Origin of the sequence: Nonomuraea aridisoli, from assembly GCF_003236395.1 — a bacterium.
Taxonomy (GTDB): Bacteria; Actinomycetota; Actinomycetes; order Streptosporangiales; family Streptosporangiaceae; genus Nonomuraea; species Nonomuraea aridisoli.
Genome location: NZ_POUD01000045.1, coordinates 1 through 43404 on the forward strand (window position 1 = coordinate 1; position 43404 = coordinate 43404).

Annotated in this window: 39 protein-coding genes and 1 pseudogene; 23 read left to right on the plus strand and 17 right to left on the minus strand. The window is 71.3% G+C overall.

Annotation, left to right across the window (positions count from 1 at the left end; translation table 11 throughout):
* Positions 1 to 1200 (minus strand): MMPL family transporter (locus C1J01_RS13505; RefSeq protein WP_146615583.1); only part of this gene is annotated, 1200 nt, incomplete at its 3' end.
* 83 nt (positions 1201 to 1283) lie between these two features.
* On the opposite strand from C1J01_RS13505, the gene C1J01_RS13510 reads away from it, so the two are divergent.
* The 8 genes from C1J01_RS13510 to C1J01_RS13545 all read left to right on the plus strand — a co-directional run bounded on the left by C1J01_RS13510 (position 1284) and on the right by C1J01_RS13545 (position 9256).
* Entirely contained in the window at positions 1284 to 1895 is a 612-nt protein-coding gene (locus C1J01_RS13510; protein WP_111179300.1) for a hypothetical protein, read from the plus strand.
* Positions 1896 to 2011: 116 nt separating this feature from the next.
* Entirely contained in the window at positions 2012 to 2653 is a 642-nt protein-coding gene (locus C1J01_RS13515; RefSeq protein ID WP_111179301.1) for a transmembrane-type terpene cyclase, read from the plus strand.
* Between the two features lie 153 nt (positions 2654 to 2806).
* Positions 2807 to 3352: a MaoC family dehydratase gene (locus C1J01_RS13520; RefSeq protein ID WP_111179331.1), complete on the plus strand. Its 546-nt coding sequence runs from the start codon at positions 2807 to 2809 to the stop codon at positions 3350 to 3352.
* A complete protein-coding gene (locus tag C1J01_RS13525) occupies positions 3349 to 4128 on the plus strand; it encodes an HpcH/HpaI aldolase/citrate lyase family protein (RefSeq protein ID WP_111179302.1) in 780 nt (259 codons plus the stop codon). Before C1J01_RS13520 ends, C1J01_RS13525 begins: the two co-directional genes overlap by 4 nt.
* 23 nt (positions 4129 to 4151) lie before the next feature.
* Complete coding sequence (locus C1J01_RS13530; RefSeq protein WP_111179303.1) at positions 4152 to 5411, plus strand: acetyl-CoA hydrolase/transferase family protein; 1260 nt, start codon at positions 4152 to 4154, stop codon at positions 5409 to 5411.
* A 48-nt stretch (positions 5412 to 5459) separates the two neighbouring features.
* Positions 5460 to 6647, plus strand: coding sequence for an acyl-CoA dehydrogenase family protein (locus C1J01_RS13535; RefSeq protein ID WP_111179304.1), 1188 nt, complete (start codon positions 5460 to 5462; stop codon positions 6645 to 6647).
* A gap of 248 nt (positions 6648 to 6895) precedes the next feature.
* A complete protein-coding gene (locus C1J01_RS54095) occupies positions 6896 to 7492 on the plus strand; it encodes a hypothetical protein (protein WP_438943115.1) in 597 nt (198 codons plus the stop codon).
* A gap of 21 nt (positions 7493 to 7513) precedes the next feature.
* Positions 7514 to 9256, plus strand: coding sequence for a pyruvate dehydrogenase (locus tag C1J01_RS13545; protein ID WP_111179305.1), 1743 nt, complete (start codon positions 7514 to 7516; stop codon positions 9254 to 9256).
* Positions 9257 to 9426: 170 nt separating this feature from the next.
* Here C1J01_RS13545 and C1J01_RS13550 read toward each other — a convergent pair whose 3' ends face one another.
* The 7 genes and pseudogenes from C1J01_RS13550 to C1J01_RS13575 all read right to left on the minus strand — a co-directional run bounded on the left by C1J01_RS13550 (position 9427) and on the right by C1J01_RS13575 (position 15863).
* On the minus strand, positions 9427 to 10008 hold the full coding sequence (locus C1J01_RS13550; RefSeq protein WP_146615584.1) for a hypothetical protein: 582 nt from the start codon (positions 10006 to 10008) through the stop codon (positions 9427 to 9429).
* Positions 10005 to 10505 carry a hypothetical protein gene (locus tag C1J01_RS13555; protein ID WP_111179307.1) on the minus strand — a complete coding sequence of 167 codons (501 nt, stop codon included), beginning with the start codon at positions 10503 to 10505 and terminating at the stop codon, positions 10005 to 10007. Before C1J01_RS13555 ends, C1J01_RS13550 begins: the two co-directional genes overlap by 4 nt.
* A gap of 19 nt (positions 10506 to 10524) precedes the next feature.
* Positions 10525 to 11670, minus strand: coding sequence for an NAD(P)/FAD-dependent oxidoreductase (locus tag C1J01_RS13560; protein WP_111179308.1), 1146 nt, complete (start codon positions 11668 to 11670; stop codon positions 10525 to 10527).
* A 31-nt stretch (positions 11671 to 11701) separates the two neighbouring features.
* Positions 11702 to 12457 carry an amino acid ABC transporter ATP-binding protein gene (locus C1J01_RS52085; protein WP_235854424.1) on the minus strand — a complete coding sequence of 252 codons (756 nt, stop codon included), beginning with the start codon at positions 12455 to 12457 and terminating at the stop codon, positions 11702 to 11704.
* A 204-nt stretch (positions 12458 to 12661) separates the two neighbouring features.
* A pseudogene (locus C1J01_RS52090) lies at positions 12662 to 13249 on the minus strand (amino acid ABC transporter permease); the annotation flags it as partial.
* Between the two features lie 224 nt (positions 13250 to 13473).
* On the minus strand, positions 13474 to 14430 hold the full coding sequence (locus C1J01_RS13570; protein WP_111179310.1) for an ABC transporter substrate-binding protein: 957 nt from the start codon (positions 14428 to 14430) through the stop codon (positions 13474 to 13476).
* The gene (locus tag C1J01_RS13575) at positions 14427 to 15863 is read right to left on the minus strand and encodes an MmgE/PrpD family protein (RefSeq protein ID WP_111179311.1); all 1437 of its coding nucleotides are present in this window, start codon (positions 15861 to 15863) and stop codon (positions 14427 to 14429) included. The genes C1J01_RS13570 and C1J01_RS13575 overlap by 4 nt, the downstream gene beginning before the upstream one ends.
* Before the next feature lie 153 nt (positions 15864 to 16016).
* Here C1J01_RS13575 and C1J01_RS13580 point away from each other — a divergent pair, with 153 nt between their 5' ends.
* Positions 16017 to 17123 (plus strand): TetR/AcrR family transcriptional regulator, encoded by a 1107-nt coding sequence (locus tag C1J01_RS13580; protein ID WP_111179312.1) that lies wholly within the window; start codon positions 16017 to 16019, stop codon positions 17121 to 17123.
* Positions 17124 to 17192: 69 nt separating this feature from the next.
* Complete coding sequence (locus tag C1J01_RS53460; RefSeq protein WP_111179313.1) at positions 17193 to 18773, plus strand: N-acyl-D-amino-acid deacylase family protein; 1581 nt, start codon at positions 17193 to 17195, stop codon at positions 18771 to 18773.
* A 7-nt stretch (positions 18774 to 18780) separates the two neighbouring features.
* Here the strand turns inward: C1J01_RS53460 and C1J01_RS13590 are convergent, their stop codons facing one another.
* Genes C1J01_RS13590 through C1J01_RS13600 form a run of 3 tightly spaced genes read right to left on the minus strand, consistent with a single transcriptional unit; the run spans position 18781 to position 23062 of the window.
* Positions 18781 to 20733: an ABC transporter ATP-binding protein gene (locus C1J01_RS13590; protein WP_111179314.1), complete on the minus strand. Its 1953-nt coding sequence runs from the start codon at positions 20731 to 20733 to the stop codon at positions 18781 to 18783.
* Positions 20730 to 22466, minus strand: coding sequence for an ABC transporter ATP-binding protein (locus C1J01_RS13595; RefSeq protein WP_181448734.1), 1737 nt, complete (start codon positions 22464 to 22466; stop codon positions 20730 to 20732). Before C1J01_RS13595 ends, C1J01_RS13590 begins: the two co-directional genes overlap by 4 nt.
* Positions 22466 to 23062, minus strand: coding sequence for a TetR/AcrR family transcriptional regulator (locus tag C1J01_RS13600; RefSeq protein ID WP_220039898.1), 597 nt, complete (start codon positions 23060 to 23062; stop codon positions 22466 to 22468). Before C1J01_RS13600 ends, C1J01_RS13595 begins: the two co-directional genes overlap by 1 nt.
* 193 nt (positions 23063 to 23255) lie before the next feature.
* Between C1J01_RS13600 and C1J01_RS13605 the strand changes: the two genes are divergently transcribed.
* On the plus strand, positions 23256 to 23465 hold the full coding sequence (locus C1J01_RS13605) for a hypothetical protein (RefSeq protein WP_111179316.1): 210 nt from the start codon (positions 23256 to 23258) through the stop codon (positions 23463 to 23465).
* A 62-nt stretch (positions 23466 to 23527) separates the two neighbouring features.
* On the opposite strand, the gene C1J01_RS13610 is transcribed toward C1J01_RS13605, so the two are convergent.
* The 4 genes from C1J01_RS13610 to C1J01_RS13625 are packed head-to-tail and all read right to left on the minus strand — an operon-like array spanning position 23528 to position 28855.
* Positions 23528 to 24133 carry a GNAT family N-acetyltransferase gene (locus C1J01_RS13610; RefSeq protein WP_220039899.1) on the minus strand — a complete coding sequence of 202 codons (606 nt, stop codon included), beginning with the start codon at positions 24131 to 24133 and terminating at the stop codon, positions 23528 to 23530.
* Positions 24130 to 25836, minus strand: a complete 1707-nt coding sequence (locus C1J01_RS13615) for a glycoside hydrolase family 9 protein (protein ID WP_111179317.1) — start codon at positions 25834 to 25836, stop codon at positions 24130 to 24132. The genes C1J01_RS13610 and C1J01_RS13615 overlap by 4 nt, the downstream gene beginning before the upstream one ends.
* The gene (locus C1J01_RS13620; RefSeq protein ID WP_111179318.1) at positions 25833 to 27188 is read right to left on the minus strand and encodes a GH1 family beta-glucosidase; all 1356 of its coding nucleotides are present in this window, start codon (positions 27186 to 27188) and stop codon (positions 25833 to 25835) included. Before C1J01_RS13620 ends, C1J01_RS13615 begins: the two co-directional genes overlap by 4 nt.
* A 29-nt stretch (positions 27189 to 27217) precedes the next feature.
* Positions 27218 to 28855, minus strand: coding sequence for a beta-N-acetylhexosaminidase (locus C1J01_RS13625; RefSeq protein ID WP_111179319.1), 1638 nt, complete (start codon positions 28853 to 28855; stop codon positions 27218 to 27220).
* A 183-nt stretch (positions 28856 to 29038) separates the two neighbouring features.
* Here C1J01_RS13625 and C1J01_RS13630 point away from each other — a divergent pair, with 183 nt between their 5' ends.
* The 12 genes from C1J01_RS13630 to C1J01_RS13685 all read left to right on the plus strand — a co-directional run bounded on the left by C1J01_RS13630 (position 29039) and on the right by C1J01_RS13685 (position 41630).
* Positions 29039 to 29986 (plus strand): ABC transporter permease, encoded by a 948-nt coding sequence (locus C1J01_RS13630; protein WP_235854421.1) that lies wholly within the window; start codon positions 29039 to 29041, stop codon positions 29984 to 29986.
* Positions 29983 to 30870: a carbohydrate ABC transporter permease gene (locus C1J01_RS13635; protein ID WP_111179320.1), complete on the plus strand. Its 888-nt coding sequence runs from the start codon at positions 29983 to 29985 to the stop codon at positions 30868 to 30870. The genes C1J01_RS13630 and C1J01_RS13635 overlap by 4 nt, the downstream gene beginning before the upstream one ends.
* Positions 30871 to 30895: 25 nt before the next feature.
* Positions 30896 to 32542 carry a type 2 periplasmic-binding domain-containing protein gene (locus C1J01_RS13640; protein WP_111179321.1) on the plus strand — a complete coding sequence of 549 codons (1647 nt, stop codon included), beginning with the start codon at positions 30896 to 30898 and terminating at the stop codon, positions 32540 to 32542.
* Positions 32543 to 32565: 23 nt separating this feature from the next.
* On the plus strand, positions 32566 to 33300 hold the full coding sequence (locus tag C1J01_RS13645; RefSeq protein ID WP_111179322.1) for a ThuA domain-containing protein: 735 nt from the start codon (positions 32566 to 32568) through the stop codon (positions 33298 to 33300).
* Positions 33297 to 34091, plus strand: coding sequence for a sugar phosphate isomerase/epimerase family protein (locus tag C1J01_RS13650; RefSeq protein WP_111179323.1), 795 nt, complete (start codon positions 33297 to 33299; stop codon positions 34089 to 34091). Before C1J01_RS13645 ends, C1J01_RS13650 begins: the two co-directional genes overlap by 4 nt.
* Positions 34088 to 35077: an NAD-dependent epimerase/dehydratase family protein gene (locus tag C1J01_RS13655; RefSeq protein WP_220039900.1), complete on the plus strand. Its 990-nt coding sequence runs from the start codon at positions 34088 to 34090 to the stop codon at positions 35075 to 35077. The genes C1J01_RS13650 and C1J01_RS13655 overlap by 4 nt, the downstream gene beginning before the upstream one ends.
* 76 nt (positions 35078 to 35153) lie before the next feature.
* Positions 35154 to 35915 (plus strand): GntR family transcriptional regulator, encoded by a 762-nt coding sequence (locus C1J01_RS13660; protein WP_111179324.1) that lies wholly within the window; start codon positions 35154 to 35156, stop codon positions 35913 to 35915.
* Between the two features lie 127 nt (positions 35916 to 36042).
* Complete coding sequence (locus C1J01_RS13665; protein WP_220039901.1) at positions 36043 to 37059, plus strand: SIS domain-containing protein; 1017 nt, start codon at positions 36043 to 36045, stop codon at positions 37057 to 37059.
* The gene (locus tag C1J01_RS13670; RefSeq protein WP_111179326.1) at positions 37059 to 37958 is read left to right on the plus strand and encodes an N-acetylglucosamine kinase; all 900 of its coding nucleotides are present in this window, start codon (positions 37059 to 37061) and stop codon (positions 37956 to 37958) included. The genes C1J01_RS13665 and C1J01_RS13670 overlap by 1 nt, the downstream gene beginning before the upstream one ends.
* A gap of 14 nt (positions 37959 to 37972) precedes the next feature.
* Positions 37973 to 38887 (plus strand): alcohol dehydrogenase catalytic domain-containing protein, encoded by a 915-nt coding sequence (locus tag C1J01_RS13675; RefSeq protein WP_111179327.1) that lies wholly within the window; start codon positions 37973 to 37975, stop codon positions 38885 to 38887.
* A 90-nt stretch (positions 38888 to 38977) separates the two neighbouring features.
* Positions 38978 to 40261 (plus strand): cytochrome P450, encoded by a 1284-nt coding sequence (locus C1J01_RS13680; protein WP_235854422.1) that lies wholly within the window; start codon positions 38978 to 38980, stop codon positions 40259 to 40261.
* Between the two features lie 76 nt (positions 40262 to 40337).
* Positions 40338 to 41630 carry a DUF2252 domain-containing protein gene (locus tag C1J01_RS13685; protein WP_235854423.1) on the plus strand — a complete coding sequence of 431 codons (1293 nt, stop codon included), beginning with the start codon at positions 40338 to 40340 and terminating at the stop codon, positions 41628 to 41630.
* Here the strand turns inward: C1J01_RS13685 and C1J01_RS53735 are convergent.
* Positions 41552 to 41884 (minus strand): molybdopterin cofactor-binding domain-containing protein, encoded by a 333-nt coding sequence (locus tag C1J01_RS53735; RefSeq protein WP_111179329.1) that lies wholly within the window; start codon positions 41882 to 41884, stop codon positions 41552 to 41554. The genes C1J01_RS13685 and C1J01_RS53735 overlap by 79 nt on opposite strands.
* Before the next feature lie 82 nt (positions 41885 to 41966).
* Entirely contained in the window at positions 41967 to 43019 is a 1053-nt protein-coding gene (locus tag C1J01_RS13695) for an LLM class flavin-dependent oxidoreductase (RefSeq protein ID WP_111179330.1), read from the minus strand.
* Positions 43020 to 43404 lie beyond the last annotated feature (385 nt).

Below are 43404 nucleotides of genomic sequence, written 5' to 3' on the forward strand. Positions count from 1 at the left end.
CCGCCCACCGGAACCAGCCACCACGGCCTCATGACCCCAGCCGTCCAACCCTCCGGAACCGGCGGCCACGGCCTGATGACCGCGGCGGCGCGGCCGGCGGGAGGCCGGGGGGCGGTGCAGGTGGCGGTCGGCGGCTGCGACGGCGGCGGGGAGCAGCGTCAGGGCGACCGCCGCGGCGATCAGCGCCGACAGGCTCACCCCCGCCGCCATGGTGCGGATCAGCGGGGTGCGCACCACCATCAGCGCGGCCGCCGTCAGCGCGACGCCGAGCGCGCACCAGCCCGCGGTGCGGCCCGCCGTGCTCACGGCGAGGGCGGCGGCCTCGGCCCGATCGTGGCCCGAGGCCCTGGACTGGCGGTAGCGCAGGAGGATCAGCAGCGCGTAGTCGAGGCCGAGCCCCAGCCCGACGGTGGCCGCCACCGCCAGCATGAACGTGTTGACCCCCGCGCCGAGCGCGCTCGCCACCGCCAGCGCGCCGAGGGCGGTGACCGGGACCGTGCCGGCGACCAGCAGCACCGTCACGGCGGCCCCCGCCGACCGCAACCCGATCAGCAGCGCCACCAGCGCCAGCGGGACGGCCAGCAGCTCGGCGCGCTGCAGGTCGGCGAGGTCGGTGCGCTTGACCTCGGCCACCATGGCGCTCTCCCCCACCAGGTGGACCCGCACGCGACCGCCGGACGCCCGGCCCGCGGCGTCACCGGCGACGCGCAGCAGCACGGGCACCGCCTCCTGACGCGCCCGCGGCCCGCCGTTCACCCCCACGATCGCGTACGCGCGCCGCCGGTCCTGGCCCGCCACGGGCGGCAGCAGGTCGACCCCGCCCACCATCGGCCGGCCCGCCACGGCCCGCGCGGCGTCGCTCATGGCGCGCTGGTACGGCTCGTCGGCGTCGGAGAGCGTGGTGGAAGCGAAGACCATCATCATCTGCTCGGCGCCCAGCCGGGGGAAGCCCCGCTCCAGCACCCGCGCCCCGGCGGTAGAGTCGGCCCCCTCGACCCGGACGTCCGGCGCGGTCGCCCGCTCGACCAGGCCGGGCACCAGGACCAACGACCCCGCGACGAGCGCCAGCCAGGCGGCGAGGACCGCGCGGTGACGGCGCGCCGCCACATGGCCGAGCCGCCACCACACGGACGGGCGGCGCGGCCACTCGGGCAGTGCGGGCGGAGGCCCGCCGGCGGACGCGCGTGAGGACACCGCCATGGTGCCGCCTCCTGGTGGACGTCGAGGAAAGCGTGTTACAAAGAGTAGCCATCGAATTACCAAGAGTAATCCAAGGAGGCTTCATGACCCACCAGCTGCGTCTCGGCCGGGCCCGCAGGATCGCCCTCGCCGTCGTGGCCGCCGGTTGCGCGGCGCCGTTCCTGGCGGCCACGGGCTCGGCTCAGACGGCGACCCCCGCGGCGGCCCAGACCCGAGCGGCGGCCGCCGCCCCCACCGACGTGCTGACCTGCTCCGTGCGCACGGCGCCCAACAACCCCGTCACGTTCACACCGCCGCTGCGCGACGCCACGCCGCAACTGACCAAGGGCAAGGGGGCCATCCTCCTGGAGAACTGCTCCTCCCCCAACGGCAAGGCGCCCAACATCGCCTCCGGCCGGATGGAGCTGAGCGGCCAGGCGACCGCCAGTTGCCGCGGCCTCGCCGACCTGCGCGCGACCGGCACCGTCACCTGGCGCGACGCCCAGGGCAAGGTCCTGTCCACCTCCACGCTCGCCGCCGAGCACAAGGGCAGCGCCACGCTCGCCGACAGCCTGCTGAAGGGCACCGTCACCGCGGGCCGGTTCAACGGCCAGAGCTTCAGCGGCACCGCCACCATGACCTCCGACCTGCGCGACTGCACGACCCCCGCCGGCTTCACCACGCTGACCGGCTCGGGCAGGCTCACCTTCGCCTGAGCCGCCCACCGCCCCGCGCGAGGGGTGCGGCCGCACCCCTCGCATCCTTCGACGTTCGCTTTACGCTACCTTTGTGCCGCTTTGGGGGAAATGACGGCGGGGGAACGGAGGCGGCCATGGTGCTGCTCCTGGCGATGGTGAGCGGTCTGGCCTGGACCGTGGTCTATGTCGAGTGCATCCGGGTGGGACTGCGCGAGCGCACCTATGCGATGCCGCTGGCCGCGCTCGCGCTCAACTTCGCCTGGGAGTCCACCTACGCGGCGCAGGGGCTGGCCGAATCCCCCGACCCGCAGACGGTGATCAACATCGTGTGGGCGGTGCTGGACGTCGGCATCATCGTCACGTTCTGCCGTTTCGGCCGGGCCGAGTTCCCGGGGCTCGGCCGCGGGACGTTCGCCGGCCTGGCCGTGCTGACCTTCGCCGCCTCCTACGTCGTACAGTGGCTGTTCATCGCCCAGTTCGGCCGGCACGACGCCGCCCAGTACTCCGCGTTCCTGCAGAATCTGCTCATGTCGGCGCTGTTCCTCGCCATGTTCGCGGCGCGGCGTGGGGCCCGCGGCCAGTCCCTGCTGATCGCCGTGGCCAAGTGGATCGGCACCCTCGCGCCCACGATCCTGTTCGGGGTGGTCTTCGGCTCGCCGTTCGTCCTCGGCCTCGGGATCCTCTGCAGCGTCCTCGACCTGGTCTACGCCGGCGTGCTCTGGCACGCCCGCTCGGCGAGCCGCCGGCCTGGCGCCGTTCGGAGCGGGACGCCGTAGAGCCTCGCGCCCGCGACACGTCGCCGAGCGGCGCGAGTTGACCGGCACCCGACCTTCAGCGCGAACAAATTTCGCCGTGTGCAGACGCTTTCGGGAAGGAGGAGCGCGCCGCGAGGGGCAGGGTGACGTGGAGACGACCGAGAGGTGGTCGACATGAGGGCCGAATCAGCGCAGGAAGTCTCCTGGCCGGGCCGATACTTCGAGGATTTCTCGGTGGGCGAGGTGTACCGGCACCCGCTGGGACGCACGGTGACCGCCACGGACAACGTCTGGCAGGCCCTGCTCACCCAGAACACCATGCCGGTGCACTTCGACGCTCACTACGCCGCCCAGACCGCGTTCGGGCGGCGCCTGGTCGACTCGACGTTCACGCTGGCGCTGGTCACGGGCCAGAGCGTGACGGATGTCTCGCAGCACGTGATGGCCAACCTGGGCTGGGATCGGGTGCGGCTGCCGAACCCGGTGTTCGAGGGCGACACGATCTACTCGCAGTCGGAGGTGCTGTCCGTCCGGGAGTCGCGGTCGCGGCCCAACGTGGGGATCGTGACGGTCCGTACGGTCGGCTTCAACCAGAACGGTGAGGTCGTCATCGTGTTCGAGCGCACCATGATGATCTACCGCCGGGGCCACGGCCCGGACGTGACCGCCGTACGGCCGGTGTGGGACGAGCGGGCACGGCGGGCGGTGCAGGAGCCGTGAGGGCCAGGTCGTGGCTGTTCACGCCCGGTGACCGCCCCGATCGGTTCGGCAAGGCGGCGGCCACGGGGGCGGACGTCGCGGTCCTCGACCTCGAGGACGCCGTCGCGCCCGACGCCAAGGCCGGTGCCCGCGAGGCCGTCGCCAAGGCGCTGGGCGAACTCCACGCGTACGTTCGCGTCAACGGGGCGGGAACCCCGTGGCACGAGGAGGACCTGCGCGCGGTCGCCGGCCGGCCGGGCCTGCTCGGCGTGATGCTGCCCAAGGCCGAGACACCCGACGCGCTCGACGGCCTCGGCGTGCCGGTGGTCGCGCTGGTGGAGACGGCCGCCGGGGTGGAGAACGCCGCCCGCATCGCCGCCCGGCCGGAGGTCGTCCGGCTCGCGTTCGGCAGCGTGGACTTCGCCCTGGACATCGGCGCGACCGAGGACGACTTCCTCTACGCGCGCTCCCGTCTGGTGGTGGTCTCCCGTGCGTCCGGGGTCGGCGCGCCGGTGGACGGGGTCACCACCGACCTCGACGACCCCGAGCGCACCATGGCGGACGCTCGGCGGGCCCGCGCTCTCGGCTTCGGCGGCAAGATGTGCCTGCATCCTCGCCAGGTCGGCCCGGTCAACCGCGCGTTCTCCCCCTCGGAGGCGGAGCTCGCGTGGGCCCGGCAGGTGGTGGCGGCCGCGGGCGAGGGCGGCGCCGTACGCGTCGGCGGGCAGATGATCGACAAGCCGCGGCTGGAGTCGGCCCGCCGGCTGCTGGAGCAGGAGGAGACCGGGCCGCCGTAGCGGCCGGTCCACCAGGAGGTGACATGAACGCGCCGACCGCCGTGCTGGACCTGATCAGTGATGGTTCGGACCTGATCGTGCCGATCCACCACGGCGAACCGCACACCGTCATCGACACCCTGGAGGCCCACGCGGACCACTTCACCGGGGTGCGGATCCACCAGATGGACCCGGCCCGCGAACGTCCTTACATCGACGGGAAGTTCCCTGGACACCTGACCCACGTCAGCTACTACCTCGGGCCCGGATGCCGGCGGGCGTACTGGAACGGCACCTGCGAGCTCGTCCCCGCGCACTTCAGCGAGGTGCCACGGCTGCTGCGTGAGCGCACCCGGCACTCCCTGGTGCTGGCCGCGGCGACCATGCCCGACGAGCACGGCTACTTCAGCCTGGGCACCAACGCGGACTACGTGTCCGCGTTCATCGGCGAGGCGCCGTTCTTCCTGGAGGCCAACCCGCGCATGCCGCACACGTACGGGGAGAACCAGATCCACGTCAGCCAGGTCGCCGGCTGGTGCACCGCCGACTACGCCCTGGAGGAGACCCAGCCGGCCGTGCCCGACGACCGGGACCGGCGCATCGCCGAGCTGGTGGCCGAACGCGTGCCGAACGGGGCGTGCCTGCAGATCGGGGTCGGCCGCATCCCCAACGCGTTGTTGTCCGCGCTGGCCGACCACCGCGATCTGGGCGTGCACACCGAGGCCATGTCCGACGGCGTCATGCACCTGGCCGAACAGGGCGTCGTCACCGGCACCAGGAAGGAGCAGCACCGCAACAAGCACGTCGCCACCTTCTGCATCGGCACCCGCCGCTTCTTCGACTGGCTCGACGGCAACTCCTCGGTGGCGATGTTGCCGGTCGACTGGGTCAACGACCCCCGGGTCGTCGCCCGCGAACCCTCGATGATGTCGATCAACGCCACCAGCGAGGTCGACCTCATGGGCCAGGCGGCCAGCGAGACCATCGCCGGCCGGTACTGGTCGGGGTCCGGCGGGCAGGCCGACTTCGCCCGCGGCGCCATGTACTCCCCCGGCGGACGCGCCTTCCTGGTGACCCACGCGGCCACCGGCGACGGCACCAGCCGCATCAAGGTCCAGCTCGGCCCGGCCACCCCGGTCACCACCCTGAAGAACACCATCGACCACGTCGTCACCGAGTACGGCGTCGCGGAACTCCGCGGCCGCAGCCTCTCCCAGCGGGCCACGGCACTGATCGCCATCGCTCATCCCGACCACCGCGACCGGCTCGCCTTCGAGGCCCGCCGCGCCGGCCTGCTGCACTGAGAGCCCGCCGCACCGAGACCCTGCTGCTCCGAGACGAGGGACCAGGTCATGACCGACATCGCCATCCACGACACCGACACCGCCCACCAGCGGCTCCGCGCGGAGGTCCGCGAGCTGTGCGACCGCTTCGACAGCGAGTACTGGCGCGCCCGCGACCGTGAACGGGCCTACCCGGAGGAGTTCGTCCGTGCCCTCACCGAGGCCGGCTACCTGTCGGTCCTCATCCCGAAGGAGTACGGCGGGCTGGGGATGGGCGTCACCGAGGGCGGCATCATCCTGCAGGAGATCAACCGCTCCGGCGGGCACGCGGCCGCCTGTCACGCGCAGATGTACACCATGGCCGCGCTGCTGCGGCACGGCAGCGACCAGCAGCGGCGGCGCTACCTGCCCGAGATCGCCCGCGGCCGGCTGCGGCTGCAGGCCTTCTCCATCACCGAGCCCGAAGCCGGCTCCAACACCCCGGAGATCCGCACCACCGCCGTGCCCGACGGCGCCGGTTACGTGGTGCGAGGCCACAAGAACTGGACCAGCCGCATCCTGCAGTCCGACCTGCTGATGCTGCTGGCCCGCACCCAGCCGCTGCCCGAGGACCCGGCGGAACGTGCCGAGGGCATCAGCCTGTTCCTCGTCGACCTGCGTAATGTGCGGGAGGAACAGCCTGACACGCTGGTCGTCGAGCCGGTGCGCACCATGTTCAACTACGCCACCAACCAGGTCTGGTACAAGGACATGCGGATCCCCGCCGACAGCCTGATCGGCACGGAGGGCGAGGGCTTCCGCTACGTCATCGACGGCTGGAACGCCGAACGCATCCTGCTGGCCTCCGAGGCCATCGGCGACGGCTACTGGTTCCTGGACCGGGCGATCGACTACGCCAACCGGCGTTCCGTCTTCGGCCATCCCATCGGCGCCGACCAGGGCGTGCAGTTCCCGCTGGCCCGCGCCTACACCCAGGTCGCCGCCGCCGACCAGATGCGCACCCGTGCCGCGGCCCTGTTCGACAGCGGTCAGCACTGCGGCGCCGAGGCGAACACGGCCAAGTTCCTGGCCAGCGAGGCCAGCTGGCAGGCGGCCAACATCTGCCTGGACACCCACGGCGGCAACGGGTTCGTGGACACCTGGGACGTCGAGCGGAAGTTCCGCGAGACCCGCGTGTACGAGGTCGCCCCGGTCAACAACAACCTGATCCTGGCCTTCCTCGGGCAGCACGTGCTAGGGCTGCCCCGGTCGTACTGACCGATGGTGATCAGCCCGGCCATGACCTCCTTTGCCGATGAGCTGGCGAGCTGGGCCGCGGCTCTGAGCCCCACCGCCGCCGATCTAGCCCTGGCCGACCGCCATCTGCTGGACACCGTCGCGGTCGCGGTCGCGGCACGCGACGAGACCACGGCGCGCACGGCCGCCGTCCTGCCGGAAGCGGCCCGGTGGGCCGTGGCCGGGCTGGCCGCCGCGGGCGCCACCGCGGACGTCACCGCGCTCGACCAGTGGCTGGAACTGGTCGGAGGCGACCCGGAGGCCCTGGAGCCGAGGGGCCCCGCGATCCCCGGCGGCCTGGCCGTCAAGCTCTTTCCCTGTTGCTACGCCTCGCAGCGACCGATCAGCGCCCTGACCGGCCTCGCGCCCCGGCTGGACGCCGCCGACGTGCGCCGCATCGTGCTCACCACGCCCGCCAGTTCGGTGGTCCCGCTGATCCACCACCGGCCGGAGACCGGGCTGCAGGGCAAGTTCAGCCTCGAGTACGCGCCGCGGCCACGCTGCTGGACTCCTGTCCGGGCTTCGCGAGCTTCACCGACGCGGCCGTGCGACGTCCCGAAGCCCGTCGCCTGGTCGAACTGGTCGACGTGCGACTCGACGGGAACGGCGACGGGCTGCTCGCCGGATGGTTCGAGGCGGAGGTGCACGCGGGCGGCGAGCCGCTGCGCGCCCGGATGCGCTTCCCGCCCGGCTCGCCCCAGCGCCCGCCCACGCCGGACCAGCTGCGGCGCAAGGTCGAGGACTGCGTCGCCGGCACCACGATCGACCCCGGGAGCATCGGCTGGGCCTCCGCGGCTCAGGTCCTGCGCCGGATCGATCCTCACTGACCCCGAGGGGAAGTTCAGGACATGGCCAAGCAAAGCGTCGCCGAGCAGTTCGTCGACATTCTCGTACGGGCCGGCGTCAAACGACTGTACGGCGTGGTCGGCGACAGCCTCAATCCCGTCACCGACGCCGTACGCCGCAACAGCGCCATCGAGTGGGTGCAGGTGCGGCACGAGGAGGCCGGGGCGTTCGCGGCCGGGGCGGAAGCGCAGATCACCGGACGGATGTGCGCCTGCGCCGGCAGCTGCGGCCCCGGCCACGTGCATCTGATCAACGGACTGTACGACGCCCATCGGAGCATGGCGCCGGTGCTCGCGCTGGCCGCGCACATCCCCAGCGCCGAGGTCGGCACCTCCTACTTCCAGGAGACCCACCCGGACCGGTTGTTCGCCGAGTGCAGCCACTACTCGGAGCTCATCTCCCATCCTGAGCAGATGCCCCGGATCCTGCAGACCGCCATCCAGCACGCCGTCGGCCGCTCAGGCGTCGCGGTGGTGAGCATGTCGGGAGACATCGCCGGGCGGGACGCGCCGCAGCCGGCGGCCGAGCCGGCGATGCTCAGCCGCCCCCCGACCGTGTGCCCCGGACCGGAAGAGATCGCCGAGCTGGCCCGCATGGTCGACGCGGCCGAGGCGATCACGCTGTTCTGCGGCAGCGGGATCGCCGGCGCCCACGACGAGGTGATGGCCTTCGCCGAGCGGGTCAAGGCGCCGGTCGGGCACGCGCTGCGCGGCAAGGAATGGATCCAGTACGACAACCCGTTCGACGTCGGCATGTCCGGGCTGCTCGGCTACGGCGCCGCCTACGACGCGATGCACGAGGCCGACCTGCTCATCCTGCTCGGAACCGACTTCCCCTACACCGCGTTCCTGCCCGACCACGTACGCATCGTCCAGGTCGACATCCGCCCCGAACGTCTGGGCCGCCGCTCCAAACTGGATCTGGCCGTCTGGGGAGATGCCCGCGAGACCCTCCGCGCGTTGACGCCGCAGGTCAGGGAGAAGACCGACCGCCGCTTCCTGAACCGGATGCTCACCAAGCACGCCGACGCCCTGGAGGGCGTCGTCGCGGCCTACACCCGCGACGTCGAACGGCACCGGCCCATCCACCCGGAGTACGTCGCCTCGATCCTGGACGACGAGGCCGCCGACGACGCGATCTTCACCGTGGACACCGGCATGTGCACCGTCTGGGCGGCCCGCTACCTGTCCCCGAACGGCCGGCGCCGCCTGATCGGGTCCTTCAGCCACGGTTCCATGGCCAACGCCCTGCCCCAGGCCATCGGCGCACAACTGGCCGACCGCTCCCGGCAGGTGGTCTCCGTGTCAGGCGACGGCGGGTTCTCGATGCTGATGGGCGACTTCCTCACGCTGGTCCACTACGACCTGCCGGTCAAGGTCGTGCTCTTCGACAACGCCTCGCTCGGCATGGTCGATCTGGAGATGATGGTCGGCGGCTTCCCGCCGTACGGCACGTCCTATCCCCGCACCGACTACGCGGCCATCGCCCGCGCGGCCGGGGCCCACGGCGTCCGTGTCGAGGATCCCCATGATGTACGGGACGCGATCCGCCAGACGCTGGCCCACGACGGCCCGGCCCTCCTGGACGTCGTCACCGATCCCAACGCGCTCGCCATGCCTCCACGCGTCACCGGCCGCCAGCTGGCCGGATTCGCCACGACCACCAGCAAGATCGTGCTCACCGGCGGCGTGGGACGAATGATCCAGATCGCCCGGTCGAACCTGCGCAACATCCCGATCCGCTGACGCCCCGGCTCAGTCGTCGGTGTAGCCGTACGGCGGGGTGATGGGGTTGCCCTCGGCGAAATCCCGATCGCGCTCGGCCTCGGCGTGCTCTGCACCGTCTTCGAGCTCCTCTACGCCGGCCTGCTCTGGCGAGCCGGCCGGCGTCCGCTGGTTGCGCGGGCGTGACGGGCTCAGAGCGGGAGCGCGTAGAGCCGCCGTCCCGTCTGGAAGTACTCCTCCTCCATGAGGCGTCCCGAGAGGCGACCGGCCAGGACGAGCCAGTTCTCCAGCCACAGCCCGAGGCTGCCCGTGGCCTGGGCGGGCCCGGTGCCGGACACGTCAATCAGCCCGGGACCGTGCGGGAGGAGGCCATCGGTGTACTCGCGGAAAGGCCAGGGGCCGGCGATGTGGCGGGGGCTCAGCCGGTCGGCCGTGACGCCGTCGGAGTAGTACAGGTCATGGACGCCCAAGCCGAGTGCGTCCCACACCACCTGCACGTACCTGCGGCCGGCCAGCAGGTCGGTGCGCAGGCGCGGCCCGGCGATGGTGATGGCCTGCGTCCAGCCGGGCGCGTGCGCTCCCAGCCAGACGACCTCCCTGAAGGCGTACGGCTCGTACTCCCGCATCGCCTCGTCCAGCCCGCACGAGACGCCCTGCGCCGGGTCGGCGCGCAGCAGCCGGGCGATCTCCTCGTGGTCGTCGCCCTCGATCCAGGTGCCGGCGAACATCCGCCCGAAACCGCGGGCCGCGAGCAGCGCCCACTGCCCGTTCACGAGGCCACCCGGCACAGGGTGCGCCGCTCGGCGAGCCACGCCCGGTCGACGAACCGGCCGGTGACCCGTCCGACGGCGATCAGGTGCGGCTCGAGGTCGTCCTCGTCGCCCTGGTCGTCGTTGAGCTCCAGGTCGTCGAGCCCTTCCTGGCCGTAGAGCTCGGGCACGCCGTAGAACTCGCCGATCTCACGCGCGTAGCAGAAGTCGAAGACCCGCCGGCCGGGCAGCGGGAAGTCGGCGCCCTCCCAGGAGAGCGCCAGCGCGAACGTCCAGCCGGGGGCGTGCGGGCCCAGCCAGAGGATGGGGGTGGGCGAGCCGGCGCCGTACCAGCGCAGCGCGGTGGCCAGGTCGCAGTCGAGCGTCGCGGCAGGGTCGACGCGGAGCTCGGCGGCGATCGCGGCGCGGTCGTCGCCCTCGATCCACGCGGCGTTGAAATCGTCGCGCAGGCCGGCGGCGGTCAGCAGCTCCCACTGGCTTTCTTCGGGTAATGAAGACATTGATCGGATATATCAGGATTCAGTCGTCGGTGTAGCCGTACGGCGGGGTGATCGGGTTGCCCTCGGCGAAGCGGTCCGGGGTGAAGGCGGAGACGTCCACCGTCTGGGGTTCGCCCAGGGCCAGCTCGGCGAGCGCGCGGCCGACCGCGGGGCAGATCTTGAAGCCCATTCCGGAGAAGCCGGCCGCGACGATCAGGCCGTCGATGCCGGCGACCGGGCCCAGCAGCGGCCGCGCGTCGGGCGACATGTCGTAAATGCCGGTCACGCCGCGGGCGATGCCGGCCTCGGCGAGCGCGGGGACCCGGTGCGCGGCCCGCTCGACCATCGCCATCACGCTCGGTTCGCCGGGGTTCTGGGGGAAGTCGTCGGGGTCGATCCCGTCGCGCGGGCCGACGAACTCGCCGAGCAGCAGCCCGCCGCCCTCGGGGCGGAAGTAGGCGCCGGTGACCGAGTCGATGCACGCCGTACGGGCGATCGGGCCGTCCCGCATGACGACGACCTCGTGGTACTCGGCCTCGATCGGCAGGTCCACGCCCAGCGGGGCGAGCAGCGGCCGGGTCCACACCCCGGTCGCGAGGACGACGAGGTCGGCCGTCAGCTCACCGTCGTCGGTGCGCACGCCGCGCACCCGTCCCCCGTCGTGGAGCAGCCCGCGTACGGGCGTGTTGGGCCGGTAGGCGACGCCCATCTCCCGCGCCCGCGACAGGAGGTCGCCCGCCACGACGGCGCCGTCACCGTAGCCGGCGTACGGCTCGTACGCGGCCGCCACCACGTCATCGGCGTGCCACCGGGGCTCCAGTTCCCGCAGGTCGTCGGCCGTGATGACCTCGGCCTCCGCGCCGCACGCCCGCTGCATCTCGACGTTCTTGCGCAGCAGGTCGGCCTCGCCGGGGTTGACGATCCGCACGAACGCGCACTCGCGGAAGACCGGTGGCCGCCCGACCCGTTCCGGCCAGTCGCGGAAGTAGGCGAGGCTGTCGACCGCCAGGCGCACCTCCGGCTCGAACGTGTAGTGCATCCGGACGAGCGCGGACGAGCGGCTGCTCATCCCCTCGCCGGCGCGGCGGGCGTCCACGACGGTGACGGAACGCGCGCCCCGCTCGGCGAGATGGAACGCGGTGGACGCTCCCATGACGCCGGCGCCGACGACGATGACCTCGGGCACTGCTGACGACCTCCACTGATCGGAAAAGGGGTTACGCGAGGACCTTGGACAGGAACGCCCTGGTGCGCTCCTCCTTCGGGTCCACCAGGCACTCGGCGGGCGGCCCCGACTCGATGATCACGCCGCCGTCGAGCATGGCGACGGTGTCGGCGACCTCCTTGGCGAACCCGATCTCGTGGGTGGCCACGATCATGGTCATGCCGCGCCGGGCCAGGTCCTTCATGACGTCGAGCACCTCGCCCACCAGCTCGGGGTCGAGCGCCGAGGTCGGCTCGTCGAACAACATCAGGTGCGGCTTCATCGCCAGGGCGCGCGCGATGGCCACGCGCTGCTGCTGGCCGCCGGACAGCTGCCCCGGGTAGGCGTCGAGCTTGTCGCTCAGTCCGACCCGGGTCAGCAGCCGTTCCGCCTCCGCCTCGGCCTGCTCGCGGGGCAGGCCCAGCACGCGCCGCGGGCCGAGCATGACGTTCTCGATGGCGGTCATGTGCGGGAACAGGTTGAAGCGCTGGAACACCATGCCGATGCGCACGCGCTGCCGGCACAGCTCGCGCTCGGTCAGCTCGTGCAGCCGGCCGTCACGCTCGCGCAGCCCGACGCGTTCGCCGTCCACTTCCAGCACGCCGGAGTCGATGCGCTCCAGGGCGTTGACGCAGCGCAGCAGGGTCGACTTGCCGCTGCCGGACGGCCCGAGCAGGACGAGCGTCTGGCGCGGGTGGACGGCGATGTCGACGCCCTTGAGCACGTCGGTGGCGCCGAACCACTTCCACACCTGCTCGGCCCGCACCATTGGCTCGCCGTCGGGGCGGGCGGACTCCGGCAGGTCCTCGGCGGGGGCCGCGACCTGCTTGATCTTCGCTCGGTTGGCCGTCCGGCGGCGCATGCGCCGCTCCGCGGCGGCGGTGTGCCGGCTGCCGAATCCGCGGCCGAAATACCGTTCGACGTAGTGCTGGCCGACGGTCAGCAGCGAGGTCAGCAGCAGGTACCACAGCGACGCGACGACCAGCAGCGGCATGATCTTGAAGTTCTGCTGGTAGATCTGCTGGACGCTGGTCATCAGGTCCAGCCCCGAGATGACCGACACCAGCGAGGTCATCTTGAGCATGGAGATGACCTCGTTGCCGAGCATGGGGATCAGCACCCGCATGGCCTGCGGCAGGATGACGAACCTCATCCGCCTGCCCGAGGACATGCCGAGCGACTGGGCGGCCTCGCGCTGGCCCGAGTCGACCGAGATGATGGCCGCGCGGACGAGCTCGGCGCAGTAGGCCGCCTCGTTCGTCGCCAGCGCCAGCACGGCGGCGGTCGCCGCGCCGATGACCGAGCTCGTGGGCACGGACCCGAAGACGACGCCGGTCAGCGGGATCCCGAGGAAGAGGTTCGGGTAGAGCGCACCGAGGAACCCCCAGAAGATGATCTGGACCAGCACCGGCGTGCCGCGGAAGAACCAGATGTAGCCCCAGGCGACCGCCGACAGCACGGGGTTGGCCGACAGCCGCATCAGCGCGAGCAGCACGCCGCCGGCCAGGCCGGCGAGCATCGCGATGACGGTCAGCTCGATCGTGACGGCGAGCCCGTGCATGATCGAGGGCGCGAACAGGTACTGCCGGATCGTCGCGACGTCGAGGTTGGGGTTGTGCCACAACGACCAGCCGAGCGCGAACAGCAGGTATGCGACGAGCGCCGCCGCGATCCAGCGGCCGTACCGGCGGACCGGGACCACGGCGAGGCGGTCCGGCCGCGCGCGGGTGCGGGGGGAGGTGGTGTCGGGGGGTGCCACGGAGCTCACAACGCCTTTCTTCAGCCCTACTCGGTCCCCTGGTTGATCTCGGCCTTGGTCAGCGCGATGTCCTCGACGCCGTACTTGGCGAGGATCTTCAGGTACGTCCCGTCGTCCATGAGCGCCTGCAGGGCCTGCTGCAGCGCCGTCCGCAGCTCGCCGTCGGACTTGGCGACGCCGATGCCCTCGATGCCGCCGCCGAACTGCTCGGTGACCGACGGCGCGTTGACCAGCTCGAACGCGTTGCCGTCGTCGAAGGTCTTGACGGCGTACGCGGCGGCGGAGGTGGCCTGCACGCGCGCGACCGCCTTGCCGCTCTTGATGGCGAGGAACGCCTCGCTGTCACCGGGGAACCGCAGCACCGTGACGCCGGGCTTGCCCTCGGACGCGAAGCGCTCGCTCAGTTTGTCGAGCGAGGCCTCCTCTGAGGTGGAGCTCTGCACCGCGACGGTCTTGCCGGACAGGTCGGCGACGTCCTTCAGCCCGTGAGGGTTGCCCTTGGCCACCAGCATCGAGTAGCCGTCCTTGGCGTAGTCGACGAAGTCCAGCGTCTGCCGCCGCTTGGGGGTGTCGAAGAGGCCCGCCATGACGATGTCGGCCTTGCCGGCCTGGATCGCGGGGATCATGCCGTCGAAGGACATGTGGTCGAACGAGGCCCGTACGCCGAGCTTGGCGCCCAGCGCCTGGGACAGGTCGTAGTCGATGCCGGTGGGCTGCTGCCCGCCGGCGGTCGTGTACATCTCCCACGGCGGATACGGGATGTTGGTCGCCACCCGGATCACGCCGGAGGACTTGATCCGCTCGGGCAGCAGGTCGTGCAGGGCGCTGTCGGCCGCCACCGCGGGCACGGCCGCCGCGGCGCTGCTCGCCTGCCCGTCGCCGGCGGCGGTGGTCGTGACGGTGGCCGGCGGTTCGGAGGTCAGGGCGCACGCGCCGAGCGAGAGGATCGCGATCACGGTCGTCAGGAACGGTGCCGCCTTCATGAAAGTGCTCCTTGCTCACTAGGCACCGGGATCAGGCAGGACGCCAGGTCCCGTAGGAGGACGGAGGCGTCGTCGGCGGAGGCCACGTTCGCCAGGGAGTCCAGCAGCCGTGGGATCGACGAGGGCTCCAGGTGGCCGGAGGCCAGCCAGGTGAACTTGTCGTGCATCTCCTCGCGGGTCCACCCGGGCTCCGGGTAGAGGACATGGTCGACGCGGCCGGACGACAGGACGGTGCCGTCGGTGAGCGTGACGGTGACGGCGGCCGAGTCGCTGCCCTCCGGGTCGTTGACCTCGGACAGGTAGTAGCGGCGGGTCATCTCCTCCGACACCACGACCTCGATGCGCCCGCACATCGCGGCGATCTCGGCCGAGCCGAGACGGGAGCCGGCCACCTGCTCGGGGCCGACGCGGCCGTCGACGAGCATCGCGGCCACCGGCCAGGCCAGGTTGAACTGCGCCTCCTCGGTGGTGCGGGGAAGGCGGGTGCCCAGGCGGGCGGCGTCGGGGTAGGTCTCGATGACGACGCGCTCGATGTCGGCGGCGGGCAGCGGGTGGCGGGTGCGCAGTTTCTCGATCGCGAGCAGCGCCGGGTGGGTCCAGGCGCAGCTGGAGAACCGCTTCCAGGTAATGCCGTGCGGCAGGTAGTAGTCGTGTCCGAGGTCCTCGGCGAACGGGCGGAACTCCGCGGAGTCGAGGCCGGGCATGATCCCGGTGAACCCGCGCCGCGCCAGGTCGGCGGAGAGCAGGCCGGTCAGCGCGCCGAACCCGACGCCGTGCTTGACCATGCCGGGCGTGTCGATGGCGCGCATCATCGGCAGGTCGGGCGAGTCGTACTCCGCGATGCCGAGCGCGTGTCGGGTGGTCGCCTCGTCCAGCCCGTGGACGTGGCAGGCCATCGCGGCGCAGGCCACCGCACCCCACGACCCGCAGGCCCGGTAGGTGCGCTCCGCCGAGTGGACGGTGCTCTGCTCGTGGTTGACGCAGCGGCCGGCCCGGAAGGCGACCTCGTACCCGACCACGATCGCGGTGATCAGCTCGCGGCCGGTGAGCCGGCGTTCCTCGGCGAGGGCGAGCGCGGTGGGGATGACCTGGGCGCCGGGGTGGCCCCAGGTGTAGATGCCGCAGTCGTCGATGTCCACGGCGTTGGCGGCGACCGCGTTGGCGAAGGCGGCGCCGGGGGCGGCGAGCCGGTCGCCGGTGACGATCGACGTCGCCGGGCCGGACGGCCACCAGGCGTGCGCGAGGCCGGCGGCGGCGCGGGCGGATGCGGCCGTCCGGCCGGCGAGCATGGCGGCGAGCGTGTCGGTCAGGCACATGACGGCCCGCTCGATCACCTCGGCGGGCAGCCGGTCCCAGGTGAGGCGGGTGATGAACTCGGCCGCCGGGGAGCCGCCGCTCAGCCAGGCCGTGCCGGCGTCACCGTCCGTGCGCACGGGCGGCCTCTCGCTGCGGAGAACGGCGAAACAGGTTCGTCATTTATTTCACCGATGTTTCTAGAGGTATATCTTTGATGCGGAGAACAATCCCATTCGCCAAGATGTCCTGTCAAGGAATGATTTACCTTGCATTTATGGAGAGCCGGAGAAGTGAACATACCTGCAGAAGCAAGTACCGATCGTCCGGCTCAGGACGCCGCCCGGGAAGAGGCCGCGCTGGCCCTGTTCTGGGCCGTCGTCCACGCCCCTGACGGCGCCACGTCGTTCTGCCGCCGGTGCGCGACGCGGCGCAGGTTCCACCGGATCTCGCGACGGCGGGCGTACGCGTGCGACAGCTGCGGCGCGCACGTCTACCCGGCCTCGGCCACGCCGTTCGCGGGCTCCCCCGTGCCGCTCGCGGCCTGGCTGGACGCCGTCGTGACCGTGCTGGAGTCACCCGGCAAGGCGCGGGCGAACCAGGTGGCCAGGGCGCTCGGCGTCGACTACCGGCGCGCCTGGCGGATGACGCGGCGCATCGGCGAGATCCTCCGGGCCGGCGGCGAGGAGGCGGAGCTGCTGCGCCGGCTCGCCCGCCGCTGGACGGACCAGGGCCACAGCCGCACCGACCGCACCCCCGACCCGGGCAGCCCGGAGGACCGCATCCGCGTCGCGGCCTGCCGCATCATGGCCGAGCGCGGCATCGAGGCGACGCGCATCTCCGACATCGCCCGCGAGGCGGGCGTCTCGAACGCGAGCATCCACTATTACTTCAGGAGCAAGGACGAGGCGCTGCTGGCGGCGTTCCGCTGGGCGGGCGACCAGCTGCACGCGACCCTGCAGCGCCTGCGCGACGAGCACCTGGGCACCGTCGAGCGGGTCCGCCGCCTGCTGGAGCTGAGCATCCCGAGCGACCAGGGCACCTTCGAGGAGTACCTGCTGTGGCTGGAGGTCTGGGGACGGGTCAGACGCCATCCCGCCTTCCTCGACGAGTGCGTCCGCATGTCGAGACGCTGGGCGGACGCGGTGCTGGAGGTGTTCGGGGCGGGCGTCGAGGACGGGACGCTCACGCCGGTCGCCCCGCTGCACGAGGTGTGCGAGCGGTACGTCGCCATCTCCGAGAGCCTGGCCCTGCGCGCCACCCTCGGCTACAGCGACATGTCGGCGCCCACGGCCCGCCGCGTGCTCGCCCGGTTCACCGCCGAGCAGCTCGGCGTGCCGGTCCGCAGGCTTTTCCCCGACCGTACTTGGCTCAACGGTCATTCACCGGACGGCGAATGACACGGCGATTGACAGCGATTCCCGGACGTGGCGACAATCCCTGATCGCCGCCGGCCGGAAGGAAACACCATGCCCGTTCCCGCCGACACCGTCGTTCTCGACGCCTCCGTGCTCACCATGGACCCCGCGCGCCCGCACGCGGAGGCGCTGACCGTCAGCGACGGCGTGATCAGCCACGTCGGCGGCCGGGACGAGGCCGTGCGGCGCATCGGCCCGGACACCGAGGTCATCGAGGCGGGCGGGCGGATCGCCGCTCCCGGATTCGTCGACATTCACACGCACACCGATCTCGACCTTTTCCGGAATCCCGAGCACCTGCTTTTCAAGAACTATTTGACGCAGGGGATCACGACCGTTCTCGCGGGCAATTGCGGAATGGCGCAAATGGCGCCGGGAGACCTCCTTTCCCAGCTGGACACGCGCCCTCCGGCGGTCAATTTCGGCACCCTCGTGGGCCACGGATTCGTCCGCACCTCCTGCGGGGTCCCGGCCGATCAGGAGGTGCTCACCGGCGAGCAGATCGCGGCCATGAAAGGCGTCATCGGCAAGGCGATGGCCGACGGCGCGTTCGGCATGTCGACCGGGCTCGAATACATTCCGGGGCTGTCCTCCCGTACCGAGGAGCTGATCGCGTGCGCCTCGGTGGTGGCGGAGCACGGCGGCTTCTACGCCAGCCACATGCGCAGCGAGGGCGACCACCTGCTCGCCGCGGTCGAGGAGGCGATCAGGATCGGCCGCGACTCGGGCGCGCGGGTCCAGCTCTCCCACCTCAAGTCGGACGGCGCCTGCAACTGGTGGAAGACCGAGGCGGTGATCGGCGCGATCGAGGCGGCGCGGGCCGACGGCATCGACGTGGCCGGCGACCAGTACCCGTACCCCTACTTCGGGTGGAACCCGTCCATCTTCATCCCCGGCGAGCACCTCGCGGCGGGCAAGGAGACCCTGATCGGCGCCCACCTGCGCGACCCCGATCGCCGCGCGCGGATGAAGGCCGGGATCGTCGACCGGATCACCCGCTACCACGGCGGCGACGGCGGCCTGGTCGTGGTGTTCGACTGGACCGACGGCCAGGGACGCACCTGGCGGGGGACGTCGCTGGCGGAGATCCTCACCGCGCGCGGCGTCGCCCCCACGCCCGAGGCGGTGGCCGAGCTGATCCTGGAGATGCTGCCCGACGAGAGCGACGACGCCGTCATGGGCACGGACGTGAGCAGCAGCGACGACGCCGTCCGCCGCTACCTGTCCCTGCCGTACGTCGCGGTCTGCACCGACGGGTTCAACCAGCCGTGGCTGGCCCCGTGCCACCCGCGCAGCTACGGCGCCTTCCCGAAGGTCCTCGGCGAGTACGTACGGGACAAGAGCGCCCTGCCCCTGGAGGTCGCGCTGCGCAAGATGACCGCTCTGCCCGCCGCCCTGATCGGCCTGCCCGACCGCGGGATCCTGCGGCCGGGCATGCGCGCCGACGTCGTCGTGTTCGACGAGGCGACCGTCGGCGAGCGCGCCACCTTCGACGCGCCCGCCGCTCCCGCCGGGATCGACGTCGTGCTCGTCAACGGGGTGGTCGCCGTCGACCGCCGCGCGGGCGACGGCGACGGGTTCCGGCTCACCACCGGGACGGGCGGCCCCGGCATGGTGCTGCGGCGGCCCTGACGGCCGGCTACTCCACCTCGGTCGCCGCCTCGGTGAACTGGGCGGAGTAGAGCCGGGCGTAGGCGCCGCCGGCGGCCAGCAGCGACTCGTGCGTGCCCTGCTCGACGATGCGGCCGTTCTCCATGACGAGGATCAGGCTGGCGTCGCGGATCGTGGACAGCCGGTGGGCGATCACGAAGCTCGTCCGCCCCTCGCGCAGCGAGCTCATCGCCCGCTGGATGAGCACCTCCGTCCGGGTGTCGACCGAGCTGGTCGCCTCGTCCAGGATCAGGATCGCCGGCTCGGACAGGAACGCGCGGGCGATCGTGATCAGCTGCTTCTCGCCCGCGCTGACCGTCGCCCCCTCCTCGTCGATCACGGTGTCGTAGCCGTCGGGCAGCGTGTGGGCGACGCGGTCCACGTGGGCCGCCGCCGCGGCGGCCTCGATCCGCTCACGGGTGGCGCCCTCGGCGCCGTAGCCGATGTTCTCCGCGATCGTGCCGCCGAACAGCCAGGTGTCCTGCAGCACCATGCCGATGTTGGCGCGCAGCTCCTCCCGCGACATCTCGGCGATGTCGACGCCGTCGAGCGTGATGCGCCCGCCGGTCACCTCGTAGAAGCGCATGATCAGGTTGACCAGCGTCGTCTTGCCTGCCCCGGTGGGGCCGACGATGGCGACGGTCTGGCCGGGCTCCACGGTGAGCGACAGGTTCTCGATCAGCGGCCGGTCCTCCGTGTAGCGGAAGGAGACGTTCTCGAACGCCACCCGGCCCCTGACCCGCTCGGGCCGCGCCGGCTCGGCCGGCTCGGGCGACTGCTCGGTGGCCTCCAGCAGCTCGAAGACCCGCTCGGCCGAGGCGACGCCCGACTGCACGAGGCTCGCCATGCCGGCCACCTGGGTCAGCGGCTGGCTGAACTGGCGGGAGTACTGGATGAACGCCTGCACGTCGCCCAGCGAGATCGAGCCCGAGGCGACCTTGAGCCCGCCCACCACGGCGACGAGCACGTAGTTGAGGTTGCTGATGAACATCATCGCCGGCTGGATGGTGCCGGAGATGAACATGGCGCGGAAGCTCGAGTCGAACAGCGCGTCGTTGTGCTCGGTGAAGGTCTCCGCGGACTCCTGCTGCCGGCCGAAGACCTTGACCAGCGTGTGGCCGCCGTACATCTCCTCGATGTGGCCGTTGAGCTTGCCCGTCGACGCCCACTGCTTGATGAACTGCGGCTGCGACCGCTTGCCGATCGCGGCGGTCACGACGATCGACACCGGCACGGTGACCAGCGCGATGAGCGCCAGCACCGGCGAGATCCAGAACATCATCACCAGCACCGCCACGACCGTCAGCACCGAGGTGATGAGCTGGCTCAGCGTCTGCTGCAGCGTCTGGGCGATGTTGTCGGTGTCGTTGGTGGCGCGGCTGAGCAGCTCGCCGCGCGGCTGGCCGTCGAAGTAGCTCAGCGGCAGCCGCGCCAGCTTGGCCTCGATCCGCTCGCGCAGCCGGGACGCCGCCCGCTGCACGACGACCGTGGTCAGCCGGAACTGCGCGATCCCGAGCGCCGCCGCCACCAGGTAGACGGCCAGCACCCAGGCCAGCACGTACGCCAGCTCGGTGAAGTCGATGCCCTGACCGGGCACCACGTCCATCGAGGCGACCATGTCGGCGAACGTGGCGTCGCCCCCGGCGCGCAGCCCCGCCACGGCCTGCTCCTTGGTGACCCCGGCGGGCAGCTGGGCGCCGATGATGCCGGAGAAGATCACGTCGGTGGCGTGGCCGAGGATCTTGGGGCCGGTCACGGTCAGCGCGACGCTGGCCGTGCCGAGCACCAGCACGACGATCAGCATCGCCCGCTCGGGGCTCAGCAGGTGGAGCAGCTTGCGCAGCGTGCCGCCGAAGTCGTGCGGCTTCTCCACGGGCGCGCCCATCATCCGGCCCGGGCCGGGCCCGGCCGGGGGACGGCGCTCGGTAGCCTGGGCGCTCATGCCGCGGCCTCCTGTTCGGTGAGCTGGGACAGCACGATCTCCCGATAGGTCGGGCACGTGCTCATGAGCTCGGCGTGGGTGCCGCTGCCGACCACCCGGCCCTCGTCGAGCACGAGGATGCGGTCGGCGTCTCGGATCGTGTTGACCCGCTGGGCCACGATGACGATCGTGGCGTCGGCGATCTCCTCGGCCAGCGCGGCGCGCAGCCGGGCGTCGGTGGCGTAGTCGAGGGCGGAGAAGGAGTCGTCGAACAGGTAGATCTCGGGCCGGTGCACCAGCGCCCTGGCGATGGCCAGGCGCTGCCGCTGGCCGCCGGAGACGTTCGTGCCGCCCTGGGAGATCGGCTCCTCCAGGCCGCCGGGCATCGCCTCGACGAATTCGCGCGCCTGGGCGATCTCCAGTGCCCGCCAGAGCTCCTCGTCGGTCGCGTCCGGCCGGCCGTAGCGCAGGTTGGAGGCGACGGTGCCGGAGAAGAGGTAGGGCTGCTGCGGCACCAGGCCGACCGCGCGGGAGAGCACCCCGGGATCGAGCTCGCGCACATCGACGCCGTCGACCAGCACCTCGCCCGCGGTCGCGTCGAACAGCCGCGGGATGAGGTTGAGCAGCGTCGTCTTGCCGCTGCCGGTGCTGCCGATGATCGCGGTCGTCCGGCCGGGCCGCGCCGTGAAGGTCACGTCGCTCAGCACCGGCTCCTCCGCGCCCGGATAGCGGAAGCCCACCGAACGCAGCTCCAGCTCGCCGATGCGGCGTTGCGGGGTGACGGGCTTCGCAGGCAGGATCACGGTCGGATCGGTGTCGAGCACCTCACGGATGCGCTCGGCGCAGACCTCGGCGCGCGGGATCATCATGAACATGAACATCGCCATCATCACCGACATGAGGATCTGCATCAGGTAGGAGATGACGGCGGTCAGCGCGCCCACCTCCATCGTCCCGTCGGCGATGCGGTGGCCGCCGAACCACACGACGGCGACACTGGAGACGTTCACCACGAGCATGACCGTGGGGAACATCAGCGCCATCAGCCGCCCGACCTTCAGCGACACGTCGGTCAGCTGCTCGTTGGCCACGGCGAACCGCTCGCGCTCGTGCCGGTCGCGGACGAACGCCCGGATGACCCGGATGCCGGTGATCTGCTCGCGCAGCACCTGGTTGATCCGGTCGATGCGCTCCTGCATCGTGCGGAAGTGCGGGCGCATCCGCATCACGATCGCGCCCACGATGACGATCATCACGGGCAGCACGACGAGCAGCAGCGACGACAGCGCCGCGTCCTGGCGCAGCGCGAGCACGATGCCGCCGACGCACATGATCGGCGCGGCCACCATCAGCGTGAACGTCATCAGCACGAGCAGCTGGATCTGCTGCACGTCGTTGGTGGTCCTGGTGATCAGCGACGGCGCCCCGAACTTGTTGACCTCCTGGGCGGAGAAGTCCTGCACCCGGTGGAAGATCGCGGCCCGCAGGTCTCTGCCCAGCGCCATCGAGGTGCGGGCGCCGTAGTAGACGGCCACGACCGAGCAGATGATCTGGACGAGCGTCACGCCCAGCATCACCAGCCCGACGCGGACGATGTAACCGGTGTCGCCGGTGACGACGCCGTGGTCGATGATGTCGGCGTTGAGCGTGGGGAGATAGAGCGTGGCCAGCGTCTGCACGAACTGGAAGAGGACGACGAGCGTGATCTCTTTCCCGTACGGTCTCAGCTGGCCCCGCAGGAGGCGGAGCAGCATCAAGGGGAGCTTTCTGTGATGGGGGCGGGGGCGGGCCGCACGAGCAGCCCGTCGAGCAGGACGGAGACGATCTCCTCGTCGTCCATGTCGCCGAAGTCGGCGCCTTCGCCGAAGCCGCGGTGCACGCTCACCGCGACCAGCATGAGCAGCAGTTGCGCCGCGGCCTCGGGAGAGCGGCGCATGCGGTCGCGGTCGGGGGCGACCACGGCGGCGACGGCGCCGGCGATGCGGCGGCGGGAGTCCATCAACCACTCGAGGAAGCCGGGGTCGGTGGCGACCGCGTCCTTGGGCAGGCCGATGAGGGTGGCGTTGTCGGTCATCCGGGCCCGCAGCACGGCGGCGGCCTGGCGCAGCCGTGCGCGCACGTCGAGCTCGGCGGGGATGGCGGCCAGGGCCTCCTCGGCGGGCCCCGGGTCGAAGGCGTGCATCAGCGTGGCACGCAGCAGCGAGGCCTTGTCGGGGAAGACGCCGAAGATGGTGCCCTCGGCGACGCCGGCGGCCTCGGCGATCTGGCGGGTGCTCACGGCGGTGCCGTGCTCGCGCAGGAGGGGAAGTGTGGCGCTGATGAGCGCGGCCCGCCGGTCTTCCGGCGCCATCGCCGGCACTCTACGCCTTTTACCCATGCCGGGCACCCTACTGAGCGAGCACTCACTCGTTCAAACGGTTTTCCGCCTCCCCAGGGAGACGTGAAGGATAGGCGCCTGTCACCTCCCATGGACAGCCGATTTCTCACTGATTACTTTGAGTAGTAATCCAACAGCAGAGCGTGATCAATCTTGGGGGCTCACCATGCGCCGCATCTCTCGCCCGCTGATCGTCGCCACCGTGGCAGGCGGTCTCCTCGCCCTGTCCGCGCCGGCCGCGTCCGCCAACCCCGACGACCACCCCTACCGCGGAGGCCTCCGCTCAGGACTCGAGGCCGGCTTCGGCGCCGCCGCGGGCCCCGGCTTCGGCGCCGGCCTGGGCGGCGGCCTCACCGGCGGCCTCGGCCTCCGCTAGGAACCACGCCACGACCCCGGGGGCCTCCCCCGGGGTCGTGGCGTTCTCTTCGGGGCAGCGGCTCAGCCGCGCAGGTCCATCTTCATCGTGGAGCCCCATGGGGCGCGCCGCGCCTCCTGGAAGCCCATGGCCAGGTAGAAGGCGAAGGCCCGGGGATTGCCGCTGCCGACGCCGAGGTGCAGGCCGGGCACGCCCCGGGCGCGCAGGGCGTCGATCAGGGTCGTCATGAGGCGGCGTCCCAGCCCCGCGCCCTGGCCTCGGGGCAGGAGATCGATGTGCAGGTGAGCGGGATGGGCGTGGAGCACGTCCGCCGGGGTGGGCGGCGGATCGTGCAGGTGGGCGACGCGCCGCCAGTCCTGCGTGCCGTCGCCCGGGTCGGCGGCGAGCCGCCGGGGATACCGGGCCCGCAACCCCGGCCACCACGCCTCCTCCAGCCACTGCTCGAAGGCCGCCGTGTCGGCGGTGGCGACGACGTATCCCAGCAGCCCCTGGTCGTCGTACGCGACCCAGGTGAGCCCGGGATCGGCGAGCGGGTACGGCCCGGCGTAGACGTGCCCGAGCAGCTCGGGGTCCCGGTACAACGGGGTGGCGTCCCGACCGGAGTCGCCCGTCTCCAGGCACACGCGGTACATCCCGGCCAGGTCGAACGGCTCGAAGGGACGTATCACCGCATCACCGAGACCGCCAGCAGGAACCAGGCGCTGTGCGGAATCCACTGCTCGGCCCACCTCCACGACTCGCCGCCGGCACGATGCTCCGGCGGCATGAACGCGATGTCGTGCTCGTCGTCGACACCGCTGGTGATCCCGTTCAGGATGCCACCGGGAACGTTCTGGAAGGCCGTGGAGTACTCCACGTTGTTCCGGCCCCGCCCCTGGAGCATGGACGCGTCGAACGGGTTGAGCCCGGTGATCCACTGCACCTGGTCCTCGGCCAGCACGTGCAGCCGGTCGCGCAGGCCGGGCGGGCAGCCGGGCAGCCCGGCGGCGAGCAGCGCGGCGTACGCGGTCGAGCTGATGCCCGCGTTCTCCCCCTGCCACCAGTAGCCGGTCTCGTTGTCGTGCGGGTAGAAGAAGCTCGTCCTGGGCGGTGCGCCGAGCGGCTGGGTGTACTGGCGGGGGTAGCCGAAAGGGTTGTGCACCTCGTCGGTCATGGTGACCGCGTCCCGGAGCAGGGTGAGGGCCAGGTCGCGGGCCCGTCCCGCCTCCTGGGACGCCGGGAGCACCTCGGCGAAGCGCATGAGCGCCACCGCCGGCAGCCCGGGCTCGGCCGCGTGGAAGAACGGCCGGTCCTCCACGTCGCCCCGCAGGTGGCCGAACCCCCGCCCGGAGTCGGTGTACCGGGCGGCCAGTGAGGCGGCCCGGCGCTCGGCCGCCGCCGCGAACCCGGGCAGGTGCTCCGCGCCGAAGCCGTGCCGGGCGGCGTGGGCGAGTTCGGTGGCGGCCATCAGGGCGCAGTAGTCGTCGATGACGGACTCGTGCCCGTCGTAGAGGTAGTCGGCGTTGTGCCGTTCCAGATGTGTGAAACCCCGGTGGGCCGCGGCGAAGTAGTCCTCCGGCGCGAAGTCGCCGTGGTCGTCCTGGACGGCGGCCCTGGCCAGGGCGGCGATGGCCATGCCGCCGCCCTGGCGGTAGGCGGCCTGCCAGCGGGTGGTGCGCACGCTGTCCTGCAGCGGCGCGTTGATCACCCGTTCGTCGAGCTTCTTGGTGAGGGCGTCGAAGACGGCCGTGTAGAAGTACCCCTCCTCCGACTGGAAGCGCACCAGGAAGTCCGCGCCGTAGAGCCCTTCGTCGCGCATCCTGGCGCCGAGCGCGCGGGACAGCTCCGGGTGCGTCCCGCGCAGGTGGTCGCGGGCGGCCAGGAAGGCCCACGCGCACAGCGGGGTCTGCTGGGGGTTCATCATCCGGGTGTAGTTGAGGTGGCTGAGGAACTTGCTGTGGTCGCCGGAGGCGTCGAGCCAGCCGCCGCGGGCGTCGACCGTGCGCCCGGAGTCGTCGAGGTAGAAGCGGGCGTGCCGGTCCTTGCGGTCGATCTCGCCGCTGGAGCGCACGGCCTTGAAGTAGTACAGGACGTCGGAGAGCGTCTGGTGGTGGACGCGGCGCTCGGCCACCTCGAACGGCGCCGAGCGGACGCCGTCGACCTCCACGTGGTAGGTGCCCGCGGCCCGCACGTGGCCGAAGTCCAGCCGGGCGAAGCGGCCGAGCGACCACCCGTCGACCCGGTGGAGCGGGCCGGGGCTCAGCTCGGTCCGGGCGCCGTCGGCGGCGACCAGGCACGCCGACCGGACCTCCGCGGGTCCGCGGGCGAGCACCACGGCCTTCTTCGACCCGGCCGAGTTGTAGCCGAGGTGGCTCGTCAGGACGCTGATCACCGGGCCGCCTTCTCGGCCGCGATGCGCTCGGCGTAGTAGCGGGCCGAGCGCTTCGGGATGCGCTCCTGCGTCTCGTAGTCCACCCGGACGATGCCGAACCTGCGGTCGTAGCCGTAGGCCCACTCGAAGTTGTCCAGCAGCGACCAGGCGAAATAGCCCCGCAGGTCGACGCCCCGCGCCCGGGCCGCGAGCGCGGCGTCGATGTGGGTGCGCAGGTAGCGCTCACGATCGGCGTCGTCCACGTAGCCGTGCTCGTCGGCCACGTCGGGGTAGGCGGCGCCGTTCTCCGTGATGTACCAGACGGTCCCCGGATAGTCGCGCTCCAGGCGCAGCAGCAGGTCGGTGAGCGTCTCGGGGGTGACCTCCCAGTCCATCGCAGTGCGCTCGACGTCGCGCGCGACCGTGGTGGACGCCGGCCAGCCGTTGTCGCCGGTCGGCGCGGCGCGTACGACCCGGGAGGTGTAGTAGTTGACCCCGAGCACGTCGACCGGCTGACCGATCAGCTCCAGGTCGCCCTCCCGCACGGGGAGCGGGCACCCCAGCTCGGCCAGCTTGCCCGCGATGTCGTCGGGGTAGCGTCCGCGCAGCAGCGGGTCGAGGTAGAGCCGGTTGCTCATGCCGTCGTCCCAGCGGGCCGCGGCCAGGTCTGCGGGCGAGTCACTGGCGGGGATCTTGTGCGACAGGTTGAGCGTGATGCCGACCTCCAGCGCGTCGGCGCGGCCGGCGGCGGCCGCCCGGTCGCGGATGACCTTCGTGGCCAGGCCGTGCCCGAGCAGCAGGTGGTGGACGGCGGCCATGCCGGCGCGGGCGTCCTTGCGGCCGGGCGCGTGCTGGCCGTGGACGTAGCCGAGCATGGCCGAGCACCACGGCTCGTTCATGGTGGTCCACTGGTCGACCCGGTCGCCGAGCGCGTCGTAGGCGATCGCGGCGTAGTCGGCGAATCGGTGGGCGGTGTCACGGGCCGGCCAGCCGCCGGCGTCCTCCAGCTCCTGGGGCAGGTCCCAGTGGTACAGGGTGATCCACGGCAGGATGCCGGCCGCGAGCAGCTCGTCCACCAGGCGGTCGTAGAAGGCGATCCCCGCCGGGTTGCCCGGGCCCTTTCCGCCGGGCTGGATGCGCGGCCAGGCCAGCGAGAACCGGTAGACGTCCACCCCCAGCTCCTTCATGAGCGCGACGTCCTGCGGCATGCGGTGGTAGTGGTCGCAGGCGACCGCGCCGGTGTCGCCCCCGGACACGGCGCCCGGGGTGGCGCAGAAGGTGTCCCAGATGGACGGGGTGCGCCCGTCCTCGTCCACGGCCCCCTCGATCTGGTACGACGAGGTGGCCACGCCCCAGAGGAACTTCTGTGTCATCGGTTGTGCACTCCTGGATCGGTGATGGGTCAGGGCTCGCGAGAGATCGACTCGACCCACTTCTTGGTCTCCTCGATCCGCCCGGGGCCGGAGCGCCGCCAGACACCGGTGCCACCGGTCTGCCAGGGCCGGGGCCCGCCGAGCGGACGATATTCCACGCCGAGGGCGTCCAGCCGGGCCAGATGCGTCCGCAGGCGGCCCTCGAACTCGTCGAGGTGGTCGATGCCACCGCGCCACAGCACCTCGGCGAGGGCGCACGCGCGGGGGAAGGCCAGGTAGTCGAGGTGCCGCTGGTGGGGCACCCACTCGCTCCACACCTGCCACTGGCCGCCGAGCACCCGCGAGCGCCGCTCGTCCGGCCATCCGGGCGGAGCCGGGGCGAAGGCGGCCACGTCGGCCAGGGTGATCGGGCCGCCTTCGGAACGCCGCTCCTCCGGCAGGTCCGACTGGTCGAAGTTGAAGTAAGTGGGGAACAGCGGGGCGCGGACCACGTCGTGGGTCCGCGCGGCGCGCTCGGCCACCTCGTGGCCGCGCCAGGCCATGACGATCGTGTCGGGCAGCACGCCGCCGGTGACGAAGGCCTCGTCCCACACCACCATGCGCACCCCGCGACCGGCCAGGAAACGGCCGAGCTCGCGCAGGAAGTGGCCGTGCATCTGGCGCGGCTCGGTGTAGCCGTGCGCCGCCATCTCCGCCGCGATCGCCGGGTCCTCCGCCCACCAGCTCATGTCGCACTCGTCCCCGCCGAGATGGACGTACGGCGCGCCCGTCGCGTCGAGGATCTCGCCGAGCACGTCCCGCAGGAAGGACACGACCGGCTCCGTCGGGCTGATCGACGAGCCGCCCGCCCAGACGGTGTCCAGGACGGCCTGCTCCTCTCCCGGGCGGCCGAGCTCGGGGTAGGCCGCGCGCAACGCGGACGTGTGCCCGGGCAGGTCGATCTCCGGCACCAGGACGATGCCGTGGGAACGCGCGTAGGCCGAGATCTCGGCGAGGTCCTCGAGGGTGTAGTAACCGCCGTGCGGGGTTCCGTCCGGCACGCCGTCGGGGCCGAGCCGGGTGGAGGGCCGCCAGGCGCCGACCTCGTGCAGGCGCGGGTGGATGCGGCTCTCGACCCGCCAGCCCTGGTCGTCCGACAGGTGCAGGTGCAGCCGGTTGTAGCGGTGGGCGGCCAGCAGGTCGACGTAGCGCAGCACGGTGCTCTTCGGGAAGAAGTGCCGGGCCACGTCGAGCATCGCGCCGCGCCAGCCGTACGCGGGGGCGTCGGCGACCCTGCCGCACGGCACGGTCCAGCCGCCGGGCGGCGCGCCCGCGCTGCGCCAGATCTGCACCGGAAGGAGCTGGCGCAGCGTGGCCAGGGCGCCGGACACGCCTTCGACATCGCTCGCCTCGACGGTGACCCCTCGCTCCGCGATCCGCAGGGCGTAGCCGCCGGTCGGCATCCCCTCACCGACGCGTACGGAGAACCGTGTGGTCTCAGTGGTATTACCTGGCTCGCCGCCGGCCGTGGACGGGCCCGGTCGAAGACCAGCCAGGAACCGGCGGGCGAGCGACGCCACCTCCTGCGAACCCTCCACCGTGAGCGGCATTTCCGCAGTTAAACGGCATATTCCGGGGTGTGGCTCGACCGTCACCGGGCGCGGAAGCAAGGAGGACCACCCATTCACCGCACGTTCACCCCATCAAACGAAATAACTGCTTATACCGGGCGAAGGTACTGGTTGTCTTACTTTGGTGCAAGTGGTATCTTCCCGGTACTTCACTGGTATTTCGCCCTGGTCGGGGACGTTTTCCGCGGTAGCCCGGCCCATGAAGAGGTGATCATGGCGGTCAACCAGACCCTGCCTCGAGTGAACCCACCACCCGAGAACAAGCTCTCCGCCCAGCGGAAAATGCCCTTCCTGAGCCGCCTCTGGCGCGACTCGCCGCTGCTCGTCATGGTCGCGCCCGCCGTGATCATCCTGCTGCTCTTCACCTACATCCCGTTGCTGGGCAGCGTCATCGCGTTCATGGACTACGTCCCCTTCCTCGGATTCACGGGGTCGGAGTGGGTGGGCTGGGCCAACTTCAGCTCGCTCTTCTCCGACACGGCGTTCTGGAACGCGCTGTGGAACACCGCGCAGATCACCTTCCTGCAGATCGTGCTCTTCTTCCCGGTGCCGATCGTGCTGGCGGTCCTGCTGAACACGGTCGCGATGCCGCTGGCCAAGAGGTTCGTCCAGTCGGTGATCTACCTGCCGCACTTCCTGTCGTGGGTGATCATCGTCGCGCTGTTCCAGCAGATCCTCGGCGGGAACGGCGTGCTGAACCGCTTCCTCATCACGCACGGGCTGACGCCGCTCGAGATCATGTCCAACCCGGACACCTTCAAGCTGCTGCTCACCACGCAGGCCATCTGGAAGGACGCGGGCTGGGGGACGATCATCTTCCTGGCCGCCATCGCGGCCATCAACCCCGGCCTGTACGAGGCCGCCACCATCGACGGCGCGGGCGCCTGGCAGCGGTTCTGGCACGTCACACTGCCCGGGATGCGGCCGATCATCGTGCTGATGCTGATCCTGCGGCTCGGCGACGCCCTGACCGTCGGCTTCGAGCAGATCCTGCTCCAGCGGGACGCGGTCGGCCCCGGAGCGGCCGAGGTGCTGGACACCTTCACCTACTTCAACGGGGTGGTCGACGGGAGCTGGGGCACCGCGACGGCGGCCGGCCTGCTCAAGGGCGTCGTCAGCCTCCTGCTCGTGCTCGCCGCCAACAAGCTCGCCCACCGGCTCGGAGAGGAGGGTGTCTACCGGCGATGAACTCCCGTCCCGTATGGCTGGGCAAGCCCAAGCCGATCGCCGTCGCCCTGAAGGCCCTCGCGCTCGTGCTCATCTGCGCGGTGGTCATCTTCCCCTTCCTCGTCGTGATCTCCACCAGCCTGGCCACCAAGCAGCAGATCGACGCCAACGGCGGCTACGTCATCTGGCCCACGGAGATCTCGTTCGAGGCCTACAAACAGATCTTCAACGGCACGCAGGTCTCGCGTTCGATCGTGATCAGCGTGGGCGTGACGGCGGTCGGCACCGCCTTCAGTCTCGCCTGCACCGTGCTGGCGGCCTACGGCCTGAGCCGCAGGCAGTCGCTCTTCCAGCGCGGCCTGCTGTCGTTCGTGCTCTTCACGCTGCTGTTCGCGCCGGGCATGATCCCGGTCTATCTGATGGTCAAGCAGCTGGGCATGCTCAACACGTACTGGTCGCTGATCATCCCCACCGCGGTGAGCGCGTTCAACATCGTCATCGTCCGCGGTTTCATCCAGGCGATACCGCACGAGCTGTTCGACGCGGCGCGCATGGACGGGGCGGGCGAATGGCGCATTCTCCGGTCCGTCGTGCTGCCCAATTCCAAAGCGGTCGTCGCGGTCGTGGGCCTTTTCATCGCGGTCGGCTACTGGAACAACTATTTCGGCCCGCTGCTGTATTTGAACGACACGGAGATGTGGCCGCTCCAGCTCGTCATGCGCACGTTCGTGCTGGAGAACAACGTCACCAGCAATGCGCAGGCCATTCCCGGATACGTGGCGCCCCCCGCGCAGTCCGTGCAGATGGCGCTCGTGGCGATCGCCACGCTGCCCATCCTGTGCGTCTATCCCTTCCTGACCAAGCACATGTCCAAGGGAATGCTCACCGGGGCCATCAAGGGTTAACGGATCACCGTAAAGGAAGAACATCATGGCTAGCAGAATCCCCGGCGAGGGGCTCACCCGCAGATCGCTGCTGCGGAACACGGGTCTGGCCGCGGCGCTCGTGCCCGTCAGCGGAGTGCTCGCCGCGTGCGGCTCCGGCTCTTCCGGCGGGAGCACGGGCGGCGGCCCGGCCGGCGGCGGCCAGACGGCGCCGATGCCCGCGTACGTGCCGCCGAACAAGCCCAAGCCGCTGTACGAGGGCAACGCCCAGGGCGTCATGGACGTCTACGAGTCCTTCCCCATGGACGGCCCGAAGACGGTGACCGGGCCGATCGGCGACGGCGGCGACTTCAACGTCATGATCATGACGTACGGCCAGCCGGCCCCGCCGCTGAACGAGAACGTCTACTGGCAGCTGCTGAACAAGGAGCTCAACCTCAACGTCAAGCCGCTGCAGGTGCCCTTCGCCGACTTCCAGACGAAGTTCCCCGCGCTGGTCGCCGGCGACGACCTGCCGGAGTTCGTCTCCGTGCCGATCTTCCAGAACATCTCCCGCCTGCCGCAGCTCGCCGAGGCGCAGTTCACCGACCTGAGCGAGTTCCTGTCCGGCGACGCCGTGAAGAAGTACCCGAACCTGGCGGGCATCCAGGAGGCGGGCTGGCTCAACGGCTACCTCAACGGCCGGATCTACGGCGTCCCGCGCTCCGACCCCATCTTCACCACGCAGATCTACACCAAGACGGACGTGATCGAGGCGGTCGGCGCCAACCCGAAGCCGAAGAACCTCCAGGAGTTCCGTGACCTGGCCAAGGCGGTCACCGACCCCAAGGCAGGGGTGTACGCCTTCGGCGGCAACATCGCCGACTTCCTGATGATGATGTTCGGCGTCCCCAACAAGTGGACGCGCAAGAGCGACGGCACGTTCGTCTCCGCGTACGAGCACGAGGCGTTCGTCCCGGCCATCGCCGAGCTGGCCGCGCTGTACAAGAGCGGCGTCTTCCACCCGGACACGGCCACCCTGATCGGCAACAAGACGCAGCGGGACGCGCTCTTCCGGTCGGGCAAGCTCGCCATGGTGCACGACGGCAACCGGGCGTTCGGCATCGTCGCCGACGACAGGAACCTCGTCTTCGACATCATGCTGCCGTTCGGCAAGGACGGCGGTGACGCCGTGCACTGGACCGGCAACGGCGCCTACGCGATCACGATGATCAAGAAGACGACCGACAAGAAGAGGATCGACATGTTCCTCAAGGTCCTCGACTACATCGCGGCCCCGTTCGGCTCCAGGGAGTCGTTCGTGATCAACTACGGCGTCGAAGGCGAGGACTACACGGTCAAGGACGGCGTGGCCGTGCTGACCACCCGCGGGCAGCGCGAGCAGGACCTCGGCCTGGCCTACATCGCGGGCGGCCCTCAGGTGCTGTGCAACCCGCAGGGCGCGCCGGGCGTGGACAAGCTGAACTACGACTGGCAGCAGAAGGTCGTCTCGACCCTGCTGGACAACCCGGCCGCGCACCTGTACTCGCAGACCTTCAACACCAAGGGCGCCGCCCTGGAGAAGCAGATGCAGGACGCGATCGTCGCGGTGTTCCTCGGCCGCGAGCCCGCCTCCGGCCTGACCTCCGCGGTCCGGAAGTGGAAGGCCGGCGGCGGCGACCAGATGGCCAGGGAGTACGCCGAAGCCCGCTGACTCGCGGAAAGGAGTCATCCGGAATGAAACTCAGGAACGGGCCCTCGGCGCTGGTCGTCGTCGAGGGCACCGACCTCCACCACGACCTGCTCGGCGCGGCGCTGGCCCTGCAGGAGATCGTGATCGAGGGCGGGCTGCCCGCGGCGCGCGCCGTCGGCCTCGACCGGTTCGTCGACCCGATGCCGGCCACGGCCGAGGCGGACGTCTACGTGCTGTACCGCTCGTCGGTCACCTTCGACCCCGTGCAGCAGGAGGCGTTGTCGGCCCTCGTGGCCGCGGGCAAGGGGCTCGTCGCGGTGCACGCGAGCAACCTGTTCGGCTTCGGTCCGGGCGGCCTGGACGCCGACCGGGCGGCGTACGAGCTGGTCGGGTCGCGCTACGTCTCCCACGGCGACGCGGGGTCGGAGGGCCGGATCGAGGTGTCCGTGCGTGAGGGCCACCCCGTGACCCGATACCTGGACGACTTCGCCATCGACGACGAGTACTACGTGCTGGAGTATGCGCCGGACGTCCAGGTGCTGGCGGAGCGCCGCGCGGGAGAGGGCACCGAGCCGGTCGCCTACGTGCGCGAGCACGGCGCGGGCCGGGTCTGCTACACCTCCCTCGGCCACGACGCGCGGGCCTGGGGCAACCCCTGGTTCCGCCAGCTCGTCCGGCAGGCCACCCTGTGGGCGGCGGGCGTCGGCGACGACGTCATCGGCTCCTGGTCCACCCGCTGGCCGCTGGGCAACGCACGCTTCATCGGGGGCGCGGCATGAGCGATCAGATCGTGCCGCCGGTCGCCGCCCAGCTCTGGTCGCTGCACGAGGACGCCGCCAAGGACCTGCTCGGCGTGCTGGAACGCGTCGCGGAGATCGGCTACACCGCGGTCGAGCCCATCAGCCTGTACGGCCACGCGCCGTCGGCCGTGCGGGCCGCCCTGGACCGGCTGGGCCTCGGCGTGTGCAGCATGCACGTCCCGTTCCCGTCCGGCGAGGACGCCCCGGCCGTCCTGGACGCCTGCCAGGAGCTGGGCGTCGAGACGCTGGTGTGGAGCCTGGAGCCGGAGGAGTTCGGCACGCTCGACGGCGTGGTGGCGGGGGCCCGGCGGATCAACCGGGCGGCGGCCAACGCGGCGGCGCGCGGCATGCGGATCGCCTACCACAACCACTTCGCCGAGTTCGTCAACGTCTTCGGCGGCCGCCGGGCCTACGACGTCCTGCTCGCCGAGCTGGATCCCGCGGTGGTCGTCGAGCTGGACACGTACTGGGTGGCCGTGGCGGGGCTGGACCCCGTGCCGGTGGCCGCCGGGCTCGGCGACCGGCTGGAGTTCACGCACCTCAAGGACGGTCCCGCCACCGGCATGGACGACTACATGGTGCCCTTCGGCGAGGGCACGGTCGACGTGGCGGCCGTCGCGCGGGCCAACCCGGCGGTCAGGTGGTCCATCGTCGAGGCCGACCGCTCCCACCAGGACATGTACGCGCTGCTGCGCGCCTGCTACGACTTCCTCGTCGGCGCCGGCCTCGCGACCGGCCGCCGGCCCGTGGACACCGGGGGTGCGTCGTGAGCGGGCCCCGGGTGCTCATGCTCGGGGGCACAGGGGTGATCAGCGCAGCCTGCGCGCGCCGGTTCGCCTCCGAGGGCTTCGACGTCACCGTCCTGACCAGGGGCCGCACCACCCTGCGGCCGCTGCCGGAGGGTGTGCGCCGGCTGACCGCCGACGTGCACGACGACGCGTCCATGCGCGCCGCGCTGGGGGACGAGACCTTCGACGCGGTCGTCAACTTCGTCGGCTACGTCCCCGCCGACATCACCGCGGACGTGGCCAGGTACGCCGGCCGCACCGGGCAGTACGTGTTCGTCTCGACCGGCTCGGTGTACGCCCGTCCGGTGCCGGACCTGCCGGTCACGGAGTCGTCGGCCCGGCGCGCGGGGAATTTCGACTACCCGGCGCAGAAGCTGCGCTGCGAGGAGGAGCTCGAGCGGGCCTTCCGCTACGAGGGATTCCCCGCGACGATCGTGCGGGCGGCGCACGTCTACGACGAGACGGTGTTCCCCACGCTGGCCGGCTGGACGGTGATCGACCGCTGGCGGCGGGGCAAACCGGCGGTCGTCCACGGCGACGGCACCTCGTTGTGGAACCTCACCCACGCGAGCGACTTCGCCGCGGGGCTGGCCGGTGTCGTCGCCCGCCGCGCCGCCGTGGGAGAAAGCGTGCACATCACCTCTGACGAGCCGCTCACCTGGGACGGGATTCACCACTGTCTGGCCAGGGCCGCCGGCGTGGAACCGAGGATCGTGCACCGGTCCAGCTCGGACATCGGCCGGGAAATCGCCTGGATGGGCACCGTTCTGCAGGAGGATTTCCGGCACTCGATGATTTATGACAATTCCAAAATCAAGCGGCTCGTCCCGGGTTTCTCGGCACAGGTGCCATTCGAGAGGGGAGCCCGGGAGATTCTCCGATGGTTCGACGCGGATCCGTCCCGGCAGCAGGTCGACGCGGAGCTGGACGCGGCCTTCGACCGTCTTGCCGGAGATTGTGATGGATAATGGTATCCGGCACGGGTCCAGGGCGAGAATGCCGCTAGGTTCGTCGAGGAAACAGAAGCTGGGGACAGGGAAAGACATGGACGCGGTGAACACGTCGCCTCAGAGGCCTCTCATCGCGCCGGAGAATCCCGAGCCCTTGTGGGCGCAGGCGGCCGAGCTGATCGAGCGTCAGGTGCGCGAGGGCGCCCTTCCCGCCGGCAGCCGGTTGCCCGCCGAGCGGGAGCTGTGCAACCAGCTCGGCATCAGCCGGGTGACGCTCCGTCGCGCCCTGCAGCACCTGGTCGAGCGCGGTGTCATGCGGTCCTCGCACGGTCGCGGGTGGTACGTCGCCGCCCGTTCCGATCGCGAGTGGCCCAACTCCCTGGAGTCCTTCACCGAGACGGCCCGCCGCAAGGGCCTGGCGCCGACGTCGCGGGTGCTGCGCGCCGAGATCAAGCAGGCGTCGCTGGACGAGGCGGACGAGTTCGGCGTGGCGGCCGGGGCCGACCTCTTCCTGCTGGAGCGGGTGCGCATGCTCGACGGCGTGCCGATCGCGGTCGACTCCTCCCGCGTCGCGGGCAATCTCGTGCCCGGGCTCTCCTCCGTCGACTTCACCCGCGCGTCGCTGCTGGAGGAGCTGGCGGCGGCAGGCGCGGAACCGGTCGTGGCCGAGTCCACCATCGAGGCCAGGGGCTGCCCGGAGGATCTCGCCGAGCCGCTGGAGCTCAAGCCGGGCGATCCCGTCCTGATCATGACCCAGACCATGATGGACGCCGCGGACCGCGTCGTGCTGGTCTCGACCATCACCTACCGCGGCGACCGCTACCGGCTGCGCACGTCGTTCGTGCGCGGCTCCTGACGTCGGCCACCTCCCACCAACCGCCAACGGTCCCCTATGGCCTTCTCTGGTATTATGTGGTCTTAAGGTTGATTTAAGTGATTTCTTGCTGGTACGCCCCCGAGAGGAAACCCACACTATGACCGGGGTGAGAATCCCCTACCTGGAAGGACGAGCGCGCCAGCCGGCAGCGCTGGAGCGGATCGCGGCCAGGGTCGCGGCTCAGCTCCCCGCGCTCGGCGGAGTGCTCGCCTCGGCCGAACGGCCGGTGTTCGTCGGCATCGGGGCCAGTTACGCGGCCCTGACCCTGCCGGTCGGACTCCTCGCCGAAGGCGGGATCCTCGCCCGCAGGGAGCTGGCCGGCGAACTGGGCCCTGGTCTCGCCCTCACCGACGCCGATCTGATGCTCGCCGTCTCACAGTCCGGACGCAGCACGGAGACCCTCGAGTCGTTGTCCCTGATGCCGGACGGCCGCCGGGCGGCGGTGGTGAACGTCGTGCCCTCGCTGCTCAGCCAGGCCGTCGACCACTGCGTCGACCTCGGCAACGAGCCCGACAGCTACGCCTCCACCATCGGCTACACCGGCACCCTCGTCGCGCTCGCCATGATCGCTCGCACGCTGCTCGGGGCGGCGGCGGCCGAGGCCGCCCGCGAATGGGACGGGATCGGCGCCGTGCTGGAGCGGCACGAGTCGGCACTGGCTCCGGTGGTGGACGAGGTGGCCCGCCGGGCCGCCGGCGTGGCGGCCGCCGACGTCGTCTCCTCCGGGGCCTTCCGCGCCGTCTCCGAGTCCGGCGCGCTGCTGCTGCGCGAGGTGTGCCGGGTGCCCGCCTCCGCGCTGGTCACCCGCAACTACCTGCACGGCGAGATGGAGTCGGCCGGGGACACCCTGCACGTCGTCATCGGCGACGGCCGGGAGCTGGAGCTGGCCGGGAGCCTGGCCGCCGCCCGTCACCACACCCTCTGCGTGACCTCGGCCGACCTCTCCCCCACCGAGCACCTGCACGTGGTGCCGATCCCGGCCACGGCCTCCCTGCCCGTGCGCGTCGTGCTCGCCGCCGCCGTGCTGCAGCGCCTGGCGGGCTCGCTGGCGCAGGCGCGGGGGGTGGAGATCGAGGACTTCGTCTTCCACAACAGCGACACCAAGATCGAGGAACCGGTCTGATGAACCGGGTCGTGGTCGGCGTCGACGTCGGCGGCACGAAGACGCGGATGCGGCTGCTCGACCTGGCCGCCGGCGAGGTCGTCGCCGACCGTACGGTGCCGAGCACCGGCTGGCAGACCCGGTCGATGCCCGCCGCCGCCACCTGGCTGGCAGAGCGGGTGGCGGCCCTGCCCCGCCCCGGCGACGAGGTGGTGCGGGTGGTGGCCGGGGCGCACGGCTGCGAGACGCCCGAGCAGTGCCACCGGCTGGGACGCGAGCTGGAGACGTCCCTCGGACTGCCGGCCTCGGTGGTCAACGACGCCCAGCTGCTCGTCCCCGCGGCGGGGCTGAGCGCGGGGATCGGGCTGGTCGTGGGCACCGGCTCGATCGCCGTGGGCAGGCACCGCGAGACCGGGGCCCATCTGTCGGCCGGCGGCTGGGGGTGGGTGCTCGGCGACGAGGGCTCCGGCTCGGCGCTCGTACGCGACGCGGCCCGCGCGGTCCTCGCCCGGGCCGACGACGGCGCGCCGCTGGAAGCGCTCGGGCGGGCCCTGCTGCGCTCCTACGGCGTCTCCGGCCTGCCCGAGCTGGCCGCCGCGATGAGCTGGGACGGCGGGGTGGAGACGTGGGCCGAGCACGCGCCCGCGGTCTTCGCCGCCGCGGCCGAGGGCTCCGAGCCGGCGGCCGAGGTCATCCGCAGGGGCGGCGCGGCACTGGCGGACCTGGTGGCCCGGCTGGCCCGGCGAGGCGCGGAGACCGACGCCGTGGTCGCGGCGGGCGGCGTGATCGCCGGTCAGCCGTCGTTGTTCACGGCGTTCGAGGAGGAGCTGGCGTCCCTGCTGCCGGGGGTGACCGCGACGTTGCTGCGTGAGCCGCCGGTCGCCGGGGCGGTCGAACTGGCCCGCCGCCTGGCGGCATGAGTTGAGGAGGACGCGTGCGATACGCGCAAGTGGTCTCGGCCGGTCACTCGGAGATCGTCGAGGCCGCCGACACGCCGCCGGGGGCCGGTGAGGTACGGGTACGGACCCTGGCCTCCGGGATCTGCTCCTCGGAGGCTCCCGCGTGGGCCCGCCACGAGGGTGCGCCCGTGCGGCTGGGACACGAGCTGAGCGGCGAGATCGAGGCGGTCGGGCCCGGGGTGTACGGCTGGTCGGCGGGCGACCGGGTGACCGGCTTCGCCTCGCCCGCCTTCGCCGACGTGGTGAACACCCCCGCCGCGGCACTGCTGCCGGTGCCGGCCAACGTGCCGGCCGTGGCGGCCCTCGGGGAGCCGCTCGCCTGCGTCGTCGAGGCGCTGTCCCGCTGCCCGATCGCCTCCGGGCAGCGGATCGCCGTGGTCGGGCTCGGCTTCATGGGGCTCATCGCGGTGCAGGCGGCGGCCGAGGCGGGACCCGTCCGGCTGGTCGGCGTCGATCCACTGCCCCACGTACGGGACCTGGCCCTGGCGCTGGGGGCCGGGGAGGTGTGCACGCCGGAGGAGGCGGCCGGGCTCGCCGGGGGCTTCGACGTGGTGGTCGAGTTCACCGGCAAGGCCGCCGGCCTCAAGCTGGCGGGCGACCTGGTGACCCGGCACGGCACGCTCTGCGTGGCCGGCTACCACCACGACGGCCCCCGGGAGCTGGACGTCGAGCTGTGGTACCGCGGAGTGACCATCGTCAACGGGTTCAGCGGCGAGCGCCGGCGGACCATGGCGGCGCTGCGCGAGGGGCTGCGGCTGATGGCCGACCGCCGGCTCACCCTCGAACCCCTGATCACCCACACCGTCTCCCTCGACGACGTGGACCGCGGCTTCGGCTACCTCGCCGACCGGCCGGCGGGATTCGTCAAGTGCGTCGTCTCCACGGACTGAGCACAAACATGCACGACATGCATGTTTGCCCAATGTGCACGATTGGGTAGTGTGGTCGGCGACCAATGGCCTGTGGAAGAGGATGTGGCGATGACGGCTTCCGGTGAGCAGCGCACGACGACCGAATCCCCCACCGCGATGCGGCGGCTGTTGCCGGCGGACATGGTGGAGCGGGGCGGGTGTCCGTTCGATCCGCCGGCCGGGTTGCGGGAGCGGCGGGGCAAGGGGGCGGTGCAGCCGCTGAAGCTGGCCAACGGCGCCTCGACCTGGCTGGTCACCGGGCTGGAGGAGGCCAGGGCGGTGCTGAGCGACCTGCGCTTCAGCTCCGACCGCGTGCGCCACCCCGACGCCACCCAGCTGCAGGCGCACGAGGTCGAGCAGCTGGCCGCCGGGGGCCGTGCGGCGCCGGAAGTGGACAGCCGCACCGACGGGATGTTCGTCTTCATGGACCCGCCGGAGCACACGCGCCTGCGGCGCCTGCTGACCGGCCAGTTCACCGTCCGGCGGATGAAGGCGCTGGAGTCGCACATCCGCGAGATCGCCGTGGAGCACATCGAGGCGATGCGGGCGGCGGGCACCGAGGCCGACCTCGTGCCCGCGTACGCGCTGCCGATCCCCTCGCTGGTGATCTGCGAGATGCTCGGCGTCGACTACGCCGACCGCGGCCGCTTCCAGGAGAACACCCGCGTCGCGCTCGACTCCACCAGCGGCGACGACGAGCGGGCGCGCGCCGGCCTGGAGCTGTACGGCTTCATCCAGGAGCTGGTGGCGGCCAAGCGGGCCGAGCCGGGCGACGACATGCTCTCCGGGCTCGTCCACGACGCCGACCCGCCGCTGACCGACTCCCAGCTGGTCGACATGGCGCTCGTGCTGCTCGGCGCCGGCCACGAGACCACGGCCAACATGCTGGGGCTCGGCATGTTCGCGCTGCTGGAGCACCCCGACCAGCTCGCCGCGCTGCGCGACGACCCCGCCCTGCTCGACAACGCGATCGAGGAGCTGCTGCGTTACCTGTCCATCATCCAGATGGGCGTCAGCCGGGTGGCGACCGAGACCGTGACGGTCGGCGAGGTGGAGATCCCCGCGGGCGCCACCGTGATCATCGCGACGCCCGAGGTCAACCGCGACCCCCGCCACTGGAGCGAGCCCGACCGGCTGGACGTGCGCCGGCCCCGCACCTCCCACCTGGCCTTCGGGCACGGCGTGCACCAGTGCCTCGGCCAGCAGCTGGCCCGGGTGGAGATGCAGGTCGGCCTGGGCGAGCTGGTGACCCGGATGCCCGATCTGCGGCTGACCGTCCCGGCGGAGCAGGTGCCGCTGCGCAACGAGATGCTGATCTTCGGGGTCCACTCGCTGCCCGTCACCTGGGCGTGACGGAACGCCCGTCCAAACGGGCTTGAGGGGCAGGCGCCGTCGGGACAAAACGGATGTTCCGCTATAAGGGACATTCGTGGTTCGTTCCCAACACATTCTCGATGTGCTCATGGCGGAGTTCGGGCCGTCCATCGAGCGTGACCCGGCGGCGTTCCGGCGCAAGTTCCGCAAGATGGCGGCCTCGCCGTTCGCGTTCTACCGCGGCAGCGCGTGCGTGTTCTACGCCGACCTGACCGGCCCGTTCGCCGACGACGCCTACCTGGACGCGAAGACCAGCCGGGTGTGGATCCACGGCGACCTGCACGCCGAGAACTTCGGCACGTACATGAACGCCTCCGGCGAGCTGGTCTTCAACGTCAACGACTTCGACGAGGCCTACGTCGGCCCGTACGTGTGGGACCTCAAGCGGCTGGTGGCCAGCCTGGCGCTGATCGGCTACGCCAAGGCGTTGTCCGACGACGCCATCACCGCCCTGGTGCGCGAGTTCGCCCAGGCGTACCTGATCGAGCTGGCGGGGATCGTGCTGGGCGGCGACGACGTGATCGGCTCGCTCACGCTGGCGACCACCAGCGGGGTGCTGCACCGCGTGCTGCAGCGGGCGCGGCTCAACACCCGGGTCGCGCTGCTCGACCTGGAGACCACGATCGAGAACTTCGACCGCCGCTTCGGCGTGATGGAGGGCCGCTACCCGGTCGACGAGCCCACCCGGCGCCTGGTCGAGGCGGCCTTCGAGGGCTACCTCGGCACGCTGCCTGAGGTCTCCGGCATCGAGTACGAGATCAAGGACATCGCGCTGCGCACCGGGGTGGGGATCGGCTCGGCGGGGCTGCCGTCGTACAACCTGCTGCTGGAGGGCCACACGCAGGCGCTGGAGAACGACGTCATCCTGTACATGAAGCAGGCCCAGACGCCCGCGGTGGCCCGGCACATCGACGACGAGCGGGTGCGGTCGTACTTCCGCCACCAGGGCCACCGCACGGCCGAGTCGCAGCGGGCGCTGCAGGCGTACGCCGACCCGTGGCTCGGCCACACCGAGCTGAACGGCGTGGGCCAGCTCGTCGCCGAGGTCTCGCCGTACGCGGCGGACCTGGACTGGGACGACGTCAACGAGCCGGAGGAGTTCGCCTCCGTGGTGCGCTACCTCGGCGTCGCGGTGGCCCGCATGCACGCGGTCGCCGACGACGAGTCCGGCCACGACCTGGTCGACTTCTCCACCGAGGACGCCATCGCCGCGGTGATCGGCCACGACCAGGCCGGGTTCGTCCAGCTGCTGGTGGACTTCGCCCACGCCTACGGCGCCCGCGCCCGGGCCGACCACCAGCTGTTCGTGGACCTGTTCCGCAACGGCCGGCTGATGCCCGGGCTGTAGGTCAGGTTTCCAGGACGGCGCGCGCGACGGCCTCCGGCGCCATCGGGATCCGGTCGAGGGCGGCAGCCGGTGAACGACGGGTTGAGGATGCGGCCGACGCGCAGCCTGATCTCCTCCATCACGGCGAGCCCGAGCCCCTGCGCGATGCCGCCGTGCTCCTGGCCCTCGACCGCCACCGCGCGCGATCGCGGCGAGGACCGCTCCGAGGGAGCGGTGGGGCGGGGGCCCCTGGGGCACACCCACGCGATCATCATGCGCGGTGCCGGCCAAGCCGGCGCAGGGGGCAAGAGATCTGCGCGGCGGTGGTACGTCACGTCACGTTTCCGCCGCCCCGGATCACGGTCCGAAGGCCGGCATGATCTGGTCGTGGATCAGCCTGAGCTGGGTGTCCACGTCGGCGACCTCGGGCAGCTCCCGGCCCATGAACTGCTTGACCAGCGTCGCGTCGGTGACGGCCAGGATCATGTGGTTGACGCCGGCGGGCTCGATCTCCCGCTTGATCTTCTCCACGCACTCCTCGGGCGTCCCGGCGATCGACAGGCGCTCGCCCAGCTCGGGCGGGGTCAGCTCGATCGCCCTGCCGAGATCGCCGGCACCGAGGGCGTCCACGACGGGCTTCATCGCCGACGGCTCGACCCCGTTGCGTTCCAGCTGCTCCGCGGGCATCGAGGACGCGTACAGGCCGACCATGCTGCGCGCCGCCTCCTTCGCCACGGCGGAGTCGGGCCCGGTCGCGAAGACCACCCAGGCGCCGATGTCCATCGACGCCCAGTCCTTGCCCGCCCCCTCGGCGCCGATCCGGAAGTTGCGCACCGCGTAGTCGTAGGCCTCGCGGGTGTAGCTGAGCGCGTGGTGGACGCCGTCGGACAGCTCGCCGGCCGCCTGGAAGGACTTCGGGCCGCGCATCGCGCCCAGCTTCACCGGCACCCGCTCCTGCACCGGGCGGGCGAAGGTGAACAGCCCGTCGTAGGTGAAGAACTCGCCCTCGTACGTGATCGCCCCTTCGTCGAGCAGCGTGCGTACGACGTGGGCGGCCTCCTTGACCCTGGACAGCGGTTTGGTGGTGGTCCAGTCGATGGCGTACTGCGCCAGCAGCCCGAAGTTGCCGCTGGACAACACGACCTCGGCGCGGCCGCCGCTGAGCTCGTCGAGGGTCGCCGCCGCCTGCGCGATCAGCGACGGCTCGCGCAGCACCACGGAGGAGACGCTGGGCCCGAACCTGATCCTCTCGGTCTGCAGCGACGCGGCGGCGAACAGCAGCCACAGATCCTTGTGCCAGGTCTCGTCGGCCGCGTAGCAGGCGTGGAAGCCCAGCTCGTCGGCCAGCTTGATGGAGGCGAGGGAGTCACGCAGGGGGTAGTCGGGCAACATCACGTAGCTGAACTTCATCGTTCCTCCTGGGGGTGCGCACCACGCTATGACCTGGCCTGTCAAAGGGCAATACATCACCCGTCAACGGCTATAACGCCCCTTACAGGCTGTTCCGGACCCGGCCGAATCACGCACGCGCCAGGTCAAGAGTGCGGTTCGCCAGGCCGGAATGAACATTAAAGATTTTTCATCCGCGACTCATCTCCACGCACCGCATCGGGCCCGACACTAAGACCATGAACATTCTGCGACGCATTGCGGTTCTGGGTGGGATCGTCGCATTCCCCTTGGGGATTGCCGCCATCAGCCACGCTTTGTCCGATAATTCGGGGCGGTCCGTGACGCCGGCGAGCGTCTCGCCCGCCAGCGTGCAGGTCAGCACCCAGCCGGCGACCCCCAGCGG

What these genes read in the sequence shown, in the direction of transcription:
- C1J01_RS13510 (WP_111179300.1), top strand. Translation starts at nt 1,284, where the DNA reads ATGACCCACCAGCTGCGTCTCGGCCGGGCCCGCAGGATCGCCCTCGCC.
- C1J01_RS13515 (WP_111179301.1), top strand. Translation starts at nt 2,012, where the DNA reads ATGGTGCTGCTCCTGGCGATGGTGAGCGGTCTGGCCTGGACCGTGGTC.
- C1J01_RS13520 (WP_111179331.1), top strand. Translation starts at nt 2,807, where the DNA reads ATGAGGGCCGAATCAGCGCAGGAAGTCTCCTGGCCGGGCCGATACTTC.
- C1J01_RS13530 (WP_111179303.1), top strand. Translation starts at nt 4,152, where the DNA reads ATGAACGCGCCGACCGCCGTGCTGGACCTGATCAGTGATGGTTCGGAC.
- C1J01_RS13535 (WP_111179304.1), top strand. Translation starts at nt 5,460, where the DNA reads ATGACCGACATCGCCATCCACGACACCGACACCGCCCACCAGCGGCTC.
- C1J01_RS13545 (WP_111179305.1), top strand. Translation starts at nt 7,514, where the DNA reads ATGGCCAAGCAAAGCGTCGCCGAGCAGTTCGTCGACATTCTCGTACGG.
- C1J01_RS13555 (WP_111179307.1), bottom strand. Translation starts at nt 10,505, where the DNA reads ATGTCTTCATTACCCGAAGAAAGCCAGTGGGAGCTGCTGACCGCCGCC.
- C1J01_RS52085 (WP_235854424.1), bottom strand. Translation starts at nt 12,457, where the DNA reads ATGGTGCGGGCCGAGCAGGTGTGGAAGTGGTTCGGCGCCACCGACGTG.
- C1J01_RS13570 (WP_111179310.1), bottom strand. Translation starts at nt 14,430, where the DNA reads ATGAAGGCGGCACCGTTCCTGACGACCGTGATCGCGATCCTCTCGCTC.
- C1J01_RS53460 (WP_111179313.1), top strand. Translation starts at nt 17,193, where the DNA reads ATGCCCGTTCCCGCCGACACCGTCGTTCTCGACGCCTCCGTGCTCACC.
- C1J01_RS13590 (WP_111179314.1), bottom strand. Translation starts at nt 20,733, where the DNA reads ATGAGCGCCCAGGCTACCGAGCGCCGTCCCCCGGCCGGGCCCGGCCCG.
- C1J01_RS13595 (WP_181448734.1), bottom strand. Translation starts at nt 22,466, where the DNA reads ATGCTGCTCCGCCTCCTGCGGGGCCAGCTGAGACCGTACGGGAAAGAG.
- C1J01_RS13600 (WP_220039898.1), bottom strand. Translation starts at nt 23,062, where the DNA reads ATGGCGCCGGAAGACCGGCGGGCCGCGCTCATCAGCGCCACACTTCCC.
- C1J01_RS13605 (WP_111179316.1), top strand. Translation starts at nt 23,256, where the DNA reads ATGCGCCGCATCTCTCGCCCGCTGATCGTCGCCACCGTGGCAGGCGGT.
- C1J01_RS13620 (WP_111179318.1), bottom strand. Translation starts at nt 27,188, where the DNA reads ATGACACAGAAGTTCCTCTGGGGCGTGGCCACCTCGTCGTACCAGATC.
- C1J01_RS13635 (WP_111179320.1), top strand. Translation starts at nt 29,983, where the DNA reads ATGAACTCCCGTCCCGTATGGCTGGGCAAGCCCAAGCCGATCGCCGTC.
- C1J01_RS13640 (WP_111179321.1), top strand. Translation starts at nt 30,896, where the DNA reads ATGGCTAGCAGAATCCCCGGCGAGGGGCTCACCCGCAGATCGCTGCTG.
- C1J01_RS13645 (WP_111179322.1), top strand. Translation starts at nt 32,566, where the DNA reads ATGAAACTCAGGAACGGGCCCTCGGCGCTGGTCGTCGTCGAGGGCACC.
- C1J01_RS13650 (WP_111179323.1), top strand. Translation starts at nt 33,297, where the DNA reads ATGAGCGATCAGATCGTGCCGCCGGTCGCCGCCCAGCTCTGGTCGCTG.
- C1J01_RS13660 (WP_111179324.1), top strand. Translation starts at nt 35,154, where the DNA reads ATGGACGCGGTGAACACGTCGCCTCAGAGGCCTCTCATCGCGCCGGAG.
- C1J01_RS13670 (WP_111179326.1), top strand. Translation starts at nt 37,059, where the DNA reads ATGAACCGGGTCGTGGTCGGCGTCGACGTCGGCGGCACGAAGACGCGG.
- C1J01_RS13680 (WP_235854422.1), top strand. Translation starts at nt 38,978, where the DNA reads ATGACGGCTTCCGGTGAGCAGCGCACGACGACCGAATCCCCCACCGCG.
- C1J01_RS53735 (WP_111179329.1), bottom strand. Translation starts at nt 41,884, where the DNA reads ATGATGATCGCGTGGGTGTGCCCCAGGGGCCCCCGCCCCACCGCTCCC.
- C1J01_RS13695 (WP_111179330.1), bottom strand. Translation starts at nt 43,019, where the DNA reads ATGAAGTTCAGCTACGTGATGTTGCCCGACTACCCCCTGCGTGACTCC.